The sequence below is a fragment of the Desulfobacter hydrogenophilus genome (assembly GCF_004319545.1).
Taxonomy (GTDB): Bacteria; Desulfobacterota; Desulfobacteria; order Desulfobacterales; family Desulfobacteraceae; genus Desulfobacter; species Desulfobacter hydrogenophilus.
On the sequence record NZ_CP036313.1, the window covers coordinates 461,370 to 505,000 of the forward strand.

Here is a 43,631-nt window from a genome sequence, read left to right on the forward strand (position 1 = left end):
GAAAAAACCAATACCGGGTTAACGAACTCCCTGGAACGAATCGCAACGGGCCAAAAAATCAACTCAGCGGCAGACGACGCAGCCGGCATGACCATTGCCAACAGCTTGAGAAATCAGTCCCTGGCGGCCGGCCAGGAAATTCAGAACCTCAACGACAATGTGTCCATAGCCCAAATCTCTGACGGGGGGCTGGGGCAGATAACCGATCTGCTCCAGAATATCAGGACCCAGGCGGTAGATGCAGCAGGCGGCAGCCATTCCCAGGAGAGTCTGTCCGCCATCCAATCTGATATTCAAGGCTCTCTGGATGCCATTGATGATATTGTAGACACGACATCTTATAACGGACAAAACCTTTTAAACGGTACTTACAACAGCCGCGGGCTTTCAATCTCGTCTGGGTATACATCAGCCCTTGGCTCCCAGGAAACAGGCTTTTTGTCCGACATTGACATCACCACTCCGGAAGGTGCCCAAAAAGCTCTCGAAACCGTAGATCTTGCCTTAGACCAGATCGGTCAAAGCCGATCCACGGTGGGCGCCGGCACAAATCAATACACATCCGCGATCAACAACCTGTCCACCACCCAAATCAACCAGATGGCGTCAGAATCTGAAATCAGGGATTTGGACATAGCAGAAGAAAGCATTATTCTAAACCAGATGAAACTGCTTATGGATACGAACATCTATGCCCTGAATCAGTCCAATGATTCCCAGAATAAACTGGCGAATCTGCTGGGCTAACCCGGCCTTTTATGCATATGTGGCCAAATTTTGATTTGGTCATTTTAGGAACGACTCTTAAAGAAATTGCCCATTTTACTAAATCCGGGGGCGCGAGCTTCCCGCCCGCATGTCCCCAAGTATTGTAAAGATGCGGGAGAGACGCCCGCGCTCCTAAGACTGCTGCATCACATCCACAGCCACCTGGAGACGGTGGTTACCGCCGCCAAGTACCGTACCCCGGACCGGGGTGACATCCCCATAATCCCGTCCCCATGCCAGGGTAATATGCTGATCAATGGGCATGACATCGTTGGTGGGATCCATATCCACCCACCCAATACCCGGGATATAAATGGAGAACCATGCATGGGAGGCATCAGCGCCCACCAGCTTTGACTTTCCGGGCGGAGGCTGGGTGTTCAGGTAACCACTGACATACCGGGCGGCAAGCCCCATGGCCCGAAGGCAGGCAATACCCACATGGGCAAAATCCTGACACACACCCCGTTTCATCCCAAAGGCCTCGGAAAGGGGTGTAGATGTAGAGGTAGCATTGGGGTCATAGGCGAATTCGGTAAAAATCCTGTGAGTCAAATCAAGGACAGCGCGAAGTACCGGGGTGCCCGGCGCAAATATTTCAGCGGCCCATTGCGCAACCGCTTTATCGGGCTGGATCATGGGAGAAGGAAAGATAAATTCAAAGGCCTCCAGATCCTTAGATGTTTCATAGCGCATCATCGTGTCTTTGACCTGTTCCCAGGGCTGGGTCTGATCCGGCACCAACGGGGCTGCCGGATGAAGAACGACCTCGGCGTCAGCCAGGATATCAAGTTCAGAATGGGGGCTTTCCAAACAAATATTGACCACTGTATTACCAAAATAATCCTGGCGCATAGACCGGGCAGACGGTTCTGGTTTTAGATAAACCCGGCTGTAGGTGCAGGTCTGGTACTCTGAATTCCTGGGTATCAGCACCAGTTCACTATGGGACAGTGAAGCAGGTGACTCATATTGATAATGGGTCCGGTGACTGATTTTATATTTCATTGTTCACCGCTCCGTCCACAGTCCCGGCCACAGGAAAACCCTTGCCCTCAAACTGTCCATTGAGCTGTTTTTCCGTCTCAATCCGGCTTAAATAGTGCTGGGTGATGCTGTCGGCAAGGCTTTGCAAATCATTGTTCAATTTTTCCAGAAGCGTATCCAGGTTGGGCAGCACATGCTTTTTCCCTAGTTTCATAAGTTCCTGTGTATCTGCCAGGCGCAGCCGGGTGGTCAGATCCAGAATAATTTTTTCCTCTTTTGTCCGGAAAGGAACCGGTTGAGACCTAGGCAGGTTTTCCAAGTGTGAATGAAGGGCAGCCAACTGAAATCCCACAGACCGAGGATTTATCTCATCCAGCAGAAGCAGGTCCACCAGGGGTTCCATGTAAATAGTGGTCCGGTACCGGGTGTGGTAAGTAATTCTGCTGTCCGCAACCTCAAGAACAGCCTCAAGGTCGTTGGGGTCCGGTACCGTGTGCCCCTGGATCAAACTGGTCATGATAGTTGTCATGTGAAGGGCCCGCTCAATCCGTCTCCCCATGTCCATGAACCGCCATCCCATTCCCCGGGTCATGCTTTCCAGGGCAAGGCCTGCAAATGCGGACATATTCAGGAGAATATCGCTGAGCATTTCCAAAAGTTCAGCACTCTGCTTTTTGGGATTGATCTGGCCCAGCCCTTTTTCAATACGCCCAAAAATCTGCCAGGAATCATCAGAGAGTCTGTCTCTTACCCGGTCTGCCACCTGGATGGCGTTGTTCAGACAATTGAGAATACTGCGTTGTATCTGGACCCCATAAATGGACTGGTATAACTCTTTTTCAATAATTCTTACGGAAAATGAGGCATCAGGCTGACCAAGGTCCGGAGAAATAATTTTCAAATTGGCCATGGCCCGGAGAAAAAACGGCATTTCACTGACCTTGTTCAGTTGGGTTTCGCTGTGCACACGCAGCAAAACGCTTCGGATCACCCGCAGCATCCCTTCGGTACGTTCCATGTACCGGCCCAACCACAGCATGTTATCAGCCACCCGACTAGGCAAATCACTTCCCCGGTGAATTTCAACGGGGGTAGTAAAACGGTGAAGCATGCTTTTGAATTCTGTGGGCAGCTCGGACAGACACCAGATATCCTTGGCCCCCTGCCCTTTTCCCCGGGTACCGGACAGAACAAGGGCGTCCGGGTCATCGGCCACCCGGGATAGCCCGCCGGACATGACAGCCGTTTCCACCTGGTCGGAAATTTTTGCAGGCGCTGTGCTGGCATTCTCCGTAATGGAGGAAGAAAACATGCGCACGGCCGCGTACCTATTTTCCACCCCCTGTTCGGACCAAACCGGTACAGTAGAAGGTGCAACAGAATACCGTCCGGCCCAGGCATAAGGCGTGGCCTGGATGGCGGCGATTAGTTCCTGTTTTTCAAGCCCGGCCAGGGACCGGGTATGCACCACCTGGGTATGAGCCTGGCTAAATGCGCTGTAAATGGTCATGGGCCGGACATCGCTTTTTATCTCTTCCAGCACCCGAAGCAGGGTCTCCGGTTTTCCCAACCAGAATGTACCCGCGTTTTCCAACATCAGGGGTTCACCCAGAATATCCCGGCATAACTCGGGCAGCAAGGCAAACAGGCCCGGAGATTCAAGGACACCGGATCCCAGTGCATTGCTAATGGCCACATTGCCTGCCCTGGCTGCCTGAATCAGACCGGGGATACCGGGAAATGCCTGGCTTGTTCCCATCAGGGGATCACAGGCATAATCTGGAATCCGACGCAAAATAACATCCACCCGCTGGAGACCGCCCAAAGTCTTCAAAAAAACCCAGTCTCCTCTAGTGGTCAGATCATTGGTCTCCACCAGGGTATAGCCCAGATACCTTGCCAGAAAAACCTGCTCAAAATAGTGGGTACCCAAAGGGCCTTCACAGAGCATTACAATACGGGGTTCCTGCTGTTTCTGACCGGAAATTTCCATCAGGGACAAATTCAGGTACTTAAAAAACGGGGCCAGCCGCTGGACTTTTCTAGAATGAAACATCCTAGGCAAAATCCGGGTAAGAATAACACGATTTTCCAGGGCATACCCGGTTCCGGCCGGTACCTGGGTACCATGGGACGCCACCTGCCAACTGCCATCGGCCAGACGGATGAGATCCGAAGAAAACAGGTGATGATCCGGGGTAACGCGATCCGGACCAAACCGGCACTGGCGAAGAAAGCCTGGATTACCAAATATCAGCTCCGCAGGAATTAACCGTTTCTTGATAAAATCCTGTCGGCCGTAGATGTCTTTAAAAATTAAAGCCAAAAGCTTTGTACGCTGCTGGATGCCGTGCTCAAGGGTCTGCCAGGTATGGCTTGAAATGGGTAAAGGAATGGGATCAAGTGCCCAGGGCCGTTCTGTGGCGGTTTTCGGATTGAAAACATTGTAGGCAGATCCGTGTTCCTGGATAATCTGCCGCGCTTTTTTCCAACGCTGGGAGAGCTCTTCGGTTCCCAGGCTGTTAAGGTATTTGGCCAGTCCGTCCCAATGGGGCTGCATCTCACCGCTGCTCAAATCAACAGCTGTGCTCTGGTTTAATATATCCGTAGTAAATACCGGGGTAACAGGTTTGGCCCCGGACGGTCCCGGGTCATCCCCGGGGATGGGTTCATTGATCGGACGCATTCAGTTATGTCTATGTCAAAACTGTTTTCAAAGTATTCCCATCAAAGGGAATATACCATAATCGCCATAATTCAAAAGGGAATCACTATAATTGATTCCCCTAAAAGACGCAAGATCAAAAGGCCGCTTGTAACAGGACAACCAATCAATGGGAAAAAATACTTTCAATCTGTACTTTAACAGGGACAACGCGTCTATAAAGCTTGACTTCCCATATTTTTCTCATATAATTTTAAATAGCGGTCATGGCCGACCTGATCTTTCACCGTGGCTTAGCCCACAACTATAGTTGTAATATCTACATTAGTTACACGGACTTCATTATAAAAGTCATCATCATAATTAAGGCCATTAATACACTTTTGAGGAGAATGCCATGAAAGAAATTCTGATAAAATCGATTATGATCCCCCTGCCCGACTATATGACCATCAAGGAAACGGATACCGTTTATGATATATTCCAGATTCTGGAAACAAATAAACCAGATGGCCGCCACGCCCACAGGGATGTTATTGTCGTTGACGGCAATGGCAAGTTCAAGGGAAAAGTTACCATGCTTGATATTTTCAGAACGCTTGAGCCCAACTATAAAAAACTGTTCCAAAACTATGAAGGCAAAACACTGACCAAAGATTATGTGATTAATGCTATGCGGGATTTTGACCTCTGGATAGAACCCATTAAGAACATTTGCGAGCGCGGCGCTAGAATCAAGGTTTCCGAAATCATGCACGTACCTAGCAAGGGTGAATACCTCCAGGAGAACGATTCCCTGGAAAAAGCACTGCATGAATATGTTATGGGCGCCCACCAGCCTCTGATCGTAAAAAACGGCGACGCGGTCACCGGTGTTCTTAGATTCGGTGATTTGTTTGAGGTGGTCAGAGAACAGATGCTGGCTTGCCCGCTTCCCGAATAAATTTCACGCCGCCCCATAAAAGCCGGATGATCCACTGATTTCCTATTTGATGTGCAAGAGAGGAAAACATAGGAGGGTCATCCCCCTAAAAGGGTTAAAAAAATACCGGCCGCAATCACGGTGCCTATAACACCTGCCACATTAGGCCCCATGGCATACATGAGCAGATAGTTTTTCTTATCCGCTTCCATACCCACCTTATGTACGACCCTGGCAGCCATAGGTACAGCTGAGACACCGGCTGCACCCAGCAACGGATTGATTTTATTTTTAGAAAGAAGGTTCATGAGTTTGGCAAGGAGCACCCCTGTCATGGTGGAAATCACAAATGCAAAAAGCCCCAGACAAAAAACAAATATCACCTGGGGCTTTAAAAAGTTCTCCGCATTCATGGTGGCGCCCACAGGCACCCCAAGAAAGATGGTGATGATATTCATCAATTCGTTCTGGGCAGCATCGTGCAGACGCCCCACCACGCCGGATTCTCTGAACAGATTGCCCAGCATGAACATGGCAATCAACGGGGCTGATGCCGGAACCAGCAAGATAATGACAAAGGTGGAAACAATAGGGAAGAGCGTCTTTTCAAGCTTTCCCACCTTTCTGCCCTTGGGCATACGGATTCGTCTTTCGTCCGCAGTGGTCAAAAGCTTCATCACCGGGGGCTGGATAATGGGCACAAGGGCCATGTAGGAATAGGCAGCCACAACACAGACCCCTAAAAGGGAGGGAGCTAATTTGGATGCCAGAAATATGGTGGTGGGCCCGTCTGCGCCGCCGATGATACCGATGGTCGCCGCCTCTTTCAGGTCAAATCCAAAAGCCTGGGCCGCAAAAAAGGTTATGTACACCCCTGCCTGGGCCCCTGCACCAAGAAAAATCAGCCTGGGATTGGCAATGAGCGGCCCAAAATCAGTGAGCGCCCCAAGCCCTAAGAATATCACGGGCGGAATGATCTCCCAGTGGATACCATACTCGTAAAATTTCCAGAGCAGCCCTTCATGGGGGGCCATAAGCCCGGCTAAAGGAAGGTTCACCAGGATGATCCCGAACCCGATGGGCAACAGCAGAAGTGGCTCATAAGACTTTCCAATGGCAAGGTAGATCAGGGTCAACCCAATGATCCACATGACCACAAGACCTGGGGTAACATAAAACAGACCCGTGCTCTGAAACAGAGAATACAAAGCGCTCATTTATCCCCTCCAAGTCCTGCATCTTCCCTGGCTTTCCTTTTTGATTCCAGCACCGAGACCGCCGTTCCGGTAATCTTAATGGAAAGATAAAGCAAGGTCATGCCTGTGAATACCCCGAAAAGACCGATGAGAAAAACCATTACCCCATCACCCATGATTTATTCCTTTTCCTTTGCGGCCGCGTGATCCCGTATAATTCTGGGCAGGATCATCTGATGCTGGGGGCAGATGGATTTGGGATTCTGATAGGCAGCACCGGCAAAAGACTGCATATAGTGCCGCAAATCGGCAAGCCGTACCACCTCATCCACCATGCCGTGTTTTGCGCAGTAAAGCGGGGTTGATGTGTCCTTGTATTTCCGGGCAAGGGCATTCATTTTCTCCACTACAGGTTCAAGATCCCGGCCCGCTTCCTTTTCCTTGACAAGCCGCCTTGCATAGGTGGCAACCGCAGCCGTCTCTCCGTGCATCACACAAATTTCCGTGGCACAGGTACCCAGGGTAAAGGCATTGTTCCGGTTGGCCTGGGGGCCGCCCATGACATAGTGGGCTGCTGCGGTCCCCTTGCGCAGGATGGCAAGCATCATGGGAAGACCTGACTGCTGAATAGAGTAAATCAAGGACTGGCCCAAGCCTAAAAGCTCGGCTTTCTCCGCAATATCACCCACATCAATGCCGGAGGTGTCCTGAAACCAGATCACAGGCACCCTGTCTCTGCCGCAAAGGGTCACAAATTCGTTCATCTTTAAAAGCCCCTGGCGATACAGCTTGGCGCCCATGCCGGGATAATCGGCATATTCAGGGTAGCCCTTGCCAAGATACCCCTGGCGGTTCCCGATGCAGGCCACAAGGAATCCGTCCACCTTACAAAGCCCTGTATAAATCTCAGGGCCGTAGTCGGGGCGGTATTCCATGTGCTCGGAACCATCCACAAGCCTTGCTAAAATGTCGTCGAAATCATATACGGTCTTGGAGGCGATGGGCAGGAGGCGCATGACATCTTCGGCCTCGAACGCCGGGGCCTTGGGCTCGGTTACCCTGAAAAATTCAGGGTCATAAGCCGGCAACTTTTTCATATAATCTCTAACGCCGTCCAGTACCTCTTTTTCCTCCTTGTACACAAAACGAAAAAAACCGGTGTGATCATAATGGGTGGCCACGGAGCCGGGTGGTTTTGCCCGGTGTTCTTTGGCTTTCTGGACCAGGGCTTCGGCCATGTCCACGGTAAACCCGCCCTGGGGGGCCATGCCGCTGACAATACCGGCACCGCCCACGGCCATATTGCATTTTTCATGGGCAAAAAGCACTGTGGGGCTGATGGACTGGTAGCCGCCGCCGGCAGGGTTGGTGCCGTAAATGGCCGCCAGTACGGGGATACCTTTCTGCTCAAGTTCCGCATGCCTGAAAAACGGGGTGCCGGAACCTCTCCGGTTGGCATAAAATTTTTCCTGCTCCGTGAGCTTGGCCCCGCTGCAGTTAACCAGCCAGACCAGGGGGATATTCAGCCGTTCTGCAAGATCTGTGACCCGCAGGATGTTCTCGGACTGTCCGGCCAGCCAGGCACCGGCCATGACCTTATTGTCAAAACCAATCACAACCGCCCATTTGCCCGCAATTTTTCCAAGGCCGTCAATGACATTGGTGGTGCCCTCAACATTATCCGCAGGGTTGAAAAGCGTATGAAGTGGTGTCCATGTGCCCGGGTCGACGATATATTCCAAGCGCTGCCATACGGTCATCTGGCCGCGCCGGTTGATTTTTTCTTCGGGCAGCCCTGCGTTTTTAACTTCCTCCACGGCGGCTAAAATCTTTTTTTCCGCCCCAAGGACCTGTTCGTAGTTATTCTGGGTACGCTTGATGGTACCCTTTTTCAGCGCTTTGCCAAAAGGCGCCATATGTTCAAAATAGGATTTCATTTGTTTTTCCTTAATGTCGAACGGAACCCCGTGTTTGGACGAAAAGTTGCCCAGATGCAAGGCGCAGGAAAATTTACAACCGGAGCATACTGACGTATGTGAGGATTGTAAATTTTGCTGTAACGCCGCAGGTGGGTGGCTTTTCGTTCAAACACTAATCAATGACGGCTAAAAGATCATCCTCTTCCACAACATCTCCCTTCTTGACAACGATCTTTGATACAGTTCCGGAACAGGGCGCAAATATGGGGGTTTCCATTTTCATGGCTTCGATAACCAGAATTTCGTCGTCCTCTTCTATTGCCGCGCCCGGTTCAACGCTTAAGCTGACAATTTTTCCCGACAGTGGGGCAAGTAAGTCTTCAGACATGTGAATCTCCTTTTTTAAGAAGTTATCTATTTGCTTTTCTGATACCCAGCTGATCCAGAGCAATAATCCACTTGCAGATATTGGCGGAACCTTCCACCATGGCATAGGTGGGTGCATCCCGGTAGTAGCGGGCCACGGGATATTCAGTGGAATAGCCGTAGGCACCCAGAATCCTCATGGCATAATTGGCACATTTGTAAGCCACTTCGCCGGCCATATATTTAGCCATGGCCACATCCAGACCGTTGTTCAGTCGGCCCTGATCCTTGGCCCAGGCCGCTTTATAAACGAGAAGTCGAGTGGCTTCTATTTCCGTGGCCATCTGGGCGATCATGTCCTGGTTCATCTGGAACTCGCCGATCTTTTTGCCAAACTGTTTTCTCTCATTGCAGTATTTCACGGCTTCGTCCAGGCAGGCCTGGGCCAAGCCCACGCCGCCGGCAGCCGCAGACAGACGGGTCTGGTTCAAAGATGAAAATACAATTTTAGCACCGTCACCGGGTTTGCCAAGGATATTTTCCTTGGGTACCTTGACATTGTCCAAAAACAGTTCCCCTGTGGGAGAAGAGTGGGACCCCAACTTATCCAGGGAAGAAGTTTTGATGCCGTCATAGTTTTTGGGTTCAATGACAAAAACGGACAGCCCCTTGGAACCGGCAGCCTTATCCGTATAGGCATAATAGAGCAAACAGTCTGCCACATCAGCATTGGAGATCCAAGTTTTATTGCCGTTGAGCAGCCAGTGATCACCTTTGTCTTCGGCGGTGGAGGCAATATTCATGACATCGGAACCTGCATCCGGTTCAGTGATGCCGAACCCGCCGATGTATTCGGCGGTGCAAAGCTTTTCCACATATTTTTTGCGGACCGCTTCATCGCCGTATTTATAAATGGTGTAAGCGCAGCCCAGCACCTGCATATTCACCTGGACCCGCAGGGATGAAGAGGCCTTGGCCAATTCTTCGGTAACAATCATGGCTGCCAGAAAGCCGATATCTTCTCCGCCGTACGCTTCGGGAATTACCGTGCCGAAATATCCCATGTCTCCCAAAGGCCGCATCACCTCTTTAATGGGCAGGTAGTGCGCCTCATCCCACTGGTCCGCATAAGGGACGATCTCTTTTTTAGCAAATTTTCGGATCTCTTTCTGAAGCATTTGCAGCTCTTTGCTTAATTCAAAATCCATTTTATGCTCCCTCGCCAGGCTGTTACAGAATGTTAATTTTTATTCAAGCTCAAGGCGTATGAAATTTTTAACCGCAGGAATATATAACATATTTTGGGGATTAAATATTTGATTAAAAACAAATTGACAAACCGCTGTATTTTTATTGTATCCATGCTAATTTAATAATATTTACAGTCGATACAGATAACGAAAAACTACCCATTTACAGCGTCACAAATGAATAATTTTTCGTTTAAACACGGGTTCTCGTTCAGGCACTGAATAGACTCGTCGTCAGGCCGCTTCAAAGGCGTCATCAACCGGCACCACCAGGGGGTAGCCCTTATGCCGGATAATTTCAACCGGCAGTCCATACACCTTTGTAAGCAGGTCCGACCGGATCTCTTCAATTTTTCCCGCTCCGAACACGGTGTGATTTTTTAAACAGATATACCGGTCCGCATACCGAAGTGCCGAATTCAGGTCATGCATGGTCATGATCACCGCAAGGTTGTGGTCCTGTACAATATCCCGGACAAGGCTTAAAATCCGTGTCTGATTTTTTAAGTCCAGACTGGAGGTGGGTTCATCCAGCAGCAGGATATCAGTTTCCTGGACCAGGGCCCTTGCAATGGCCACCTGCTGGAGCTCTCCGCCGGAAAGTTCGTACAGGTTTTTAAGTGCCATGTGTGTCAGATTCAGGTGTTCTAAGACCGACCCGACTTTTTTTAAGTCCGCCTTGGTGGCTGTAAACCGGATATGGGGATATCGCCCCATGAGAACGGCATCAAACACCGTAATTTTACCGGCTTCGTTATACTGGGCCACGTAGCTGATCTCTTTGGCAATCTGGCGGATATCCATGATTTTTAAAGATTTATTTTTGACATGAATCCGGCCCGTTGACGGGTTTAAAATTTTATTCAGACACTTGAGTAATGTGGTTTTCCCCACACCATTGGGTCCCAATATTACGGTGATCTCACCCCGGGGAATGGAAAAACTGATATCCTCAAGGATCTTAACGGATCTATACTGAAAGCCAACTTGGTTCACTGTCAGGATCATCTGGGATTGCCTTTAATAATGAGGTAAATGAAAACGGGTGCTCCTAAAAATGCCGTAAAAATAGAGACCGGCAGCACATGGGGAAGCATAATCAACCGGGCAACCATATCTGCTGCCAGAAGAATCAAAGCCCCGGCCAGGATGGATGCCGGCAGCAGGAACCGGTGATCATCACCGATGATGCGCCGCACAATGTGAGGGGCGGCCAGACCCACAAAACTGATAATGCCCACAAAGCTGATGATCAAAGACGTCATCAAAGAAGCGGCCAGCATGCCGGAAAGCCGGACCCATTCCACCCGTATGCCGATGCCTTTGGCGCTTTCATCCCCAAGGGCCATGCCGTTGTAGTCCCGGGATTTTACCAAAAAAAACCCGAGCAGTACAAGCACCACCGGGGCCACCAGCGCAATATCGTTCCAGTCCGCCCTGGCCAGGTCACCGAAAGTCCAGAACACCATGGCTGCCAGCTGCACATCATCGGCAAAAAATTGCAGCAGCATGGTCCCGGCAGTAAAAAGGGAGCCCAATGCCACGCCGGTGAGCACCATGACGTGGGGGGATGCCTCTTTTTTGCCGGCTATAAAGATGATGATTAACGCGGTGATAATGGAAAATGAAAATGCAGTTGCCACGGTGATCACCGGACTTGAAATGGTCACGGCATCACCGGACGACGATGCCATCACCCCGGCTCCCATGATGATCACGGACAGTGCCGCCCCGAATGCGGCCGCATGGGAAATGCCCAGGGTAAAGGGTGAGGCCAAAGGATTTTTCAATACCGATTGCATCACGGCACCGGAAACCGCCAGGCCTGCCCCGCCTAAAATCGCAATCACGGTCTGGGGCAGCCGGATATGCCATACGATAAGATCTGCCTTCCGGGATGGTGCCTCCAGCATTAATGTCTGCAGCACATCCAGCAGGGGCAGTTGCACGGCCCCTTTGCACAAAGAGATGAGAAAAAGCCCTGTCACCAGGCTGAACAGGGCGAAAAGCAACCAGTATTTTTTACGAACATATCCGACATAGGCCTTGGGGACAACACCATGATCAAAATGCATATCCCTTATTTCGCCCCTAAATAAACCGGCTTGAATGCCTTATTATGGAACAGGGCATCCATGTCTGCATATACTTTGGCGGACAGCAAAAATTCATAAATTTCATCTGCCTTTTTTACCGGGTCAACATCGGCAAACTGGTCCGGATAAAGCATTTTTCCCACATACCAGGCATCGGCCAAGATAGAGCCGAAATTCTGGGTATACCAATTATAAGGCAACACCCCGTAGACCCGGCCATTTGCCACGGCATCCAATGCCTGGAATACGGGATCGGTTTTTAACTCATAAAGCCCGCCATGGTCTTCACCCATCTGCAGGGTCGAAAGATCCAGAAACAAAACCTGGGGATTTTCATCCAGTAACTTCTCTTTGGAAAAACTTGAATGGGATAAATTTTGCACTCTAACGTCAGATGCCCTTGCAATATTGGCGGCATTCACAAACTCAAAGGGCGGATAACTGGGTTCTGTGGACAAAAATCCATGGGGGCCTTTATGTGCAATGCCGCCAACAAAACACGTTTTTTTATTTTCAATGACTGCGGTGCGCTGATTGAGTTCAGCGATCTGCTTGTCAAAAAAGCCGATCAACTCATCAGCCCGTTCTTTCCGGTTCAGCACCTGGCCGATGATCCGCAGACTTTTATAAACAACGTCCCTTTGAACCGCAAGATTACCATATCCCAGCACCACCACCGGGATATCTGTTTTCTGTGATAATTCAACCGGGTCATAGCCCATGGTCGCATAGGTTTTAAAAATAACCTGGGGCGGTGTTGCAAGCCCCAAAATTTTTTCAGGATCATCGTTTCCCCTGAACTCTCCGAATACCGGCAACTTTTTGTACTGGGGATTGGCAATGGCATAGGGCCTTGCATCAAACTTTTTTCTGGCCGTTTCCATATCATCCACAGCCACCACCAAATCCTGGGCATTAAAATAGGTGATCAGGCGCAAAGCTCCCGGACCCGAGCAGATAATACGGCTGATTTGATTTGGTACAGCCACTGTTTTACCCCTGCTGTCCAAAATGTTTTTTGCATTTACCGGAAAAACAGACAGGATCAGAAACAGGCCGGCACAGAACAATGCAAATGTTGTCTTCATTTTAACTCCTTGAACTAAAAAAGCCGCAAAGGTTCGACGCCTTTAAAAAAGGATGTCTGCATGCCTTCGTGGCTTAAAATTTATATGTCTGACAGAATCTACTTAAATGGCTGCCTTCAAACAGCGTTGCGCTAATCCTATTGAACAGGCAATTAAGTGTCAAGATATTCAAGAAAAGGGTCTTCCTATGAATTGAAACAATTTACCGATCTGCCAATCTTTTTCTTACAATTTTCTGATGGGTCATGGTAAGGACCGCAGATTAAATAACTTGAACGAAATAGCTTGCCTTTTAGCCCATCTACTTCGTTGCATCAAAGACCCAATAGGTAAAGATCCGCCCGGAAAAAGCCGGCATGATGATTTTCCGGGCAGATGAGATATGACTGGTTTTAAATCAGATTTTCTTTTTTTAAAGCTTCCACAATGGCCTTTGTCGAGCGGCTGCGGTTCATGGTGTAGATGTGCAGGCCCGGAACGCCCTTGGCCAGAAGGTCTTTGCATTGTTCTGCAGCATAGTCAATGCCAAGGTTAAGCACGGCATCCTTATCGCCCTTGTCCACAGCATCTATCCTAGCCTGCATGGCTGCAGGAATGCTTGCGCCGCACACCGATGTCAAAATGTTTATCAGTTTCAACGTATATACCGGCATGATGCCGGGGATAATGGGAATGGTGACGCCGGCGTCCCTGCATTTGTTCACATAAGAAAAATAGAATTCATTATCATAGAAAAACTGCGCCACCACGTATTGAGCCCCGGCATCCTGTTTCATTTTAAGATATTTGATGTCTGCCTCAAGGCTTTCGGCCTGTACATGCCCTTCGGGGTAACCAGCGCAGCCCAGGGTAAAATCATAGTTGTCTTTTATGAATTTAATCAGGTCACAGGCATAGGCAAAGCTGTCCGGATGGGGTTTAAAATCCGCATCCTTTGGCTGATCTCCCCGGATCACAAAAATCGTTTCAATTCCCAGGGCCTTATATTTGTCCAGGATATCACGGACTTCGTCCGGGGCAAGGCCGAAACCGGCAATGTAAGCCACGGTGGGGAAATTTTTATCCACAAGAATTTTGGCCGTGGCATACGAGCCGTCCCTGGTGGAGCCGCCAGCCCCGAAGGTGACGCTGAAATAATCCGGGCTCAAAGGGCTCAGGGCGTCGATAGTATTATTAAAAGATGCTTGGGTTTTATCGTCCCGGAAGGGAAAAAATTCAAAAGAAATTGCAGGCTGTTTATCTTTGTATAATTGGGTGACACGCATAAATACATCTCCTTAGTGCTATATCTGATTTGTAAAAAGGAAAGAACACGAAAGAATTCATGGGCTATCCAAACCTAATTGTCGATGAAGGCCCTGATGGTCGGCAAAAGAGTTGACAGGTCATCATTCAGGGGATCGAGCACCGGCAGTTGTGTGGTTGTCTTCAGGTGCTGTGCATACCGTATAAGGTCTTCCCGGCTGCCGCCTTCACCGTTCAGTGTCACAGCAATCACCTTTGCTCCGTACATTTCAATCAGCTTGATTTCATCTTCAGCTGAGGGCAGGCAACAGCCAAAGGCCTCTACCATATCAAAAAGTTTTCTAAAAGGCGCATGCTGCAGGATTACCCCCTTTGCATTGGCGGATACAATAAACTCCGAGCCACAGGGGCCTAAAGGGTTGCGAAGAGCAGACTGGCCCTCCAGAATCATGAGATCCGGATTGGATTTTTTTGCACATTCAACAATGGCCGCTTCAATCTCGCCGCAGACAAAATCATTGGGTGTGGCATCCAGAATAAATCCGTACGGGGAGCCCTGGAGCCACCCGGTCTGCCCGGTAAAAATCATTTCCGTCTTAATACCGTTTGCCTGGCACATCTGCATGAGCATCCGGCTGGTGGTGCGTTTGCCCAATGCGCAATCCGTACCCAACACGGCGATTTTCGGGGTGGTGATGTCAAAGACTTTTCCGGTCCAGTATTGAAGCTGGTCAAAGGGTTTGCTGCGCCTGAAATCTATGATGTCAACATTATATTTTTCGGCGGCCTCTTTGAACGTGGGAATATCTGATAACGGCATATGCAGTCCGTTGACAATGGAAATTCCCTGGGACATGACATCCAGAATAAGATCCTGCCACGCGTCATCCAGTCGTCCGCCGCACAGGGCCACCCCGATGACCGCATAATCCGGGATTGTACCGGTGACGCCGGTGAATGCCTGGATACTGGGGAAAATGGGGATGTCCCTTTGAATGCCGTCCAGCACAACGCCGGCATCCTTGCCCGCATTGACCTCATCAATGACGCCCATGATCTTGAACCGTTCTGTTCCCCGCACAAGGCCGTGAGCGGTTTTGGCATCGCTGAGGTGGAACAGCCCCTTGGTCAGGACCACGGCGGTTCCCATATAGGTCCGGGGATTATTTTCTGTCTGGGTCTGATTCATGATATCTGCTCTTCCATTTATTAATTGTTAAAGGATGCGTACACCTAAACCCGGACGATCTGTCAGGCGCATCAGTCCGTTTTCAATGATAAATCCCTGATCCACCATGTCTTTGGCAAGATCCAGGCTGCCGTCAAGATCCAGGTACCGGGTGGCAGGGCTTGCAAAAGCCGCATGCAGGGCTGCGGCAATGCTTGCAATGCTTTCATCCATACACCCCCACATCAGTCCGATGCCGCAGTGCCGGGCGATCCCGGCAATTTCAAGGCCCGGGGCAATGCCGCCGCACTTCATAAGTTTGATATTGAACAGCCCAAAAGGCCGAGGCGGATGAATCAGGGTGTAAGCATCGGCAGGTTTCTGCAGGCTTTCGTCAGCCATGGAAAAATTGCGTTCACTTTCAGACAGATCTGCCATGGCCGCTGTTTGGTCCACATGGAGGGGCTGCTCCACAAATTCCATATTCGTGTTACGCGTGCCTGCCAGAAATTTTTTGTACTGGTCCACATCGTATCCTTGGTTGGCATCCACCCGGATGCGGACATCTGCACTGACGTGTGCCTTAAGGCAGCAGACCCGTTCGATGTCTTGGTCCACATCCAGGCCTGTTTTTACCTTAAGAATCTTGAATCCCCGGCCGGTATATTCGTCGGCCTCGGCCAGCATCTCGTCAAGGCTTTTGATGCCGATGGTAATGGATGTCGGCATGGCGGTATGCACCCGCCCCAGGATCTCCACCAGAGGACGGTCCAGGACCTTACCAATGAGATCGTGCAGGGCAATATCCATGGCTGCCATGGCTGCAGGGGTTGCCGACATCTTTGTTTCCATGGTTTTAAGTCGTGAAAAGGCATCGGACAAATCCATGCCCTCAAAAAGGGCGCATGCCTGTTCGTTTAACGCCCTCTCACAGGCATCAATGCTTTCACCGGTGACATCTTCGGCCGGGGAACCGGCCCCGATGCCCACAAGCCCTGTGTCTGTTTCAAGCTGAACAAACAAATTTTCCACGTGGGTGAAGGTTTCATAGGCAATGGTGTAAGGCCGTGTTAATTCCAGGTTTTCCCTGAAAACTGTTACTTTTTTTATTTTCATATGATTTCAAAGGATATGTTTGTTATGGTTGCATCAGGGCCTGGTAAAGGCGATGTCCGGTAATCAGCACACGCGTTATAACAAAGTCGGCATCAGATTTTTGTCATTATGAAAATTATGTCAAGCGTTATCTTAAAAATATCTGAGGAAGCCATACAATGGAAAACGAAACGGTCATACACAACGGTACGCTTTTGACCATGGAACAGGGATTGCCTGTCATTGAAAACGCGATTGTCCGTATCAAAGGGGATAAAATTGCTGAATGCGGCCCTGCTGTTCCCGGCCGGAACTGGGAGGGGGCGACCCTGGTTGATGCTTGCGGGGGAATTATTATGCCCGGACTTGTGAACGGACACACCCACACCCCCATGTCCATGTTCCGGGGACTGGCCGATGACCTGCCCCTAGATGTCTGGCTCAATGAACATATTTTCCCTGCCGAGGCAAGGGATATAAACCCGGAATCCGTGGCGCAATGGGCGGCCCACTCCTGCAAGGAGATGCTGGCCAGCGGTATCACCACATGCTGCGACGGCTATTTCCTGGAAAGCCACGCGGCACAGGCCATGGCAGATACTGGTATCCGGGCTGTGGCCGGCCAGGGCGTGATTGACTACCCTGCCCCGGGGGTCCCGGATCCTTCCAACAACATTGATCATGCCAAAAATTTTATTGAGCAAACCCGCAGCCTGTCCCCGAGAGTGGCCCCGTCGGTCTTCTGTCATTCACCCTATACCTGCTCAAAACAGACGCTTGTGGCGGGAAAGAATCTTGCTCAAGACAAGGGGGTTTTGTTCCAGATCCATACCGCAGAAACCCGGGCCGAGCCGGGTCTGATCAAAGAAAATACAGGCCTGTCCGTGATCGCCTATCTGGACAGCCTGGGCATCCTTGATCCGGACACCCTTTTAATTCATTGCGTGTGGGTGGATGAAAACGACATTGAAATTATTGCCAAGCGCGGGTGCGGGGTAATCCACTGCCCGGAATCCAATATGAAACTGGCATCCGGGGTGGCACCCGTGCCGGACATGGTGGCCGCCGGTCTGACCGTAGGCCTTGGCACGGACGGATGTGCGTCCAACAACGACCAGGATATATTTTCTGAAATGGACACAGCCGCCAAACTGCATAAGGCTGTACGCCTGGATCCCTGCGTCATGGATGCCCGTACCTGCCTGAAAATGGCCACCATTGACGGGGCAAAGGCCCTAGGGCTGGGTGATGTCACGGGTTCCATACGCCCGGGGAAGGCGGCGGATATCATTGTGGTGGATACAACCGGTCTTCACATGACGCCCATGCATGACCCCTACTCAGGTCTGGTGTATACGGCAAGGGCTTCGGATGTCTTATGGGTAATGGTAGACGGCAACGTGCGCCTAAAAAAAAGACCGCCTGTCCATCCCTTGGGGACAGACAGGCGGGCCGGATAATATAGAGAAGCAGAATCAGGTTCAATATAAGAGTATCAGTAGCAGTATCAACTATTATCCCAAATTCACTGTTTCTATAGTATCGAAAGGAATTCAAGTCAATAAAAAAATTATAAATGATTTAAAAAATATTTACGCTTCAGGTAAGGCCCAAAGGATAATCAATCATGCTCAGCATTATGTCACCGTCCAAGACCATGGATCTTAATTGCAGATCCAGCCTTTTGCAAACCCAACCCTATTTCATTTCCCAAGCCCGGGAACTTTCAGACCGGCTGAAAAAATTTTCACAGGCTGAACTGGAAGAGCTAATGAAGATCAGCCCCAAGCTGGCGGACTTGACCTACAAAAGATTTCAGACATTTTCCGCAAATGCAGTAAATGACGGTGCCCGCCAGGCCCTTTTAGTTTACAAAGGCGATGCCTTTCAAGGACTGGACATTGACCATTACCAAGATCAGGATTTTGAATTTGCCCAGAAACATGTACGGATATTGTCAGGTCTATACGGCCTTTTGCGCCCCCTGGACCTGATTGAACCCCATCGCCTGGAAATAGCCACCCGGCTTTCCGGCCCCTGGGGGAAAAATATATATGAATTCTGGACAGACCGAATCACCCAAAGAATCAACACGGAGCTGGAAGAATCAAACGGCGCCCCTGTTCTTGTCAATCTGGCATCCAATGAGTATTTTAAGGTTCTCCAACGCAAACGCCTGAAAGCAAAGATTATCACCATTCAGTTCAAGGAAAGAAAAGCAAACGGTTTCAAGGTGATTGCCATACATGCCAAAAGGGCCCGGGGGCTTTTGGTCGACTTCATCATCCAGAAAAAAATCATTGAACCCAAACCGTTGAAAGGATTTTCCCACAATGGATATAGATTTAACCCGGACATTTCAACATCAAAGACCTGGGTGTTTACCCGAGAATGAATAAACCAAACAGAACAAACTTTTTTCAAAAATAATAGGTCACCCAGTGGGTGGCCCATTGAAAACAGGCAACGATTTCCACCCGGATTTAAGCTGGGCCGATGACCGCGGGCTGCTGCGAATTGACCTTTCAGAAATCTGTACTATTTTTAAAAGATTAATCGAGCATTTCAATCATGAAGGAGGGATGCGGTATGGGAAAAAAGCTCAGGGCCTGTAAGGCGTGTAAAAAGAAAAAAAACCATTTGCGCAAATCATCCGATGCATCAAGAGCATTTGTCTGTAAAAATTGTGGTGCATCGTCAACCGAAGCCAAAATGGTTTGCAAACCTGTAATGCAAAAGTTGACCTATTCATGCCAAAAATGTACACGATTATCAGATACACCCAAACGGTTGTGTAAGCCTGAAGAAATTATATAGTACTCATTTTGACGGTGCCTTCATGGCATCAAGCTCTTTATGTTAGGGCCATGAAAATTTTATTGTTTTCATGGCCCTTATGCATAGGCCGATGACGCAGCCCCTTTTGCATAATATGCCTGCATCACCGGTTCAGGCACCATGCCCCCGCCTGTGGCCCAGACGAGGTGGGTGGCGTCTGACATATTTTCAATTACCCCCTGCCGGTGAAGATAGCCCCTGCCTTCCGGTGTATTCAACAGGCCCGTGGGCCCTGTCAATCCTGCGACGGCAGAAGGTTCAAGAAAGATGGACTCCTGATCCGCCATGGTGTGCAACAGCCGATAAAGGGTTTTATCGGCAACCGAATATGAACCGCTGATCAAGGATCCCAGAGTTTTACCCACAAGGCCCGAGGGGCGCCCCACTGCCAGTCCGTCCGCATCCGTAATATTGGACAGTCCGAAATCCTGTACACTGACCTTGTCGTGAAGCCCTGTCATAAGACCAATGAGCATACAAGGCGAAGCGGTGGGTTCAGCAAAAAAACAGTGGACATGGTCACCGAAAACAAACTTAAGCCCCAAAGTGATTCCCCCGGGACCGCCGCCCACCCCGCAGGGCAGGTAAACAAACAGCGGATGTTTCTCATCCACCACCCGACCCAAAGCGTCAAATTGTTCTTTCAGGCGGTCGGCTGCCACGGCATACCCTAACAGCAGATCCAAAGAATTTTCATCGTCTATGAAATGCATATTTGGATCAGACCTGGCCTGTTGCCGTCCCGCTGCCACAGCCTGGCTGTAATCAGTTTCATACTCAACCACTGTGACACCGCACTGCCTTAAGCGCTGTTTTTTCCAAAGGGCAGCATCGGCGGACATATGAACATACACCTTAAACCCGAGCGCGGCACCCACGATGCCGATACTCAAGCCAAGATTACCGGTGGATCCCACGGCAATGGCGTAATTGGAGAAAAACCGTTTGAACTTGTCCGTGGCAAGGATTGCATAATCATCCCCAAAGCCAAGCAGTCCTTTGTCCACAGCCAGGGTTTCGGCGGTTTTCAAAACCTCATAGATACCGCCCCTGGCTTTAATGGAACCGGACACGGCAAGCAGGTTGTCGCATTTGAGCAAAAGCGTCCCACGAACAGGTACTTTTACCTGTAAATTCAGCAGTTTCTTCATATTATGGATTTCCCGCAACAGCGATTCAATGATGCCGTTACCCTCCCGGGTCTGGGGAAATATCTCTGCAATAAAGGGGGCAAACCGTTTCAACCGGGCTTGTGCATCGGCCACATCTTTGTATGACAAGGCAATGGATTTAAAAGCGGTGTCTACGGGCCGGTACTCCGGGTTTCGCCAGAACACCTCTTGACCTGCCATAATCTTTCTGATCAGGGGAAGCGTCTTCTGCCATTCTTTAATTGTTTTTCCTGAAATACGTTCAGTGTTCAAAATTTTAAATATCGATATTTAATTAGACATGGTATGTATTAGTTAAATATAATTACCCTTCCGGGTCGGGCGTGTCACCGGCCTTGTCTGTAGTGAAGACAAAAGGTCCTAAGGCGGACACCACGACGATTTTCCTAAATTTTAACAGAATGCTGTTTTTATGGACAATGAAAAAGATAAATCATGCCAGGGGAATTATGACCTGTTCAGGGAACTGGACCCGGCCGCGCTTCAAAAAAAATTTCTCAATGCCCTGCTGAAAATCCAGAATGTCAGGCGTGGATCAATCTGGATGAAACGGGGCCGGACCTATGTCTGTGTTGAGGCAGCCGGTATTGACAGCGAAAATATAGTGGGGGTTACCCTGGATGCAGGCTCACCCTCCATTGTGGGCTGGGTAATTGAAAACGGTAAGATGACCATCGCCAAACCGGGCTCCGACCGCCGTCACAACCGGGAGGTAGAATCGCATTTTGCCATAAAAAGCAGCCAGATACTGTGCTTCCCTTTACTGATAGATGGGCAGGTCTTTGGGGCGGTACAGGTCATTGACACCCACCCGGACGGTATTTATCTTAATTTGGATTCTTCACACCTTTCTCCTCTTCAAGCCCTGGTTGAGGTCTGTTCCATATCCCTGTGGAATGCCATGCGTTATTCCAGGGAAAAGAAAAAAAATCGCAGGCTTTCATCGACCCTGTCCAGGATTGAAAAAGAAAATACCATTATTGGCCAAAGCAAAGCCTTTCACACAAGCATGAAACTTGTCAAAAGCTATGCAGATACTGACTTCAATGTGCTGATAACAGGTGAAAGCGGCACCGGCAAGGAACTTGTGGCAGAACGCCTGCACCGGGACAGCGCCAGAGTGAATTCGCCCTTCCTGGCTCAAAACTGTTCAGCCATTCCCGAAACCCTTCTGGAAAGTGAATTGTTCGGGTATAAAAAAGGCGCGTTTACCGGTGCAACCCGGGACCGGTCCGGATTGTTTGAGGCGGCTGATGGCGGCACAGTATTCCTGGACGAAATCGGAGATATGCCCATGGGCACCCAGGCCGCACTTCTGCGGGTGCTGCAGAAAAATGAGATCAAACCATTGGGCGACAGCCGGGTCCAATATATCAATGTCAGAATCATCGCAGCCACCAATAAAGACCTTGTCGGGATGATCCGGGAAAACCAATTCAGACAGGACCTGTATTACCGCTTGTCCATACTGCCGGTTCACCTGCCGCCATTGCGGGACCGAAGGGAAGACATTCCGTTGCTGGCCCGGCATTTTCTATACACAGAAAGCAAAAAGGCAAAAATTCCCGAAAAAAAAATAGCCCCTGAAACCATACACCATCTGGTCGCGTATACATGGCCGGGTAATATCCGGGAACTGGAAAATCTTATCCGGTATTTGATGGTTACAACCCAAGACGAGATTATAAAACCGGGTGATTTGCCCGAACATATCCGTGAAGCCAGCCCGGATGAAATCACAAAGCACACAGATCCAATGCCTTCAGATCCCCAAACAAATGGGGCACAATGCCTGCGGGATATTTCCGCCATGACCTGGCCGGATCTTGAAAAGGCCTATGTCAGGGCGCTCATGGAAAAATTTAACTGGAATATCACCTGGGCCGCAAAGGCATCAGGCATCAACCGCTCAACCTTCGCCTCGCGCATGCGCAAACTTGACATTCACCGGGGCACCGGACCATCGTTATAGATAATTTCCTACACGTCAATACAATCTTTCTAACAGCATCAATGCTCTGTTTTTTTCATTTATATTGTATGTTATAGTGCATTATCCTGAAATAATAAGCGAGTAGTGCTATGGCCAAAACATCAAATCGGACAGTAAGCTTTTCCTGCCGTCTCAAAGAGCTACGAACACAAAGAAATGACCCAGTCTGAACTTGCCGGTCTTGTGGGCATCAAGCGCCAGGCTGTTTATGATATTGAAGACGGGCGTTACCTGACCAATACCGGGGTTGCCCTTGCAATGGCCCAAGCCTTATGAGGAAGGACTCCTGGTGGTCCCTGGGAACCCAAAAGAAATTCAGGGCGTTGCCACAAAATTGTAAAATAGGATATTCATTAAATTTTAAATAGTTTCTTTGCCGACTTTGATAATTACGTTTTTGCCTCTATGTGCTTACAAGAAACACAAAATTGTCATTTTATCCAAGTTACGTTATACTATATTCATTTTTATGCCTGACTTTATCTCATTATGTAACCCTTTCATTTTTTGGATAAATTTTAAAAATTATTTTTTAAATCATCTAAACAATAAAAAGGCACGTTTTATGCTTATATATAGCTCAGTTAAAAACATTGAAAAATAATTAAAAATAGAATAGAAGTTCCGGTTCGCAGATGCCATGCCGGTATTTCCATAACAGATGACAAATGGTGAACAGACAATAATGTTAAAAAACATTTATACGACTAGAAAAAATAACAAGGGTGCAATTCTCACCAGACACCCCTCGGAGAACCTGGTGCATGTATAAAAAAATTGTTGGAGCGGATCATGAAATTTTCAAATTATAGTCCGGCAGAATACTATGATGAACTCTTCCACAAGGACGGCACGGTCAGGGACGGTGCCAGAAAGCTCATCGACACAATAGAGTCCCTGCCGGAAGATGCGCTGCTTATAAAGCAACAGTCTGCAGAAACCTCGCTGCTACAGTTAGGCAACACCTTTAATGTGTATGGAAGCGAGGAAGGAACAGAAAAAATCCTGCCCTTTGACATTATCCCAAGAATCATTGAGGACCGGGAGTGGCAGCAAATTGAAAAGGGATTGCAGCAGCGCATCCATGCCCTGAATCTGTTCCTTGAAGATATCTACCATGATAAAAAAATCATTAAAGACAAGGTGATTCCCGAAGATCTGATCATGTCTTGCGCGGCTTACCGCAAGCAGATGGAAGGATTTACCCCGCCCAAAGGCATCTGGTGCCATGTCACGGGAACGGACCTGATCCGGGATACGGACGGCAAATTTTATGTACTTGAGGACAATCTGCGCTGTCCATCAGGTGTCTCCTATGTGCTTGAAAACCGCCAGGTCCTGAAACGCACGTTTCCCGAAGTTTTTGCAAGTTCCCGGATCCGGGCCGTGGATGAATATCCCCACAAGCTTCTGGCCACCCTTGAAAATCTACTACCAGCCACAGCATCAAACCCCAAAATCGGGGTGCTGACGCCGGGGCGGTATAATTCCGCCTATTTTGAACATTCATTCCTTGCCCAGCAAATGGGCATAGAGTTGGTGGAAGGCCAGGATCTTGTGGTGTCCAACGATCGGCTTTATATGCGGACCACCAAGGGGCTTTCGCCCATTGATGTCCTCTACCGCCGCATTGACGATGATTTTATCGACCCCAAGGTATTCCGGTCCGATTCCATGCTCGGGGTTCCGGGAATTATGTCGGCCTATTTCAAGGGCCGGGTGGCCATGGCCAATGCACCGGGCACAGGTGTTGCTGACGACAAAGCCGTGTATGCCTATGTGCCGAAAATCATTTCATACTACCTGGGGGAAGATCCCATTTTACCCAATGTGCCCACCTATGTGTGCTGGGATGACAAAGACCGGGCCCATGTGCTTGACAATCTGGATAAATTTGTGGTCAAGGCGGCCAATGAAAGCGGCGGATACGGTATGATGATCGGCCCCCACGCCGATAAGGCTGAACGTGAGGAGTTTGCCCGCCGTATCAAGGCCAACCCCAGAACCTATATTGCCCAGCCCACCATCAGTCTTTCCCAGGTGCCCACCGTTATCGGGGACCATTTTGAAGGACGCCATGTGGATCTTCGGCCCTATGTCCTTTACGGCGAGGATATCTATGTGCTTCCCGGCGGACTGACGCGGGTAGCCCTGAGAAAAGGGTCTTTGGTAGTGAACTCATCCCAGGGTGGGGGAACGAAAGACTCCTGGGTTTTAAATGACACATTTTAATTGGTGTTTGGACAAAAAGCCACCCAGCGGCGCCTTGCATCCGGGCTACTTTTCGTCCAAACACAAAATTTCGTTCAGGTACTAATTTGTTACAAAGAGAATTGATGATACGTTGGATGAAAATTAGGGAGATACCATGCTAAGCCGTGTTGCAGATTCCATCTACTGGATGACCCGTTATATTGAAAGAGCTGAAAATATAGCTCGTTTTATTAATGTAAACCTTAACCTTTCCCTGGATATGGCTTCAGACGTTTCCGGTGCATGGCAACCCCTGGTGATGACAACAGGCGACTATGACGTATTTGAAAAGGGTTACGGTGCGAATTATTCCAAGGAAAATGTGATCCAGTTTCTAGCTTTGGACCACAAGTACGGCAACTCCATCATTTCATGTGTGGCTGCTGCCCGGGAAAACGCGCGAAGCGTCAGGGAAATCATCTCATCGGGCATGTGGGAACAGATTAACAGATCCTATCTTATGCTCAAAGATGCAGCTAAAAACGACCTGGCCATCAAGGCCCCCCACCGCTTTTTCAAAGGCATAACCGCGCTGAGCCATATGTTTACAGGCTTGTTACATGCCACCATGTCCCAGGGGGAGGCCTTTCATTTTGCCTTGCTTGGCCAGCTTCTTGAACGTGCTGATAAAACCTCCCGGATACTGGACGTTAAATACTTTATGCTGTTGCCAAAACCCGAAAACGTCAACTCTCCCTATGATGTGATCCAGTGGGGCGCTGTGCTTAAATCGACCTCCGGCTTTGAAACCTATCGAAAACAATTCCACCGGATTGTTCCCAAACAGGTATGCAACTTTCTTATCTTTGATCCAAACTTCCCAAGGTCCGTCCGCTGCTGCCTGATAAGTGCCCAATGCGCCCTGCACAAAATCACCGGTACCCAAAGGGGCACCGTATCCAACCCCGCGGAAAAAAGCATAGGCCGATTATGCGCAGACCTGGATTATTCGGATATTGACGATGTAATGTCTGCAGGCATGCACGAGTACCTTGATGATCTGCAGACAAAGATTAACCAGGTGGGGATTGACATCCGCGAGACATTTTTCAAAATCCCCGATAACCAGATGGAACAAACATCTGTCCAAGTCCAGTAAAACGAACCGGATTTACCCTTTAAGGAGCATTTACATCCATGGCAATTCAAGTGGCCTTGTATCATAAGACCGAGTATAAATATGATCGCAAAATCCAGTTAGGCCCCCAAGTGATCCGGCTGCGGCCCGCCCCCCACTGCCGGACCCCGATTTTAAGCTATAACCAGACGGTTTTACCGGATGATCATTTTATAAACTGGCAGCAGGATCCGTTTTCCAACTATCTGTCCAGGCTCAACTTCCAGGAGAAAACCGATCATCTTTCCATCGTGGTGGACCTTGTGGCCGAAATGGTCACAATTAATCCCTTTGATTTTTTTCTGGAGGAATATGCCCGGGAATATCCATTTAAATATTCTTCGGAGGTAAAAAAGGACCTGGGACCTTTTTTGCAACAGGACCCTGCGGGCAGCAAATTTAAGGCGTATATTTCCAGCATCAGCCGCGAAAAAGAAAACACCATTGATTTCATGGTCCGGGTGAACCAGGATCTGCAACAAACCATCAGCTATAACATCCGCATGGAGCCCAATGTCCAGACCTGTGAGGAGACACTGACCAAACAATCCGGCTCCTGCAGGGATTCGGCCTGGCTCCTGGTCAATATATTGCGTCATCTAGGACTGGCATCCCGGTTTGTATCCGGGTACCTGATCCAGCTTGCCGCCGATGTCAAATCCCTTGAAGGGCCTTCGGGACCGGAACAGGATTTCACGGATCTGCATGCCTGGGTAGAGGTCTTCCTGCCCGGGGCCGGCTGGGTGGGGCTGGACCCCACATCCGGACTGTTAGCCGGTGAAGGCCATATCCCCCTTGCCTGCACGCCGTTTCCCAAAAGTGCGGCACCCCTCACAGGGGAGCTTGAGGAATGCGAGGTGGAGTTCTCCCACACCATGCGCGTTACACGCATCCACGAAGACCCCCGGTCCACCAAACCCTATCCCGAGGAAATCTGGACAAAGATACATGACTTGGGATTCCGGGTGGATGAAGAGATTAAAAAGGAAAATATCACCCTGACCATGGGCGGGGAACCCACCTTTGTGTCAGCCACGGACATGGAAGCCGATGAATGGAACACCGGCGCCGTGGGCCCCACCAAAAAAATAAAGGCCATGGAACTGCTCCAGCGCCTGCGCAGCAAATGGGCGCCTGGCAGCCTCCTGCACATTGGCCAGGGCAAATGGTACCCGGGTGAATCCCTGCCCCGCTGGGCCATAGGCTGCTACTGGCGAAAGGACGGCAAATCGCTTTGGCAGGACCCGTCTCTTCTGGCGGACGACACCCGGGACTACAAATTTGGTCCGGCCCAGGCAAAAACCCTGATGCAGACCGTCACACAGGTGCTGGGCGTGGATGAAAAATATATCATACCTGCCTATGAAGATGTATTTCACTGGCTATTAAAGGAACAACGCCTGCCGGCAAACGTTACCCCCGAAGACTCCCGACTGAAAGATCCCGAGGAGCGCGCCCGCATGACCCGGGTATTTGAGCAAGGCATCGGAGCGGTAACCGGCTTTGTACTGCCCATCCAAAAAGGGTCATGGAAAAGCTGTACCTGGGAACTGCGTTCCGACAATCTGTTTCTAGTGCCCGGAGATTCGCCCATGGGACTTCGTCTGCCCCTGGACAGCCTGCCCTGGGTATCGCCCAAAAAATATCCCCATGTGGTGGAAGAGGATCCCATGGGCATCCATGGCCCGTTTCCGGACCCATTGACATCCGACTCGGACAAGGAGCGCTTGCGCCGGGCAGAAAAGGAAAAGGAAGGTCAGTTCAATCTCCCGGGAAAACCCGAGACACAGACCCGGGATGATGTTGTATCCCAACGTCTTGAACCTGCCTCACATGCTGCCGATGATACCAGCGGCACTGAACCGACCATCCGCACGGCCCTTTGTATCCAGCCCAGGGACGGACGGTTGTATGTATTCATGCCGCCCATGGCCAGCGCATCGGATTATTTCGAACTCATTACGGCTGTGGAACAGGCGGCGCGCATCACAGAATGTCCTGTGGTCATTGAAGGGTACACACCACCTTTTGACCACCGAATTAATGTTCTCAATGTCACCCCGGATCCCGGGGTAATCGAAGTGAACATCCACCCGGCAACCGACTGGGGCCAGATGGTGGAGGTAACCTGTGATCTTTACGAAGAGGCAAGACAGTCAGGCCTTGGCACCGAAAAATTCATGCTGGACGGCCGGCATTCAGGCACAGGCGGCGGCAACCATATTGTCATGGGCGGACCCAGCCCCGGCCAAAGCCCCTGGCTTGCCCGGCCGGACCTGCTGCGCAGTTTTTTAACATTCTGGAATAACCATCCATCCCTGTCTTTTCTTTTTTCAGGGTTATTCATCGGTCCCACCAGCCAGTCCCCGCGGATTGATGAAGCACGACACGACACCCTGGATGAACTGGACATTGCCTTTGCCGAACTTGATAACCAGACAGGCAGTGGCTCACCATGCCCGCCCTGGCTGGTAGACCGGTTATTCCGCCATCTGCTCACGGATCTTACCGGCAACACCCACCGGGCTGAATTCTGCATTGATAAAATGTACTCCCCGGATTCGGCCGCCGGGCGGCTGGGACTTTTGGAATTCCGCTCCTTTGAGATGCCGCCCCATGCCAGAATGAGCCTTGCCCAGCAGTTGCTGCTGCGCATATTCCTGCTCAAATTCTGGAAAACACCATACAAAGAAAAGCTGGTCAGATGGGGCACGTCCCTGCACGATAAGTTCATGCTGCCCTTTTATGTATGGCAGGATTTCTGCGATGTGCTAGATATTCTACGGCGGGACGGATATGACCTATCGCCTGCATGTTTTCACCCCCACTTTGAATTCAGGTTCCCCTTTGTGGGTAAGGTCTGTCATGCGGGCGTGGAAATGGAACTGCGCACAGCCATTGAACCCTGGCATGTACTGGGGGAAGAGCCTGGCGGCGGGGGTACGGCCAGGTATGTGGACTCCTCTTTGGAGCGCATCCAGATCCAAGTAAGCGGTATGACAGACAGCCGTTACCAGGTGCTTTGCAATGGGCGGCCCGTGCCTTTGCACCCCACAGACGTCAATGCCCAGTTTGTGGCCGGCATCCGGTACCGGGCCTGGCAACCCCCGTCCTGCCTGCATCCCACCATCGGCGTGCATACCCCGCTAATTTTTGATCTGATGGATACCTGGAGCATGCGATCCGTGGGCGGATGCACCTATCATGCATTCCACCCGGGTGGACGAGGTTATGATGTCTTTCCAATTAACGCCCTGGAAGCAGAAGGCCGGCGGATTTCCCGATTCAGGGATATCGGCCACACCCCCGGCCCCATGGAGCGGATACCCCATGAACCGTTGAATCCAAGGTTTCCACATACCTTGGACTTAAGAACCCGGTACTAACGGCCATGGGCCAATCTGGTTTATCAATACATAGGCTCAGCCCACAATGAAAAGGGAGCATATTAAAATATGCTCCCTGAGTCGCAACAAATAATACGGATAAAAAGGCAAGCTAAATGGAGGAGTTATTTCTTACCAAGGCCTATATCAAGGAGGGGTCGCCAACGTATCTGATCGGCAAGAATTCGGTCAATACTGTGGTTAAGTATGTGCTCATGGATCACCAGTTCACTTCTTCCTTGATAAGCCCGCTTCAGGTGTTCCCGTAGCCAAGGACCAAGGCAATGTGCACTTGAGGCATATCGGCCCGAAAAAATAATGGCGTCCAGGCCACCCAAAACGGCTACTCCGGAACCGCAGGCCAACAATAAACGATGCCGAAATACATCCCGGGCCAAACGCAAAGACGGATCGTCCGATTCCAGAACTTCATCCAGTTGGACCGGTCGTCCGGCAATGCCGCTTAAACCACTTTTCAATGTCAATGCATGGTTTATTTGTTCGGGGCCCCACTTCTTTTTTTGAACCAGCATCATCACGATGCCGGCATCCAGCTCGCCTGAATTGGTTTGGCCGGGCAAGCCTTCCAGTGGTGTCGCACCACTACTGACCATAACAGGATGAAAGCCGTCCACGGCTACAATTTCCGGTTGAGTCTCCAGACAGATCGAAAGGCAGCGCTCCGAAAAAAAAGATCCCTCTTTATAAGAGAAATCCCGGGCACAGGCGCACGCCGCTTCGTGAAAAAGACCATGGTACCCGTAGCGACGTAAATTTGGCATGCCAAGACTGTTCACATCCAGCGCATAACGACATTCCCGCTCAGGCATGTCTGTAAAAAAGGCCGTTTCGAAAAGCAGAAAAAGCGGGACGTTGTAATACGTTTCTCGAATGGCTCTGATAAATTCAATGGCCGCGGGAACATGAAGCGGTGCTTCGGCGGATAACGCTTGAAGTTCACTTTCCGTTTCCGCTGTTACACGCCATGGATTGTGAAAGGTCGAGCCGCCATAGAGAAGACGTACCCCAATGGCATCCGTCGTATGTCCGCTGTTTTGGGTTCGTTGCCGAAGTTTTGCAAGTCCGATCCGCCAGTCCTCAAAACCATGCGCGTTCTCCATGCAGCCGGACCATTGCGATTCGACATGACCTGATGGGAAAAAATGGTAGTGAACCCGGCCGGAGATTAGATTAAGCGTCATGATATTCATAATGGTCCCTTATTGTTTTACCTAATTATTTAACGTAAGCGTTTTGAAAACCTGGCGTGCAATTGCCAGCTCCTCATTGGTGGCAACCACCAGTATCCGAACCGGACTTCCATCTTGTGAAATATCTCCCGGCAGCTGTTCTAACTCCCGGTTGCGTTTCTCATCTATACAGACACCGAAGAATTTCTGGTTTGCGCATACAACGGACCGAACCAGCGAAACGTTTTCACCAATGGTGTCGGTGAAAATAATTGCCTGGACAGGACTTGCCAACGTCAGGTACGCGCCTATATATTTACGAATCCGCCACAGATAAATCTGCAACGTTTTTTGAAAACGGCCATCCCGACTCGTGGCAGCATCCCAATCACCCAGAATGTCGCGAATATCAGCCGATGCCCCCGAAAGACCCAGCACACCGCTTCGGCGATTCAAAATATCCTCTATCCGGTCCATATCACCGGAATACAGGGCTAGCAGTTTCAATACAATGGCCGGATCAAGATCGCCGCACCTCGTGCTCATAACCAGCCCTTGAATCGGTGTATATCCCATGGTATTTTCAATTGAACGGCCATTGGAAATTGCGCACAGACTAGCGCCGCCGCTGCCAAGATGACAACTGACCGCATTAAACTTAGCCATGGGAATACCCGCTATTTTAGCGGCCTCTTCGACAACATACCGGTGGCTTGTGCCATGAAATCCATACTTTCGTATGTTCAATTCTTGAACCAAATCGGATGGCAGGGCATACTGTCGGGCGTGTTCCGGTATGGTTGTGTGGAAAGCCGTATCAAAAACCGCAACTTGTGGTAGGGATGCATAGCGCGTTTGACATTCTTCAATGAGGTCAATGGCTACAGGATTGTGGAGCGGTGCCAGATCCCGAACCTGCTGCAAGGCTTCAAAAACCGTGGGGGTAATCACAGCCGGTTGTTCAAACAACCGGCCGCCATGTGCGACCCGGTGACCTAACGCATCCGGACGTTTTCCTTTTTTTGCAAGCAGCTTTAAAATCTCATGAAATGCTTTCTGGTGTGTGGGCAAATCCATCGAAAAAACGGTATCCCGGTCCCCCTCACGATGCACAATTCTGGCCGATTCCGAGGTTACGGGACCAATTCGTTGCGCTTCTCCGGAAGCAATTTCATCTTCTTCCGGCATAGTTAAAAATCGATATTTCAAGGATGAACTGCCGCAATTGCACACCAAAATATTCATTTGAAGTTCCCGTCATTTAAATTTCATCACTTGTCCAGCCACAGACCGGAAACCCAATCAGGCCATGGGCAATGGCAGCGGTGCCATAAACACCTTGAACCACATGCTTGCCGTCAACCCATTCATCAGGACGATGTGCCTGTTTCTCGTTCCCCGGGCCGTAACCGATGGTCGGAATGTTATACTCGTTGAGCAGTGTCGCTCCGGCCGTCCCCATGCCTAAACGGCCCAGCCGCCATTTTCCCGGACGTGATGGAGAGCCGGCCGCCGCCAATACCTGACGGGAACGATCAATCAATGGATCAAACGGGTCAGTAGCCCAGGCATTGGTGACGTGTTGAACCTGCATCTTATGACCGGTGCATGACACCTGCTGTTCCCTGCAAATCCCAACCGATACGGTCACAGATGACCGGTGCTGTATCAGCAGGTCGATGTCACGTTCGGTCTCGGCCAGGACGCGTTGCGCTTGATCCGCGGCTTGTATCCGTTTAGCTGCCCGCAAAACGGCTATCCGCCCCTCTGATTCCCGGGGAAAAACCGGCGCCTGGATTGCAACCTCATGGACTCCAGAGTGGGCGCGTCCTGTCTGCGCCTCAAAGCGTTGGTAAATTCTGCCGGCAGCGTCATCAACCTGAAATGGATCCGCGCCCTGGATATTGATATCCATTTCTATCCAACCATCGTGTCCATAGTACAGACCCAGATTTGTTGGTTCACCCAGAATAGCATAATCGGGAAGCAACCCCATTTCCGGTAATGTTTGGTCCATCAAAGTCCGAACGCCAGTGCTGGCTCCGTTTTCTTCGGCCACAGACGCCGTAACCACCAGCGTACCCCGAAGCGGCAGCAGACTGCGCATCAACAATGCCCCCGCAAAAACCTGAGCAGCCAAGCCACCCTTGCAATCCGATGCGCCTGCGCCGTAAATCCGGTCCCCCTCAATGTGCATCTGGTTTGCCTCCCCTGTCTGGTGAGTATCCATATGTGAATTCAGCAGCAGAGTGCTGTTGTGCTCATGCCCGTGAATAACACCGATAACATTGCCGATCGTATCTCGGTAAACATGATGATAGCCCAATACTTCCATCTGCCGGGCCACTTTATCGGCCAGTTCATGCTCCCCCCAACTGGGGCTTGGCGTATCAATCAACTCCTGTGCAAACGCCATGACGCCCTCTCGTAATCCTTCGTTCTTCATTCTCAGTAATTCATACATTACCATTTCCTTTCGTTTTTACTTAATCAAAAGAACGAGACAATGCATTTCTCGTTCCAAATTTGCATATATATATATCTTATTGGAAATTAGTATCTTATGAATACACAAAGCATTTGACATATCATATAAAACCTTTCATTATGAAAACCTTATATTTCATAATGAAAGGTATAAGGCGTGCAAGCTAAGGATTTACGGATTGAAGAACTGGTTGATTTCTCGGCAGGTCTTATTCAACTGCAGGGAAGACGCTTGATTCTGCATGATCTTCATGCATTTGCGCAGTTCCGCAAGGATTTGCTGAGCATGGTTGGTCAGGAGCATGCCCAACGTATTCTGACACGGTTCGGGTATCTGTGGGGACAGGCCGATGCGGCGGCTATGAAACGCATTTTCAATTGGAAAGATCCCAACGAATTTTTGAAAGCAGGCCCCCGCCTTCAGACCCTTCAGGGCGTTGCCGTTGCCGTCATTAAATCATTACAATGGGATTCGAATACGGGACGTTTCAGCATGAACCTGGTATGGCATCGTTCCGGTGAAGCTGAGGAGCATCTTGCTGAAATCGGGCCTTCAAAAGACCCCATCTGCTGGATGCTTATAGGATATATCAGCGGCTTTATGACGTATGCTACCGGGCAGGAAATCTATTTCGTGGAACGTTCCTGCCGCGCACAAGGCAAAAATGTCTGTGTTGCACAGGGTCTTGACCGGACCAGTTGGGGCGAAGATATCTTGCCGTACCTGCCCTATTTTCAGCCGGACGGAATCCAGGATAAAATCCAGCGTCTAACCCATGAAATCGAATTGAAGAACCGCGCCCTGGCCCGTGCTCGACGTCATCCACAAAAGCAAAAAAAAATATCGGTTTTTTCACCGGTGGAGGTACGCAGCCCCATCTATGCACGAGTCCTTGATTCTGCCGCCCGGGTCGCACCATTTGACACGTCTGTTTTTATTACCGGAGAGAGCGGTGTAGGCAAAGAAGTACTGGCCCGGTATATTCATTCGCAATCCGACCGATCAGAGCAACCCTTCGTTGTTATTAACTGTTCAGCCTTGCCGGAAACCCTGCTTGAGGGCGAACTGTTTGGTTACAAGGCTGGTGCCTTTACCGGAGCTCGCCAAGACAGAAAGGGCATCTTCGAAGAGGCCAACTCCGGCACCATATTCCTCGACGAAATCGGAGACATCACGCCGGCAACCCAACTAAAGCTCCTTCGTGTCCTCCAAGAACGGGAAATCGTCCGCCTCGGTGAAAACCGCCCCCGCAAAATAGATGTTCGAGTCATCGCTGCCACCCACCGCGACATAAAGAAATGCGTTGCCGAACAGTCGTTCCGCGAGGACCTCTACTATCGGCTGATTGTTGTGGAGATCGAAATTCCTTCTCTACGGGCGCGTCAGGAGGATATCATCCCCCTGGCCCGCTACTTCACGAAAAAGATGGGCCGCAAATTCAAGATGTCCAGTCTGAAACTAAGTCCGCAATGCCTGGAACATCTACAAAGTTACCCTTGGCCCGGAAATATCCGGGAACTTGAGAATGCCCTGGAGAGGGCCGCAGTCTATAGCCAGGATGGCGTTATTCTACCGGAACATCTACCGCCAACCATCACTCATTCTTCGCCTTTGCGAACCATCCAGTCCGAAAAAATACCCATGACGCTAGCCGAACTTGAAAAACAATATATTCGTGCCGTGCTCAAACAGACCGGTCAAAATCGCTCACATGCTGCTAGAATCCTGGGTATTAGCGCCACAACCCTCTGGCGCAAATTAAAAAACATCTGAATCATAGTTCTTGCTATATTAAATAATTGCTGACGCATGGGAAGAAACAAGCCCTGATTAGAGCAAAGAATAGGGATCCACATCTATGGCAATGGAGACTGATTTCACCTTCTGGATGGAAGGGTCCCGGACCATGGCTGATACCATTCTGCTAAGATTGCCCGATGATGCCCCTTTTATAAGAATCTGCCATCGATAACGGGCGGAAATTTTCTGGATGGCCGCTTCAATGGGCCCCAGGATCTGGGCTTTGGGCTCCCGGGTATTGAGCTGTTCAAGAAGATCTGCGGCAAGCCGGGCATGGTCCCTTGTTTTCTCTGCATTTTTTCCTGAAATTTTGAGCTGGATCATTCGGGAAAAAGGCGGATACATCAGCGCCTTTCTAAAGGGCGTTTCCTGATTGAAAAATTCAAGGTAATCCTGATTGCGGGCGGCTTTAATGGTGAAGTGATCCGGGTTAAAGGTCTGCATGATCACCCGGCCCGGTTCCTCTCCCCGGCCGGCCCGGCCCGCCACCTGGGCCAGCAGCTGAAAGGTGCGTTCACTTGCCCTGAAATCGGGCAGGCTCAAGCTTAAATCGGCACAGATCACTCCCACCAGGGTAATGGCCGGAAAATCGTGACCCTTGGCCAACATCTGGGTCCCCACAATAATATCCACGGTACGGTTGCGAATCTGACGCAAAATTGCCAGGGTGCTGCCCTTTCTGGCCGTGGAATCCTGGTCCACCCGAGCCACCCGGGCATCGGGAAACAGGGTTTTCAGCATGGATTCAATTTTCTCCGTGCCAAAGCCCAAATTCTTAATTTTCCCGGTGCCGCAGTCAGGGCACCGGATATCAGCGGCTAAAATATGACCGCACAAATGGCACTTATAATGATCCTCGCCCTTGTGGAGGGTCATGGTCACGTCACAATGGGGACAGCCCAGGGTCTTGCCACAGGAGGCGCAGACCGGAAAGGTGGAAAACCCCCGGCGGTTTAAAAAAATCAGGACCTGGTTTCCCTTTTCAAGGCAGGAACGGATACCCCGGCCAAGCTCCGGGGTGATGATACTGTCTGTTCCCCAAGTGCCCTGGTACTTTTTCATATCCACCAGGGTGATTTCAGGCAATGTCTGGTTGTTCACCCGCCGGGTCAGTTCCAGTTGAAAAAATTTTTCTGACACCACATTCAGGCAGGACTGCACCGAAGGCGTAGCAGAGCCTAACACCACAGGACAATTGTGCATTTTCGCCCGGACCACGGCAAGGTCCCGGGCATTATAGCGCAGACCAGATTCCTGTTTATAGGAATAATCATGTTCCTCATCCACAATGATAATTCCGATGTTCCGAATCGGCGCAAAAATCGCAGACCGGGCACCAATGACGATATTGACCTTGCCAAGACCAATTTTCCGCCACTGATCCAGACGCTCTCCCTGGGAAAGCATGGAGTGGATTACTGCTATTTTCTCACCAAACCGTGCTCTGAATCGCCGTTCGGTCTGGGAAATCAGGGCAATTTCCGGGACCAGTACAATGGCACCCCTGCCCTTTTCCACGGCATCCGCCACCAGGCGCATATAGACTTCGGTCTTGCCGGAACCGGTCACGCCCACTAGCAAGCAGGGAGAAAACACATCTGCGCGCCCCTGAATCTCTTGTACAACGGCGGCCTGTTCATCGGTCAGTTCAGGCGGGGTATCCGGTGTTACCGGGTCCCCTAAAGGATCTCTGAACACCCTACGGCTGAACACCCTCAGCCACCCGGCCTGGGCCAGGGGTTTGATCAGATTCGGTGCTGTGGGCACATTGCGTTTCAGGCTGGTTAACGAAACCTCCCCAGCCTCCCGGACAATGGAAAGAATCTTCTGACGCTTGGCTGACATCCGGATCTGCTGGGTGGGCGTTTGTTTAGGCAGGGAAATAAATTTTTCGGTTTTAATCCCGGCAGTTTCCTTTTGAAGCACGACGGTGACCTGCACCAGCTCTTTTTTTTCAAGCCGACGCAGAATAGCTGCCCCGGCCGGATCCCGGCGGGAAAGGGATTTTAAAGAAATCCCATTCTTTGCAGCGGCCAACCCCAGAACCCTGGCCTCTTCATGGGACAGATCCCCGGCTTCAAGGGCTTGTGCGCCTTTAACCGAGACAAAGGCACAGGAGACATCCATACAGGCAAGACCCGCGGGCATTGCCGCTTTAATGGTATCCCCTATCGGATAGATATAATAGCCTGCCACCCATTTGAGAAAGGCAATGTCAGATTCGGGAAACAAGGGGTGGTCATCCAGCAGATCCAGCACATCTTTGGTCTTATATGGCCCGCTTTCCTCTTTTCCTTCCAGAATATAACCGGTGACCCTACGCCGTCCAAAGGGCACCAGCACCCGCATGCCGGGACAGGCATCAGGCCGAAACGTATCGGGAAGCCCGTAAACAAAAGTCTGGTTCACAGGCAGGGTAACAGCAACCTCAATGTAGTCCGTGGAAATCATGGGGGCATTGTGCAGGATAAACCAATGAATTTCAATATCCAACTGACAGTCCCCAAAAACAAAAACGGTTCGGTAATCTGCGGTCCTAAGGTTACAATTTACCTTTTAACATATCGCCAAGCCCGGCAAAGGGATTGGTTGTGCCGCCGGAGTCGGCAGTACTCCCGGCCACTTCATCGGAATAGGCATCAGCGACCTGGTCTCGGGAATGTTCGTTGTCGTGGCAATAAATACAAAGTAATTCCCAGTTACTCCCATCAGACGGGTTATTGTCGTGGTTATGGTCTTTATGGTGAACAGTGAGTTCCTTGACTCTTTTACCTTCAAACTCACGGCCACAATGGGCACAGATCCAGGGGAACATCTTCAAAGCACGCTCCCGGTAACCGGTCTGGCGGGACTGTTGTTCTTCCAACACTTTCTGAACAAGGTTCCCTTCTTTACTTGACATATAATCTACTCCTATTTTTCAACTGGGCTTAATTAAAAATTGCCAACCTAATTCGCTGATAATAACAAGTTTAATTTAAAAAAACGAGTCTCCGATACACCCCATTAAATTATTTGCGCCTATCATAACCCCAAAAGCATAGTATAAATGAGCTTGACTAAAAAATCCGGGTTTACTAATCTTTGCGGGTTTTGCTCTGGATTTTAATTTTCCAAAACACAGGGAGACAATATGGCCGTACATGTGGAGGACCATCCTCTAATAAAGCATAAGCTTGGGTTGATGCGTCAAAAAGACATCAGCACCAAGGATTTCAGGGATCTGGCCTCGGAAGTGGCCCGTCTGCTCACCTACGAAGCCACCCAGGATATTGAGACCGAACAAAAAGTCATCGAGGGCTGGGCAGGAGAGGTTAAAATCGAAACAATAAAAGGCAAGAAAATCACTATTGTGCCTATCTTAAGAGCGGGCTTAGGCATGATGGACGGGGTACTCGACCTGATTCCTTCTGCCAAGGTGTCTGTGGTGGGATTTTACAGAAACGAGGAGACCTTGAAGCCCGTACAGTACTATTTTAAAACCGCCTCTGCCATGGAAGAGCGTACGGCACTGATCCTGGACCCCATGCTGGCTACCGGCGGGACTTTAATCGCCACCATTGACCTGCTCAAGGAAGCCGGATGCCAAAGAATCAAGGGGCTTTTTCTTGTGGCTGCCCCGGAAGGTATTTCAGTAGTGGAAAAAAAACACCCTGACGTTGACATCTATACGGCCAGTATTGATGCGTGCCTTAACGACGTGGGGTATATTCTTCCTGGGTTAGGGGATGCCGGGGACAAAATATTTGGCACCAAGTAATGTTGCAAGAAAAGGAAAAGAACAGAATGCCCGACAACCTGCCATCATCCACAGATTACAATTTCCAGGTTAAAGACTGTTTCCTGGGTGCCCAAATGCTCTTTGTAGCCTTTGGCGCCCTGGTACTGGTGCCCCTGCTCACAGGACTGAACCCCAATGTAGCATTGTTCACTGCGGGCTTAGGCACCCTGGTGTTTCAGGTCATTACCCGGGGCAAAGTGCCCATATTTTTGGCCTCTTCCTTTGCCTTTATCGCCCCCATCCAATACGGTGCCAAAACATGGGGGATTCCCGGTACCATGTGCGGCTTAGCAGCGGCTGGTTTAATTTATATCATACTGAGTACCCTGGTGCGAATCTGGGGCAGTGAAGTTATCAAAAGGGTACTGCCGCCGGTGGTAACCGGCCCGGTCATCATGGTCATCGGCTTGAAACTGGCGCCGGTGGCCGTGGGGATGGCCACAAGCGCAAGCGACACCTATTCCAAGGCCGCAGCCATGACTGTGGCCTTTATTGCGCTTGGAACGACGGTATTGGTTTCTTTGCTTGCAAAAGGCATTATAAAACTGATCCCGATTCTGGTGGGCATTGCCGTGGGATACGTTGTGGCTCTTGTCATGGGCATGGTCAGTTTCGACGCCGTGGTATCTGCACCCTGGTTTGCTATGCCTGCCTTTGTTCTTCCCCAGTGGAACCTTCATGCCGTCTTCTATATTATCCCCGTGGCCATTGCCCCGGCCATTGAACATTTCGGGGACATCGTGGCGATCGGCCGTGTCACAGGCAAGGATTATTTAAAAGAGCCCGGCATTCAGAACACCATGTTGGGCGACGGTGTCGCCACCTCTCTGGCAGCATTCCTGGGCGGTCCACCCAACACCACTTACTCCGAAGTGACAGGCGCGGTAACCCTGACCCGTGCGTTTAACCCGGGCATCATGACCTGGGCCGCCATCACCGCCATCCTGCTGGCCTTTATCGGCAAACTGGGCGCAGTGCTGCAGACCATACCCACCCCGGTCATGGGTGGTATCATGCTGCTGCTGTTCGGCGCCATTGCCGTGGTGGGCTTAAACACCCTTACTCAGTCCCAGGCAAATCTTGTGGCACCGCGCAACTTGAGCATCATTGCCCTGATTCTGGTTTCCGGCATCGGGGGACTGGCCATCAAATTCGGTAATTTTGAACTATCCGGCATCGGCCTTGCGGGTGTGCTTGGCGTTCTGCTTAATGTCATCCTCCCAAGACCTAAAGAATAGATACCAAACAGCCTTAAAATAAAAAAAATAAAATAGGCCTGCAGTGCATTTCTTTACTGCAGGCCTATTTTATTTTTAATAAAGACAAGCCTTACTTAACGCCTGAATAGATCCCGGTGTTTGGACGCAAAGTGGCCCAGATGCAAGGTGCAGATGGGTGATTTTGCGTCCAAACACTACTGAAAAAGATGATACAATGCCTGGGTACCCTTCAATCCCCCCCCCTGGTCCTCCATCTCTTTATAAAGGGTGTAGGCCATGTCCAGGCCCGGGGTTTTCATGCCCATGGCCTCGGCTGCAGAAAGTGCAATCCCCATATCTTTGACAAAATGCTGAATGAAAAATCCCGGCGCATCATCCCCCTGGATCATCTTGGGTCCCAGGTTATTCAGGCTCCAGGACGCTGCCGCGCCCTTGCCAATGGAGTCAAGCACGGTTTCAGGATCCAACCCAGCGCGCCTTGCATAGGAGATAGATTCACACACTGCAATCATGGTGGAGGCAATGGCTATCTGGTTGGCCATCTTGGTGTGTTGGCCGTTGCCGGCCTTGCCCTGGTGCACAATATTTGTTCCCAGGGTCTTGAAAATGGATAGCGCACGGTTAAAATCATCCAGCTTCCCACCCACCATAATGGAAAGTGACGCGTTTTGGGCTCCGATATCCCCACCTGAAACCGGGGCATCCAGCACACTGATATTTTTCTGTCGCCCATCCTGCCACAGTTTTTCTGCAAGGGCAGGATCCGATGTGGTCATGTCAATGGCCAGGGCACCGGACGGCGCATTTTCCAGGATGCCTGCAGGCCCGATAAATACCTCTTCCACGTCTGCCGGGTATCCCACCATGGTGATAATAATATCCGATGAGGCTGCCAGGTCTGCCACGCAATCACACCAGACAGCCCCCTTCTCCACCAGGGTCTCCGCCTTCTGCTTTGTACGGTTGTACACACGAACGTTGAACCCTGCCGTCAAAATATGTCCGGCCATGGACTGCCCCATAACCCCGAGTCCGATGAAGCCGATATTTTTATCTGTCATGACGTCTCCTTAAAAAAAAAAAAACAAAAAAAGCCCTGATCATTTGTAATAAATGATCAGGGCTTTTCAAAAAAGAACCGGCGGCGTTCTACTCTCCCACACAGTCTCCCATGCAGTACCATCGACGCTAAAGAGCTTAACTTCCGTGTTCGAGATGGGTACGGGTGTGGCCTCTTTGCCATCGCCACCGGTTACATCGGTCGGACCTGGAACTTCAGAAAGAGTTCTTCTTGTCATGTTCCATGGGTCCAAATATGTAATCTGTTGTAGTAAACAAGAAACAAAGTGTCTTGTTTTAAGATGTTTTGTTTCAATAGCGTTTTGCTATGTCGGTATGTTGATGCAGATTTTAATGAAATTCAAGGCGCAAACAAAAGTTTTAAATAAGCTGTAGTCAACTACTGCGTTTTAAAACTTTTGTGCCGCAACAAAAAATTTCGCAAAATATGCTTTAACATCAAAGAATCTAAATTTATTCGTGGAAAAAAGTGGCTAAGCCTCACGACCTATTAGTACTGGTAAGCTCAACATGTTGCCATGCTTACACACCCAGCCTATCAACCTTGTAGTCTTCAAGGGGTCTTCAGTACTTACGTATGGGATATCTAATCTTGAAGTTGGCTTCCCGCTTAGATGCTTTCAGCGGTTATCCATACCCAACTTAGCTACCCAGCAATGCCGCTGGCGCGACAACTGGAACACCATTGGTTGGTCCAATCCGGTCCTCTCGTACTAGGATCAGATCTCCTCAAATATCCTGCGCCCACGAAAGATAGGGACCAAACTGTCTCACGACGTTTTAAACCCAGCTCACGTACCACTTTAATTGGCGAACAGCCAAACCCTTGGGACCTGCTCCAGCCCCAGGATGTGATGAGCCGACATCGAGGTGCCAAACCGCCCCGTCGATGTGAACTCTTGGGGGCGATAAGCCTGTTATCCCCGGCGTACCTTTTATCCGTTGAGCGACGGCCCTTCCATTCAGAACCGCCGGATCACTAAGACCTACTTTCGTACCTGCTCGAGATGTCTCTCTCGCAGTCAAGCTCCCTTATGCCCTTGCACTCTACGGCTGGTTTCCAATCAGCCTGAGGGAACCTTCGCGCGCCTCCGTTACTCTTTGGGAGGCGACCGCCCCAGTCAAACTACCCACCAGACACTGTCCCAGTTCCGGGTTACGGAACGTGGTTAGAACACTGAAACATGAAGGGTGGTATTTCAAGGGTAACTCCACACACACTGGCGCGCATGCTTCAAAGTCTCCCACCTATCCTGCACATCATATCCCAAAATCCAATGTCAAGCTGTAGTAAAGGTGCCGGGGTCTTTCCGTCTTTTCGCGGGTAGACGGTATCTTCACCGCCACTGCAATTTCGCTGAGTCCCTGGTTGAGACAGTGTGGAAGTCGTTACGCCATTCGTGCAGGTCGGAACTTACCCGACAAGGAATTTCGCTACCTTAGGACCGTTATAGTTACGGCCGCCGTTTACCGGGGCTTCAGTTCAGTGCTTCGCATAAATGCTAACAAATCCCCTTAACCTTCCGGCACCGGGCAGGCGTCAGACCCTATACCTCGTCTTGCGACTTTGCAGAGTCCTATGTTTTTAGTAAACAGTCGCTACCACCAATTCTCTGCGGCCCCCAATTGCTTTGTAAAGTATAATACTAACAATCAGGGGCATACCTTCTCCCGAAGTTACGGTATCATTTTGCCGAGTTCCTTAACCAGGGTTCTCTCAAGCGCCTTGGGATACTCTCCCCACCTACCTGTGTCGGTTTACGGTACGATCACCTGTTATCTCGATAGAGGCTTTTCTTGGCAGCATGGGTGCAGTCACTTTATGGGATAAATCCCTCGACATCGCTTCTCGGCCTTAGAATTCCGGATTTGCCTGAAATTCCAGCCTACAAGCTTGAACCGCCTATTCCAACAGACGGATGACTTGCCCTCCTGCGTCCCCCCATTTCTCAAACGATAACAAGGTGGTACAGAAATATTAATCTGTTTTCCATCGACTACGCCTTTCGGCCTCGCCTTAGGGATCGACTAACCCTGAGAAGATTAGCTTTACTCAGGAAACCTTGGGTTTTCGGCGAGCGGGCCTCTCACCCGCTTTATCGCTACTCATGTCAGCATGGGCACTTGTGTAATCTCCACACAACCTCGCGGTTGCGATTCTGCGACGACACAACGCTCTCCTACCAATGAAATAAATTTCATTCCGCAGCTTCGGTACTATGCTTTAGCCCCGATACATTTTCGGCGCAGATCCACTCGACCAGTGAGCTATTACGCTTTCTTTAAAGGATGGCTGCTTCTAAGCCAACCTCCTGGTTGTCTGGGCATTCCCACATCCTTCTCCACTTAGCATAGATTTGGGGACCTTAGCTGGCGGTCTGGGTTGTTTCCCTCTCGTCCGCGGAACTTAGCTCCCGCGGGCTGACTCCCGTATTCTGACTTTTTGGTATTCGAAGTTTGATTAGGTTTGGTAATCTGGTGAGACCCCTAGCCCATTCAGTGCTCTACCTCCAAAAAGAAACATACGAGGCTATACCTAAATATATTT

32 protein-coding genes and 2 rRNA genes (2 of these 34 cut by a window edge) are annotated in these 43,631 nt (G+C 50.2%); 12 read left to right on the plus strand and 22 right to left on the minus strand.

The genetic code is table 11. From position 1 onward, the window contains the following. Positions 1-747 carry the 3' portion of a flagellin gene (locus tag EYB58_RS02035; protein WP_111958399.1) on the plus strand. 54 nt of this gene lie to the left of the window's left edge, so 747 of the gene's 801 nt are visible here — the last part of the coding sequence; its start codon lies off the left edge, out of view; the stop codon is at positions 745-747. Between the two features lie 153 nt (positions 748-900). Here EYB58_RS02035 and EYB58_RS02040 read toward each other — a convergent pair whose 3' ends face one another. Then, positions 901-1,776, minus strand: a complete 876-nt coding sequence (locus tag EYB58_RS02040; RefSeq protein ID WP_111958401.1) for a transglutaminase family protein — start codon at positions 1,774-1,776, stop codon at positions 901-903. Beyond that, positions 1,766-4,441 (minus strand): circularly permuted type 2 ATP-grasp protein, encoded by a 2,676-nt coding sequence (locus tag EYB58_RS02045; RefSeq protein WP_111958403.1) that lies wholly within the window; start codon positions 4,439-4,441, stop codon positions 1,766-1,768. The genes EYB58_RS02040 and EYB58_RS02045 overlap by 11 nt, the downstream gene beginning before the upstream one ends. 376 nt (positions 4,442-4,817) lie before the next feature. Here EYB58_RS02045 and EYB58_RS02050 point away from each other — a divergent pair, with 376 nt between their 5' ends. Further along, a complete protein-coding gene (locus tag EYB58_RS02050) occupies positions 4,818-5,363 on the plus strand; it encodes a CBS domain-containing protein (protein ID WP_111958405.1) in 546 nt (181 codons plus the stop codon). Positions 5,364-5,440: 77 nt separating this feature from the next. On the opposite strand, the gene EYB58_RS02055 is transcribed toward EYB58_RS02050, so the two are convergent. From EYB58_RS02055 to EYB58_RS02100, 11 genes are all read right to left on the minus strand, one after another. Beyond that, a complete protein-coding gene (locus EYB58_RS02055) occupies positions 5,441-6,559 on the minus strand; it encodes a sodium ion-translocating decarboxylase subunit beta (RefSeq protein WP_111958407.1) in 1,119 nt (372 codons plus the stop codon). Continuing rightward, positions 6,556-6,714, minus strand: a complete 159-nt coding sequence (locus tag EYB58_RS23035) for a hypothetical protein (protein WP_165477745.1) — start codon at positions 6,712-6,714, stop codon at positions 6,556-6,558. Before EYB58_RS23035 ends, EYB58_RS02055 begins: the two co-directional genes overlap by 4 nt. Positions 6,715-6,717: 3 nt before the next feature. After that, the gene (locus EYB58_RS02060; protein ID WP_111958409.1) at positions 6,718-8,475 is read right to left on the minus strand and encodes an acyl-CoA carboxylase subunit beta; all 1,758 of its coding nucleotides are present in this window, start codon (positions 8,473-8,475) and stop codon (positions 6,718-6,720) included. A 154-nt stretch (positions 8,476-8,629) separates the two neighbouring features. Then, positions 8,630-8,845, minus strand: a complete 216-nt coding sequence (locus EYB58_RS02065) for a biotin/lipoyl-containing protein (RefSeq protein WP_111958411.1) — start codon at positions 8,843-8,845, stop codon at positions 8,630-8,632. Positions 8,846-8,867: 22 nt separating this feature from the next. After that, positions 8,868-10,031, minus strand: a complete 1,164-nt coding sequence (gene acd, locus EYB58_RS02070; protein ID WP_111958413.1) for a glutaryl-CoA dehydrogenase Acd — start codon at positions 10,029-10,031, stop codon at positions 8,868-8,870. A gap of 276 nt (positions 10,032-10,307) precedes the next feature. Beyond that, a complete protein-coding gene (locus tag EYB58_RS02075; protein WP_111958414.1) occupies positions 10,308-11,081 on the minus strand; it encodes an ABC transporter ATP-binding protein in 774 nt (257 codons plus the stop codon). Next, positions 11,078-12,148 carry a FecCD family ABC transporter permease gene (locus EYB58_RS02080; RefSeq protein ID WP_111958416.1) on the minus strand — a complete coding sequence of 357 codons (1,071 nt, stop codon included), beginning with the start codon at positions 12,146-12,148 and terminating at the stop codon, positions 11,078-11,080. The genes EYB58_RS02075 and EYB58_RS02080 overlap by 4 nt, the downstream gene beginning before the upstream one ends. Positions 12,149-12,153: 5 nt before the next feature. Beyond that, complete coding sequence (locus EYB58_RS02085) at positions 12,154-13,257, minus strand: iron ABC transporter substrate-binding protein (RefSeq protein ID WP_111958418.1); 1,104 nt, start codon at positions 13,255-13,257, stop codon at positions 12,154-12,156. Between the two features lie 392 nt (positions 13,258-13,649). Continuing rightward, on the minus strand, positions 13,650-14,522 hold the full coding sequence (locus tag EYB58_RS02090) for a methylenetetrahydrofolate reductase (RefSeq protein WP_111958420.1): 873 nt from the start codon (positions 14,520-14,522) through the stop codon (positions 13,650-13,652). 74 nt (positions 14,523-14,596) lie between these two features. Next, the gene (locus tag EYB58_RS02095) at positions 14,597-15,691 is read right to left on the minus strand and encodes an N-acetyltransferase DgcN family protein (RefSeq protein ID WP_111958422.1); all 1,095 of its coding nucleotides are present in this window, start codon (positions 15,689-15,691) and stop codon (positions 14,597-14,599) included. A 27-nt stretch (positions 15,692-15,718) separates the two neighbouring features. Further along, positions 15,719-16,786 (minus strand): mandelate racemase/muconate lactonizing enzyme family protein, encoded by a 1,068-nt coding sequence (locus tag EYB58_RS02100; RefSeq protein ID WP_111958424.1) that lies wholly within the window; start codon positions 16,784-16,786, stop codon positions 15,719-15,721. 158 nt (positions 16,787-16,944) lie between these two features. Between EYB58_RS02100 and EYB58_RS02105 the strand changes: the two genes are divergently transcribed. Together EYB58_RS02105 and yaaA are read left to right on the plus strand one after the other, a co-directional pair. Beyond that, positions 16,945-18,225 carry an amidohydrolase family protein gene (locus EYB58_RS02105; RefSeq protein WP_111958426.1) on the plus strand — a complete coding sequence of 427 codons (1,281 nt, stop codon included), beginning with the start codon at positions 16,945-16,947 and terminating at the stop codon, positions 18,223-18,225. A 167-nt stretch (positions 18,226-18,392) separates the two neighbouring features. Next, positions 18,393-19,160: a peroxide stress protein YaaA gene (gene yaaA, locus EYB58_RS02110; RefSeq protein WP_111958428.1), complete on the plus strand. Its 768-nt coding sequence runs from the start codon at positions 18,393-18,395 to the stop codon at positions 19,158-19,160. 499 nt (positions 19,161-19,659) lie between these two features. Here the strand turns inward: yaaA and EYB58_RS02120 are convergent, their stop codons facing one another. Continuing rightward, positions 19,660-21,027 (minus strand): D-serine ammonia-lyase, encoded by a 1,368-nt coding sequence (locus EYB58_RS02120; protein ID WP_111958432.1) that lies wholly within the window; start codon positions 21,025-21,027, stop codon positions 19,660-19,662. 160 nt (positions 21,028-21,187) lie between these two features. On the opposite strand from EYB58_RS02120, the gene EYB58_RS02125 reads away from it, so the two are divergent. The 5 genes from EYB58_RS02125 (at position 21,188) to EYB58_RS02145 (ending at position 29,524) form a co-directional block, all read left to right on the plus strand. Next, positions 21,188-22,747: a sigma-54 interaction domain-containing protein gene (locus EYB58_RS02125; protein ID WP_111958434.1), complete on the plus strand. Its 1,560-nt coding sequence runs from the start codon at positions 21,188-21,190 to the stop codon at positions 22,745-22,747. Positions 22,748-22,924: 177 nt separating this feature from the next. Continuing rightward, entirely contained in the window at positions 22,925-23,044 is a 120-nt protein-coding gene (locus tag EYB58_RS23750; RefSeq protein WP_242637518.1) for a helix-turn-helix transcriptional regulator, read from the plus strand. 516 nt (positions 23,045-23,560) lie between these two features. After that, positions 23,561-25,000, plus strand: a complete 1,440-nt coding sequence (locus EYB58_RS02135) for a circularly permuted type 2 ATP-grasp protein (RefSeq protein WP_111958436.1) — start codon at positions 23,561-23,563, stop codon at positions 24,998-25,000. Between the two features lie 136 nt (positions 25,001-25,136). Continuing rightward, on the plus strand, positions 25,137-26,120 hold the full coding sequence (locus EYB58_RS02140; RefSeq protein WP_111958438.1) for an alpha-E domain-containing protein: 984 nt from the start codon (positions 25,137-25,139) through the stop codon (positions 26,118-26,120). A gap of 38 nt (positions 26,121-26,158) precedes the next feature. Beyond that, positions 26,159-29,524: a transglutaminase family protein gene (locus tag EYB58_RS02145; protein ID WP_111958440.1), complete on the plus strand. Its 3,366-nt coding sequence runs from the start codon at positions 26,159-26,161 to the stop codon at positions 29,522-29,524. A gap of 125 nt (positions 29,525-29,649) precedes the next feature. Here the strand turns inward: EYB58_RS02145 and EYB58_RS02150 are convergent, their stop codons facing one another. The 3 genes from EYB58_RS02150 to EYB58_RS02160 are packed head-to-tail and all read right to left on the minus strand — an operon-like array spanning position 29,650 to position 33,178. Continuing rightward, positions 29,650-30,735: an acetate/propionate family kinase gene (locus EYB58_RS02150; RefSeq protein WP_111958442.1), complete on the minus strand. Its 1,086-nt coding sequence runs from the start codon at positions 30,733-30,735 to the stop codon at positions 29,650-29,652. A gap of 21 nt (positions 30,736-30,756) precedes the next feature. Further along, positions 30,757-31,959 (minus strand): acetate/propionate family kinase, encoded by a 1,203-nt coding sequence (locus EYB58_RS02155; protein WP_111958444.1) that lies wholly within the window; start codon positions 31,957-31,959, stop codon positions 30,757-30,759. A 16-nt stretch (positions 31,960-31,975) separates the two neighbouring features. Further along, positions 31,976-33,178 (minus strand): M20/M25/M40 family metallo-hydrolase, encoded by a 1,203-nt coding sequence (locus tag EYB58_RS02160; protein ID WP_163354467.1) that lies wholly within the window; start codon positions 33,176-33,178, stop codon positions 31,976-31,978. 180 nt (positions 33,179-33,358) lie between these two features. Between EYB58_RS02160 and EYB58_RS02165 the strand changes: the two genes are divergently transcribed. Continuing rightward, positions 33,359-34,975, plus strand: a complete 1,617-nt coding sequence (locus tag EYB58_RS02165) for a sigma-54-dependent Fis family transcriptional regulator (protein ID WP_111958448.1) — start codon at positions 33,359-33,361, stop codon at positions 34,973-34,975. A 57-nt stretch (positions 34,976-35,032) separates the two neighbouring features. Here the strand turns inward: EYB58_RS02165 and priA are convergent, their stop codons facing one another. Both priA and EYB58_RS02175 read right to left on the minus strand, forming a co-directional pair. Next, positions 35,033-37,453, minus strand: coding sequence for a primosomal protein N' (gene priA / locus EYB58_RS02170; protein ID WP_111958456.1), 2,421 nt, complete (start codon positions 37,451-37,453; stop codon positions 35,033-35,035). Positions 37,454-37,544: 91 nt separating this feature from the next. Continuing rightward, on the minus strand, positions 37,545-37,904 hold the full coding sequence (locus tag EYB58_RS02175; protein ID WP_111958450.1) for a YajD family HNH nuclease: 360 nt from the start codon (positions 37,902-37,904) through the stop codon (positions 37,545-37,547). 231 nt (positions 37,905-38,135) lie between these two features. On the opposite strand from EYB58_RS02175, the gene upp reads away from it, so the two are divergent. Then, positions 38,136-38,762 carry a uracil phosphoribosyltransferase gene (gene upp, locus EYB58_RS02180; protein ID WP_111958452.1) on the plus strand — a complete coding sequence of 209 codons (627 nt, stop codon included), beginning with the start codon at positions 38,136-38,138 and terminating at the stop codon, positions 38,760-38,762. Positions 38,763-38,788: 26 nt separating this feature from the next. Next, positions 38,789-40,021 carry a uracil-xanthine permease family protein gene (locus EYB58_RS02185; RefSeq protein WP_111958458.1) on the plus strand — a complete coding sequence of 411 codons (1,233 nt, stop codon included), beginning with the start codon at positions 38,789-38,791 and terminating at the stop codon, positions 40,019-40,021. A gap of 176 nt (positions 40,022-40,197) precedes the next feature. On the opposite strand, the gene EYB58_RS02190 is transcribed toward EYB58_RS02185, so the two are convergent. From EYB58_RS02190 to EYB58_RS02200, 3 genes are all read right to left on the minus strand, one after another. Further along, complete coding sequence (locus tag EYB58_RS02190; protein ID WP_111958454.1) at positions 40,198-41,064, minus strand: NAD(P)-dependent oxidoreductase; 867 nt, start codon at positions 41,062-41,064, stop codon at positions 40,198-40,200. Between the two features lie 75 nt (positions 41,065-41,139). Then, positions 41,140-41,256: ribosomal RNA gene (gene rrf, locus EYB58_RS02195) — 5S ribosomal RNA — on the minus strand. Positions 41,257-41,552: 296 nt separating this feature from the next. Next, positions 41,553-43,631 (minus strand): 23S ribosomal RNA (locus EYB58_RS02200); it runs 901 nt beyond the window's last position.

Excerpts from the sequence above, each read along its gene's own strand:
- EYB58_RS02040 (WP_111958401.1), bottom strand. The coding sequence starts at position 1,776 with ATGAAATATAAAATCAGTCACCGGACCCATTATCAATATGAGTCACCT.
- EYB58_RS02045 (WP_111958403.1), bottom strand. The coding sequence starts at position 4,441 with ATGCGTCCGATCAATGAACCCATCCCCGGGGATGACCCGGGACCGTCC.
- EYB58_RS02050 (WP_111958405.1), top strand. The coding sequence starts at position 4,818 with ATGAAAGAAATTCTGATAAAATCGATTATGATCCCCCTGCCCGACTAT.
- EYB58_RS02055 (WP_111958407.1), bottom strand. The coding sequence starts at position 6,559 with ATGAGCGCTTTGTATTCTCTGTTTCAGAGCACGGGTCTGTTTTATGTT.
- EYB58_RS23035 (WP_165477745.1), bottom strand. The coding sequence starts at position 6,714 with ATGGGTGATGGGGTAATGGTTTTTCTCATCGGTCTTTTCGGGGTATTC.
- EYB58_RS02060 (WP_111958409.1), bottom strand. The coding sequence starts at position 8,475 with ATGAAATCCTATTTTGAACATATGGCGCCTTTTGGCAAAGCGCTGAAA.
- EYB58_RS02065 (WP_111958411.1), bottom strand. The coding sequence starts at position 8,845 with ATGTCTGAAGACTTACTTGCCCCACTGTCGGGAAAAATTGTCAGCTTA.
- acd (WP_111958413.1), bottom strand. The coding sequence starts at position 10,031 with ATGGATTTTGAATTAAGCAAAGAGCTGCAAATGCTTCAGAAAGAGATC.
- EYB58_RS02075 (WP_111958414.1), bottom strand. The coding sequence starts at position 11,081 with ATGATCCTGACAGTGAACCAAGTTGGCTTTCAGTATAGATCCGTTAAG.
- EYB58_RS02080 (WP_111958416.1), bottom strand. The coding sequence starts at position 12,148 with ATGCATTTTGATCATGGTGTTGTCCCCAAGGCCTATGTCGGATATGTT.
- EYB58_RS02085 (WP_111958418.1), bottom strand. The coding sequence starts at position 13,257 with ATGAAGACAACATTTGCATTGTTCTGTGCCGGCCTGTTTCTGATCCTG.
- EYB58_RS02090 (WP_111958420.1), bottom strand. The coding sequence starts at position 14,522 with ATGCGTGTCACCCAATTATACAAAGATAAACAGCCTGCAATTTCTTTT.
- EYB58_RS02095 (WP_111958422.1), bottom strand. The coding sequence starts at position 15,691 with ATGAATCAGACCCAGACAGAAAATAATCCCCGGACCTATATGGGAACC.
- EYB58_RS02100 (WP_111958424.1), bottom strand. The coding sequence starts at position 16,786 with ATGAAAATAAAAAAAGTAACAGTTTTCAGGGAAAACCTGGAATTAACA.
- EYB58_RS02105 (WP_111958426.1), top strand. The coding sequence starts at position 16,945 with ATGGAAAACGAAACGGTCATACACAACGGTACGCTTTTGACCATGGAA.
- yaaA (WP_111958428.1), top strand. The coding sequence starts at position 18,393 with ATGCTCAGCATTATGTCACCGTCCAAGACCATGGATCTTAATTGCAGA.
- EYB58_RS02125 (WP_111958434.1), top strand. The coding sequence starts at position 21,188 with ATGGACAATGAAAAAGATAAATCATGCCAGGGGAATTATGACCTGTTC.
- EYB58_RS23750 (WP_242637518.1), top strand. The coding sequence starts at position 22,925 with ATGACCCAGTCTGAACTTGCCGGTCTTGTGGGCATCAAGCGCCAGGCT.
- EYB58_RS02135 (WP_111958436.1), top strand. The coding sequence starts at position 23,561 with ATGAAATTTTCAAATTATAGTCCGGCAGAATACTATGATGAACTCTTC.
- EYB58_RS02140 (WP_111958438.1), top strand. The coding sequence starts at position 25,137 with ATGCTAAGCCGTGTTGCAGATTCCATCTACTGGATGACCCGTTATATT.
- EYB58_RS02145 (WP_111958440.1), top strand. The coding sequence starts at position 26,159 with ATGGCAATTCAAGTGGCCTTGTATCATAAGACCGAGTATAAATATGAT.
- EYB58_RS02150 (WP_111958442.1), bottom strand. The coding sequence starts at position 30,735 with ATGAATATCATGACGCTTAATCTAATCTCCGGCCGGGTTCACTACCAT.
- EYB58_RS02155 (WP_111958444.1), bottom strand. The coding sequence starts at position 31,959 with ATGAATATTTTGGTGTGCAATTGCGGCAGTTCATCCTTGAAATATCGA.
- EYB58_RS02160 (WP_163354467.1), bottom strand. The coding sequence starts at position 33,178 with ATGTATGAATTACTGAGAATGAAGAACGAAGGATTACGAGAGGGCGTC.
- priA (WP_111958456.1), bottom strand. The coding sequence starts at position 37,453 with ATGATTTCCACGGACTACATTGAGGTTGCTGTTACCCTGCCTGTGAAC.
- EYB58_RS02175 (WP_111958450.1), bottom strand. The coding sequence starts at position 37,904 with ATGTCAAGTAAAGAAGGGAACCTTGTTCAGAAAGTGTTGGAAGAACAA.
- upp (WP_111958452.1), top strand. The coding sequence starts at position 38,136 with ATGGCCGTACATGTGGAGGACCATCCTCTAATAAAGCATAAGCTTGGG.
- EYB58_RS02185 (WP_111958458.1), top strand. The coding sequence starts at position 38,789 with ATGCCCGACAACCTGCCATCATCCACAGATTACAATTTCCAGGTTAAA.
- EYB58_RS02190 (WP_111958454.1), bottom strand. The coding sequence starts at position 41,064 with ATGACAGATAAAAATATCGGCTTCATCGGACTCGGGGTTATGGGGCAG.